Source organism: Geobacillus sp. E263 (assembly GCF_007197795.1).
GTDB lineage: Bacteria > Bacillota > Bacilli > Bacillales > Anoxybacillaceae > Parageobacillus_B > Parageobacillus_B toebii.
The window spans coordinates 1,845,489-1,903,159 of sequence record NZ_CP041632.1; the positions used below are offsets into that span (position 1 = coordinate 1,845,489).

Annotated in this window: 53 protein-coding genes and 4 pseudogenes (2 of these 57 cut by a window edge); 18 read left to right on the forward strand and 39 right to left on the reverse strand. The window is 42.8% G+C overall.

Features of this window, described 5'->3' with window-relative positions; all coding sequences use genetic code 11:
• From FNL97_RS09635 to FNL97_RS09645, 3 genes are all read right to left on the reverse strand, one after another.
• A protein-coding gene (locus FNL97_RS09635; protein WP_143416310.1) for a hemerythrin domain-containing protein crosses the window boundary here: on the reverse strand, window positions 1-354 show its 5' portion. It extends 180 nt beyond the left edge of the window; only the first 354 of its 534 coding nucleotides appear in the window; it begins with the start codon at window positions 352-354; the stop codon falls past the left edge of the window.
• Window positions 355-483: 129 nt separating this feature from the next.
• Complete coding sequence (locus FNL97_RS09640; protein ID WP_143415671.1) at window positions 484-1,284, reverse strand: uroporphyrinogen-III synthase; 801 nt, start codon at window positions 1,282-1,284, stop codon at window positions 484-486.
• A gap of 118 nt (window positions 1,285-1,402) precedes the next feature.
• Window positions 1,403-1,648 carry a hypothetical protein gene (locus tag FNL97_RS09645; protein ID WP_143415672.1) on the reverse strand — a complete coding sequence of 82 codons (246 nt, stop codon included), beginning with the start codon at window positions 1,646-1,648 and terminating at the stop codon, window positions 1,403-1,405.
• Window positions 1,649-1,944: 296 nt separating this feature from the next.
• Here FNL97_RS09645 and FNL97_RS09650 point away from each other — a divergent pair, with 296 nt between their 5' ends.
• Together FNL97_RS09650 and map are read left to right on the forward strand one after the other, a co-directional pair.
• Window positions 1,945-3,246, forward strand: a complete 1,302-nt coding sequence (locus FNL97_RS09650; protein ID WP_143415673.1) for a sensor histidine kinase — start codon at window positions 1,945-1,947, stop codon at window positions 3,244-3,246.
• Window positions 3,247-3,506: 260 nt separating this feature from the next.
• Window positions 3,507-4,256 carry a type I methionyl aminopeptidase gene (gene map, locus FNL97_RS09655; RefSeq protein ID WP_143415674.1) on the forward strand — a complete coding sequence of 250 codons (750 nt, stop codon included), beginning with the start codon at window positions 3,507-3,509 and terminating at the stop codon, window positions 4,254-4,256.
• Between the two features lie 367 nt (window positions 4,257-4,623).
• Here map and FNL97_RS09660 read toward each other — a convergent pair whose 3' ends face one another.
• Window positions 4,624-5,025, reverse strand: a complete 402-nt coding sequence (locus FNL97_RS09660; RefSeq protein WP_143415675.1) for a secondary thiamine-phosphate synthase enzyme YjbQ — start codon at window positions 5,023-5,025, stop codon at window positions 4,624-4,626.
• A 91-nt stretch (window positions 5,026-5,116) separates the two neighbouring features.
• Here FNL97_RS09660 and FNL97_RS09665 point away from each other — a divergent pair, with 91 nt between their 5' ends.
• Complete coding sequence (locus FNL97_RS09665) at window positions 5,117-6,043, forward strand: MBL fold metallo-hydrolase (protein ID WP_143415676.1); 927 nt, start codon at window positions 5,117-5,119, stop codon at window positions 6,041-6,043.
• Window positions 6,044-6,078: 35 nt separating this feature from the next.
• Here the strand turns inward: FNL97_RS09665 and FNL97_RS09670 are convergent, their stop codons facing one another.
• The 11 genes from FNL97_RS09670 to FNL97_RS09720 form a co-directional block, all read right to left on the reverse strand.
• Window positions 6,079-6,924, reverse strand: a complete 846-nt coding sequence (locus FNL97_RS09670; protein WP_015863781.1) for a TIGR03943 family putative permease subunit — start codon at window positions 6,922-6,924, stop codon at window positions 6,079-6,081.
• Window positions 6,925-6,938: 14 nt separating this feature from the next.
• The gene (locus tag FNL97_RS09675) at window positions 6,939-7,805 is read right to left on the reverse strand and encodes a permease (RefSeq protein WP_015863780.1); all 867 of its coding nucleotides are present in this window, start codon (window positions 7,803-7,805) and stop codon (window positions 6,939-6,941) included.
• A gap of 304 nt (window positions 7,806-8,109) precedes the next feature.
• On the reverse strand, window positions 8,110-9,330 hold the full coding sequence (locus tag FNL97_RS09680) for a methyl-accepting chemotaxis protein (protein ID WP_143415677.1): 1,221 nt from the start codon (window positions 9,328-9,330) through the stop codon (window positions 8,110-8,112).
• A 285-nt stretch (window positions 9,331-9,615) separates the two neighbouring features.
• Window positions 9,616-11,487, reverse strand: a complete 1,872-nt coding sequence (locus FNL97_RS09685; protein ID WP_143416311.1) for a PTS fructose transporter subunit IIABC — start codon at window positions 11,485-11,487, stop codon at window positions 9,616-9,618.
• Window positions 11,488-11,515: 28 nt separating this feature from the next.
• Complete coding sequence (gene pfkB, locus FNL97_RS09690) at window positions 11,516-12,427, reverse strand: 1-phosphofructokinase (protein WP_143415678.1); 912 nt, start codon at window positions 12,425-12,427, stop codon at window positions 11,516-11,518.
• Window positions 12,424-13,176 carry a DeoR/GlpR family DNA-binding transcription regulator gene (locus tag FNL97_RS09695; RefSeq protein ID WP_143415679.1) on the reverse strand — a complete coding sequence of 251 codons (753 nt, stop codon included), beginning with the start codon at window positions 13,174-13,176 and terminating at the stop codon, window positions 12,424-12,426. The genes pfkB and FNL97_RS09695 overlap by 4 nt, the downstream gene beginning before the upstream one ends.
• A gap of 160 nt (window positions 13,177-13,336) precedes the next feature.
• Complete coding sequence (locus FNL97_RS09700) at window positions 13,337-15,184, reverse strand: bifunctional diguanylate cyclase/phosphohydrolase (RefSeq protein WP_143415680.1); 1,848 nt, start codon at window positions 15,182-15,184, stop codon at window positions 13,337-13,339.
• A gap of 194 nt (window positions 15,185-15,378) precedes the next feature.
• On the reverse strand, window positions 15,379-15,954 hold the full coding sequence (locus FNL97_RS09705; protein ID WP_143415681.1) for a DUF5317 domain-containing protein: 576 nt from the start codon (window positions 15,952-15,954) through the stop codon (window positions 15,379-15,381).
• A gap of 248 nt (window positions 15,955-16,202) precedes the next feature.
• A complete protein-coding gene (locus FNL97_RS09710; RefSeq protein WP_143415682.1) occupies window positions 16,203-16,364 on the reverse strand; it encodes a FeoB-associated Cys-rich membrane protein in 162 nt (53 codons plus the stop codon).
• Window positions 16,365-16,441: 77 nt separating this feature from the next.
• Window positions 16,442-18,439: a ferrous iron transport protein B gene (feoB, locus tag FNL97_RS09715; RefSeq protein WP_143415683.1), complete on the reverse strand. Its 1,998-nt coding sequence runs from the start codon at window positions 18,437-18,439 to the stop codon at window positions 16,442-16,444.
• Between the two features lie 3 nt (window positions 18,440-18,442).
• Window positions 18,443-18,664: a FeoA family protein gene (locus tag FNL97_RS09720; protein ID WP_143415684.1), complete on the reverse strand. Its 222-nt coding sequence runs from the start codon at window positions 18,662-18,664 to the stop codon at window positions 18,443-18,445.
• A gap of 298 nt (window positions 18,665-18,962) precedes the next feature.
• Between FNL97_RS09720 and FNL97_RS09725 the strand changes: the two genes are divergently transcribed.
• The gene (locus tag FNL97_RS09725; protein WP_143415685.1) at window positions 18,963-19,922 is read left to right on the forward strand and encodes a bile acid:sodium symporter family protein; all 960 of its coding nucleotides are present in this window, start codon (window positions 18,963-18,965) and stop codon (window positions 19,920-19,922) included.
• 28 nt (window positions 19,923-19,950) lie between these two features.
• On the opposite strand, the gene FNL97_RS09730 is transcribed toward FNL97_RS09725, so the two are convergent.
• Window positions 19,951-20,886: an endonuclease I family protein gene (locus FNL97_RS09730; RefSeq protein ID WP_143415686.1), complete on the reverse strand. Its 936-nt coding sequence runs from the start codon at window positions 20,884-20,886 to the stop codon at window positions 19,951-19,953.
• A gap of 311 nt (window positions 20,887-21,197) precedes the next feature.
• Between FNL97_RS09730 and FNL97_RS09735 the strand changes: the two are divergent.
• Window positions 21,198-21,353: pseudogene (locus tag FNL97_RS09735) on the forward strand (enoyl-CoA hydratase); the annotation flags it as partial.
• On the opposite strand, the pseudogene FNL97_RS18465 reads toward FNL97_RS09735, so the two are convergent.
• Window positions 21,347-21,439: pseudogene (locus FNL97_RS18465) on the reverse strand (metallophosphoesterase); the annotation flags it as partial. The pseudogenes FNL97_RS09735 and FNL97_RS18465 sit on opposite strands and share 7 nt — an antisense overlap.
• 1 nt (window position 21,440) lies before the next feature.
• Window positions 21,441-21,728: pseudogene (locus FNL97_RS09745) on the reverse strand (YkoP family protein); the annotation flags it as partial.
• A gap of 22 nt (window positions 21,729-21,750) precedes the next feature.
• Between FNL97_RS09745 and FNL97_RS09750 the strand changes: the two are divergent.
• Window positions 21,751-22,089, forward strand: a complete 339-nt coding sequence (locus FNL97_RS09750; protein WP_041269646.1) for a hypothetical protein — start codon at window positions 21,751-21,753, stop codon at window positions 22,087-22,089.
• 120 nt (window positions 22,090-22,209) lie between these two features.
• On the opposite strand, the gene FNL97_RS09755 is transcribed toward FNL97_RS09750, so the two are convergent.
• Entirely contained in the window at window positions 22,210-22,509 is a 300-nt protein-coding gene (locus FNL97_RS09755; protein WP_015863767.1) for a MerR family transcriptional regulator, read from the reverse strand.
• Between the two features lie 183 nt (window positions 22,510-22,692).
• Between FNL97_RS09755 and FNL97_RS09760 the strand changes: the two genes are divergently transcribed.
• Window positions 22,693-22,884 (forward strand): Fur-regulated basic protein FbpA, encoded by a 192-nt coding sequence (locus FNL97_RS09760; RefSeq protein WP_015863766.1) that lies wholly within the window; start codon window positions 22,693-22,695, stop codon window positions 22,882-22,884.
• Window positions 22,865-23,002, forward strand: coding sequence for a protein YkzB (gene ykzB, locus FNL97_RS18010; RefSeq protein WP_162839692.1), 138 nt, complete (start codon window positions 22,865-22,867; stop codon window positions 23,000-23,002). The genes FNL97_RS09760 and ykzB overlap by 20 nt, the downstream gene beginning before the upstream one ends.
• A 166-nt stretch (window positions 23,003-23,168) precedes the next feature.
• Here the strand turns inward: ykzB and FNL97_RS09765 are convergent.
• The 3 genes and pseudogenes from FNL97_RS09765 to FNL97_RS09775 form a co-directional block, all read right to left on the reverse strand.
• A pseudogene (locus FNL97_RS09765) lies at window positions 23,169-24,351 on the reverse strand (iron-containing alcohol dehydrogenase).
• A 15-nt stretch (window positions 24,352-24,366) separates the two neighbouring features.
• Window positions 24,367-25,215, reverse strand: a complete 849-nt coding sequence (ahlS, locus tag FNL97_RS09770) for an AhlS family quorum-quenching N-acyl homoserine lactonase (protein ID WP_015863763.1) — start codon at window positions 25,213-25,215, stop codon at window positions 24,367-24,369.
• A gap of 19 nt (window positions 25,216-25,234) precedes the next feature.
• Entirely contained in the window at window positions 25,235-26,668 is a 1,434-nt protein-coding gene (locus tag FNL97_RS09775; protein ID WP_061579253.1) for an aldehyde dehydrogenase family protein, read from the reverse strand.
• Window positions 26,669-26,899: 231 nt separating this feature from the next.
• Here FNL97_RS09775 and FNL97_RS09780 point away from each other — a divergent pair, with 231 nt between their 5' ends.
• On the forward strand, window positions 26,900-28,609 hold the full coding sequence (locus FNL97_RS09780) for a sigma-54 interaction domain-containing protein (RefSeq protein ID WP_143415687.1): 1,710 nt from the start codon (window positions 26,900-26,902) through the stop codon (window positions 28,607-28,609).
• A 57-nt stretch (window positions 28,610-28,666) separates the two neighbouring features.
• On the opposite strand, the gene FNL97_RS09785 is transcribed toward FNL97_RS09780, so the two are convergent.
• Window positions 28,667-29,716, reverse strand: a complete 1,050-nt coding sequence (locus tag FNL97_RS09785; RefSeq protein WP_143415688.1) for a nitronate monooxygenase — start codon at window positions 29,714-29,716, stop codon at window positions 28,667-28,669.
• 410 nt (window positions 29,717-30,126) lie between these two features.
• Between FNL97_RS09785 and FNL97_RS09790 the strand changes: the two genes are divergently transcribed.
• The gene (locus tag FNL97_RS09790) at window positions 30,127-30,690 is read left to right on the forward strand and encodes a Uma2 family endonuclease (protein WP_143415689.1); all 564 of its coding nucleotides are present in this window, start codon (window positions 30,127-30,129) and stop codon (window positions 30,688-30,690) included.
• A gap of 224 nt (window positions 30,691-30,914) precedes the next feature.
• On the opposite strand, the gene FNL97_RS09795 is transcribed toward FNL97_RS09790, so the two are convergent.
• Together FNL97_RS09795 and FNL97_RS09800 are read right to left on the reverse strand one after the other, a co-directional pair.
• A complete protein-coding gene (locus FNL97_RS09795; protein WP_143415690.1) occupies window positions 30,915-31,679 on the reverse strand; it encodes an enoyl-CoA hydratase in 765 nt (254 codons plus the stop codon).
• A 112-nt stretch (window positions 31,680-31,791) separates the two neighbouring features.
• Window positions 31,792-33,231, reverse strand: a complete 1,440-nt coding sequence (locus FNL97_RS09800) for an aldehyde dehydrogenase family protein (RefSeq protein ID WP_143415691.1) — start codon at window positions 33,229-33,231, stop codon at window positions 31,792-31,794.
• 511 nt (window positions 33,232-33,742) lie between these two features.
• Between FNL97_RS09800 and FNL97_RS09805 the strand changes: the two genes are divergently transcribed.
• Complete coding sequence (locus FNL97_RS09805; RefSeq protein WP_062678059.1) at window positions 33,743-34,219, forward strand: GNAT family N-acetyltransferase; 477 nt, start codon at window positions 33,743-33,745, stop codon at window positions 34,217-34,219.
• Between the two features lie 47 nt (window positions 34,220-34,266).
• On the opposite strand, the gene FNL97_RS09810 is transcribed toward FNL97_RS09805, so the two are convergent.
• From FNL97_RS09810 to FNL97_RS09820, 3 genes are read right to left on the reverse strand one after another with little or no spacing between them, the layout of a single operon-like run.
• Window positions 34,267-35,616 carry a GntP family permease gene (locus FNL97_RS09810; protein ID WP_143415692.1) on the reverse strand — a complete coding sequence of 450 codons (1,350 nt, stop codon included), beginning with the start codon at window positions 35,614-35,616 and terminating at the stop codon, window positions 34,267-34,269.
• A gap of 60 nt (window positions 35,617-35,676) precedes the next feature.
• Complete coding sequence (gene gntK / locus FNL97_RS09815) at window positions 35,677-37,221, reverse strand: gluconokinase (RefSeq protein WP_143415693.1); 1,545 nt, start codon at window positions 37,219-37,221, stop codon at window positions 35,677-35,679.
• A gap of 21 nt (window positions 37,222-37,242) precedes the next feature.
• A complete protein-coding gene (locus FNL97_RS09820; RefSeq protein ID WP_062678062.1) occupies window positions 37,243-38,256 on the reverse strand; it encodes a LacI family DNA-binding transcriptional regulator in 1,014 nt (337 codons plus the stop codon).
• Between the two features lie 219 nt (window positions 38,257-38,475).
• Here FNL97_RS09820 and FNL97_RS09825 point away from each other — a divergent pair, with 219 nt between their 5' ends.
• Window positions 38,476-40,122 carry an alkaline phosphatase gene (locus FNL97_RS09825; protein WP_143415694.1) on the forward strand — a complete coding sequence of 549 codons (1,647 nt, stop codon included), beginning with the start codon at window positions 38,476-38,478 and terminating at the stop codon, window positions 40,120-40,122.
• A 42-nt stretch (window positions 40,123-40,164) separates the two neighbouring features.
• On the opposite strand, the gene FNL97_RS09830 is transcribed toward FNL97_RS09825, so the two are convergent.
• The 6 genes from FNL97_RS09830 to FNL97_RS09855 form a co-directional block, all read right to left on the reverse strand.
• On the reverse strand, window positions 40,165-41,088 hold the full coding sequence (locus tag FNL97_RS09830) for an AEC family transporter (protein WP_143415695.1): 924 nt from the start codon (window positions 41,086-41,088) through the stop codon (window positions 40,165-40,167).
• Window positions 41,089-41,099: 11 nt separating this feature from the next.
• Window positions 41,100-41,798, reverse strand: coding sequence for a response regulator (locus tag FNL97_RS09835; protein ID WP_143416312.1), 699 nt, complete (start codon window positions 41,796-41,798; stop codon window positions 41,100-41,102).
• Window positions 41,758-43,386 carry an ATP-binding protein gene (locus tag FNL97_RS09840; protein WP_143415696.1) on the reverse strand — a complete coding sequence of 543 codons (1,629 nt, stop codon included), beginning with the start codon at window positions 43,384-43,386 and terminating at the stop codon, window positions 41,758-41,760. Before FNL97_RS09840 ends, FNL97_RS09835 begins: the two co-directional genes overlap by 41 nt.
• Before the next feature lie 66 nt (window positions 43,387-43,452).
• On the reverse strand, window positions 43,453-44,979 hold the full coding sequence (locus FNL97_RS09845; RefSeq protein ID WP_143415697.1) for a tripartite tricarboxylate transporter permease: 1,527 nt from the start codon (window positions 44,977-44,979) through the stop codon (window positions 43,453-43,455).
• A 12-nt stretch (window positions 44,980-44,991) separates the two neighbouring features.
• Complete coding sequence (locus FNL97_RS09850) at window positions 44,992-45,447, reverse strand: tripartite tricarboxylate transporter TctB family protein (RefSeq protein ID WP_143415698.1); 456 nt, start codon at window positions 45,445-45,447, stop codon at window positions 44,992-44,994.
• A 53-nt stretch (window positions 45,448-45,500) separates the two neighbouring features.
• Window positions 45,501-46,517 carry a tripartite tricarboxylate transporter substrate binding protein gene (locus FNL97_RS09855; RefSeq protein ID WP_143415699.1) on the reverse strand — a complete coding sequence of 339 codons (1,017 nt, stop codon included), beginning with the start codon at window positions 46,515-46,517 and terminating at the stop codon, window positions 45,501-45,503.
• A 371-nt stretch (window positions 46,518-46,888) separates the two neighbouring features.
• On the opposite strand from FNL97_RS09855, the gene FNL97_RS09860 reads away from it, so the two are divergent.
• The 5 genes from FNL97_RS09860 to FNL97_RS09880 all read left to right on the forward strand — a co-directional run bounded on the left by FNL97_RS09860 (window position 46,889) and on the right by FNL97_RS09880 (window position 51,528).
• Window positions 46,889-47,617, forward strand: coding sequence for an amino acid ABC transporter ATP-binding protein (locus tag FNL97_RS09860; RefSeq protein WP_143415700.1), 729 nt, complete (start codon window positions 46,889-46,891; stop codon window positions 47,615-47,617).
• Between the two features lie 42 nt (window positions 47,618-47,659).
• A complete protein-coding gene (locus tag FNL97_RS09865) occupies window positions 47,660-48,520 on the forward strand; it encodes a transporter substrate-binding domain-containing protein (protein ID WP_143415701.1) in 861 nt (286 codons plus the stop codon).
• 76 nt (window positions 48,521-48,596) lie between these two features.
• A complete protein-coding gene (locus FNL97_RS09870; RefSeq protein WP_143415702.1) occupies window positions 48,597-49,244 on the forward strand; it encodes an amino acid ABC transporter permease in 648 nt (215 codons plus the stop codon).
• Between the two features lie 106 nt (window positions 49,245-49,350).
• On the forward strand, window positions 49,351-50,619 hold the full coding sequence (locus tag FNL97_RS09875) for a sensor histidine kinase (protein ID WP_143416313.1): 1,269 nt from the start codon (window positions 49,351-49,353) through the stop codon (window positions 50,617-50,619).
• A gap of 3 nt (window positions 50,620-50,622) precedes the next feature.
• Complete coding sequence (locus FNL97_RS09880) at window positions 50,623-51,528, forward strand: response regulator (RefSeq protein WP_143415703.1); 906 nt, start codon at window positions 50,623-50,625, stop codon at window positions 51,526-51,528.
• A gap of 140 nt (window positions 51,529-51,668) precedes the next feature.
• Here the strand turns inward: FNL97_RS09880 and FNL97_RS09885 are convergent, their stop codons facing one another.
• From FNL97_RS09885 to FNL97_RS09900, 4 genes are all read right to left on the reverse strand, one after another.
• A complete protein-coding gene (locus FNL97_RS09885; protein WP_143415704.1) occupies window positions 51,669-52,739 on the reverse strand; it encodes a DUF871 domain-containing protein in 1,071 nt (356 codons plus the stop codon).
• Window positions 52,740-52,754: 15 nt separating this feature from the next.
• Window positions 52,755-54,107, reverse strand: a complete 1,353-nt coding sequence (locus FNL97_RS09890; RefSeq protein WP_143415705.1) for a PTS transporter subunit EIIC — start codon at window positions 54,105-54,107, stop codon at window positions 52,755-52,757.
• A gap of 27 nt (window positions 54,108-54,134) precedes the next feature.
• Complete coding sequence (gene murQ, locus FNL97_RS09895; RefSeq protein ID WP_062754309.1) at window positions 54,135-55,022, reverse strand: N-acetylmuramic acid 6-phosphate etherase; 888 nt, start codon at window positions 55,020-55,022, stop codon at window positions 54,135-54,137.
• A gap of 147 nt (window positions 55,023-55,169) precedes the next feature.
• Window positions 55,170-56,027 (reverse strand): MurR/RpiR family transcriptional regulator, encoded by an 858-nt coding sequence (locus tag FNL97_RS09900; RefSeq protein ID WP_143416314.1) that lies wholly within the window; start codon window positions 56,025-56,027, stop codon window positions 55,170-55,172.
• A gap of 288 nt (window positions 56,028-56,315) precedes the next feature.
• On the opposite strand from FNL97_RS09900, the gene FNL97_RS09905 reads away from it, so the two are divergent.
• Window positions 56,316-56,843: a YceI family protein gene (locus FNL97_RS09905; protein ID WP_143415706.1), complete on the forward strand. Its 528-nt coding sequence runs from the start codon at window positions 56,316-56,318 to the stop codon at window positions 56,841-56,843.
• A gap of 154 nt (window positions 56,844-56,997) precedes the next feature.
• On the opposite strand, the gene FNL97_RS09910 is transcribed toward FNL97_RS09905, so the two are convergent.
• Window positions 56,998-57,671 carry the 3' portion of a zinc-dependent alcohol dehydrogenase family protein gene (locus tag FNL97_RS09910; protein WP_143415707.1) on the reverse strand. The gene runs 337 nt beyond the window's last position, so only the last 674 of its 1,011 coding nucleotides appear in the window; the start codon falls outside the window, past its right edge; it ends in the stop codon at window positions 56,998-57,000.

Here is a 57,671-nt window from a genome sequence, read left to right on the forward strand (position 1 = left end):
CGCTGTCTTTGCTAAAAAAGATGTAATTCGTTGTTTCGCTTGATCATGTTCATACTCCATGACCGCAATCGGACCGGATGTTCTTCCGATATATTGAGCCATCATCGGAAACAACACACCTTCTTCCCGTTCTGAGTGTGGATCTAACTCATTGATAAATACTTGAACGTTTTTCCGCAATGCAAGCAATCGTTCTTTCCAATTTTGCACTCCAGCATCGCCGCCGATTGCCTGTGCTAATTCAAAAAGATATTGCTTTTGCTTACGCAATAGCTCATGTTCTTGTTTTAAACGCTGCAAACCTTGACATAGCTCCACTTCTTCATGTCCGCCCATATGGCAAAATGAATGCATCATCATCCCTCCTATTGCTTCTTTGTCTCCCATTTTATCCCGTTCCCTTTCAAAATGTTGTGCGCTATGTCACACAAATAAGCAAAGAAAAATCACGCAAGAAATTTCCTGCGTGATTTTTCTTCATCGCTATGACTGGCGTTCGAAATATTGCGACAACGTAACAATCATTGCGCCCATCCGCTCTAGTTCCGGAGCAACAATGCGGGTAATCCCCTCCTCCTGGAGCGCTTCAGCCGTCACTTTTCCAACCGCGCACGCGATAACCTGTTCGTTTAATGCTCGCCGGAACAACTCTATATCTTTTTGTTCTTTTACAAATGAAAATAAAAAACGAACTTGCATCGCCGCCGTAAAACAAACGGCGTCTACTTCCCCGCGGGTTACTTCTTCATACAGTTTTTCAAGTATATCGGAATCCGGTGCTACATGGCGATACGGAAGCAGTTCGGTGCATGCCGCGCCGTTTTCCTTAAGAAACTGCTTTAATGTCGGGGCCGTATCTCCGTGCAGCTGGATAATGACTCGTTTATCCGCGAATGAATGCATCCGAAGCGAGCGGATTAGTCCTTTGGTTGTTCCATCATCACTGGCAGCAACAGGAGCAACGCCAATTTTCTTTAATGCCGCTATCGTTTTATACCCCCGTACAGCTACGTTCGCGTGTTGAATTGTTCTCACAAATTCTTCTTTCACTTTTCCTCTCTCTGCCGCTTCTAGCAACGTTTCCACGCCTATACCAGTTGTGAAAATAAACCAGTCCGGACGCATCGCAATAACAGCGCGAATTTCGTCTTCCAGTTCTCCTTCCTTCGAAAATATTGTCCCTTGTGCCGGGCGCACGATCGCTATTCCACCTTGTTTTTCAATGAGTGCTGTCATTTCTTCCAATTTTCTTGACGCGCATAAGACGATGCGTTTGCCATGCATATTTCCTCCCCCTCTTCTAATTATGAATAAATTCATTGTAAAATAACGTCCTTCCGCTCGGCAATACATAAAAAAGAGCGTCCTCTTTTTTAAATGAGTCCGCTCCCTTCCTTTTCGCTTAATGCATATGTACAACTTGTTCTTCTCTTATATCAAACGCCCCATAAATACGGATCGGTTCAATAGAAATCACCTTATCTAGAGAGATGTTGATCAGCCTCATATTACGATTGTACACAAATAGCTTACGAGCATCTTGATAAAGTTTGACAGGCAAAAACGTAGCTTCTCCTTGATCGGTTTTAATTTTTACTGGCTGTTTTTCCTCGATCCAAACCATTAACTGCTTATACAGCTCCCGCATAATAGGAAAATCCCCCTTTCATTAACCATTATAAAAATAAACCACGGGAGAAAGAACGAAGAAAAATCAACAAATTGTTAGCTCTGCATATCAGATTTTGTCAATAACAAAAACAGAAGATGCCTTCTTCTTGGATGGAGTCTTATTATTTTTGTTGAAAAACAAAGATTTATGTCAAAAAAACACTATGAATTCACTCTTAACATCCGACACGTTTTTTGTTTACAATGTAATATATTAGCAGTCATTGTTGATTTGCTTCTAATGTACCGTATTACACGAAAGAAGGTGCTGCTATGCTTGCTATTTTAAAAGATTTTTTACTAAATTTGTTCTTTATTCTTATTCCGATTTTTATCGTTCCTTTATGGGTGGAAGAAAGAAATATACCTAGACATATCAAACAACATTTGTTCACCGTTTGTTTGGCACTCGTCATTATTTTATGTATCACCATTCCTGTCGACTCGAATCCAGATTTCATTTTCGACTTGCGGCAAATACCGCTTTGGTTAGGGAGTTTATATAAAGGACCAGCAATAAGCTTGTTTTTATGTTTAGTAACCATTGGTTGCCGCTCGTTGTTTGGAGGGGCCGGATTTTTCGTTACTGTCATTACCTCCATCCTCATTATGGCAACAAGCATAACTTTATCGAAAAAATTTTTGCTGTTACCATCCAAGCATCGTATATTGCTTGCTACTGCACTATGCTCTTTTTCCGGATTTTTATCCGTCGGACTGGCCCAAATGTTCCACAGCATTGTATCACCACCTTCTATCATGTCTCTTACCTATTTGGTTGTCCAGCCGATATGTATGCTAATTGTTTGTTCATTAAAAGAAATGATATACAAAAATATAGAATTACGGAAACGGATTATCCGTGCGGAAAAAATGGAAGTAGTGAGCCATCTAGCGGCATCCATTTCCCACGAAGTACGAAATCCGCTTACCGCTGCGCGCGGATTTATGCAACTGTTGGAGCAGCACTACCTTTCTCCGGAAAAACGGAAGCAATATATACGAATCGCCATTGAAGAGTTAGATCGTGCAGAAGCAATTATTACCGATTACTTAACATTTGCGAAACCGGCCCCCGAGTCGGTAGAAAAGTTGAATGTCAAAACAGAAATTGAACGCGTAATCGACCTTTTACGACCGCTTGCCAATATGAACAGTGTGGAAGTAAAAACAACATTAGCTCCGTTTACGATAACTGGAGAGCGCGAAAAATTCCGCCAATGTTTGCTCAATATTATGAAAAACTCCATCGAGGCAATGCCAAACGGCGGTGTGATGCAAATTTACGTTTCTATTGAAAAACAGCGCGTCCTCATTCGCATCTCTGACACGGGAGTCGGCATGACAAAAGAACAAATCGATCGGCTAGGAGAACCGTATTTTACAACAAAAGGAATTAAAGGCACTGGCCTCGGCATGATGGTCGTGTACCGCGTTATTGAATCCATGAACGGGACGATTCATATTAAAAGTGAAATACATAAAGGAACAGAAGTATCGATTTATCTTCCACTTTCTTCATCAAATTCTCACGATCTCACAAACGAAGAAAAAAAGGTTTCTGCGGCATTATAAAACGGCGACATGACCGAAGGCCTAAAGAACGCCCTGTCTCTAGTAGCCGGTGCAATTTGTTACATACTTTCTTTTTCATCAAAAACAGAGTGTTCGTGCTATTTTTTCGGAAAATTGCGTAAATTGGAAATCACCTTGCTGAGACTCCCTTTCGTTTATCTCTATACTATTTTTTGTTACAATACACATTAGATTTGTTGCATTACGGCATATATATCATGATATTCATTTCCAAATCATTAATGAAAAGGAGATTTTCCATGATTCATGTAAAAACAGAAAGAGAAATTAAATTGATGCACGAAGCAGGAAAATTATTGGCAGCTTGCCATCAAGAAATCGCCCAGTTAATTAAGCCAGGAATTACCACGATGGAAATCGACCGCTTTGTAGAAACGTTTTTAGCAAAACATGGCGCAAAACCGGAACAAAAAGGATATCGAGGCTATCCTTACGCAACGTGCGCTTCGATCAACGACGAAATTTGTCACGGGTTTCCTCGTAATGAGCCGTTAAAAAACGGGGATATTGTGACGATCGATTTTGTTGTCAACTTGCACGGGGCGCTTGCTGATTCCGCATGGACGTATGCGGTCGGCGATGTCAGTGAAGAAGTAAAAAAATTGCTTTATGTGACGGAGCAATCTCTATATAAAGGGATTGAACAAGCGGTAATTGGCAATCGCATCGGGGATATCGGCCATGCGATCCAAACATATGTCGAAGCAAACGGCTTTTCCGTCGTCCGAGATTTTACTGGACACGGAATAGGACCAACGATTCACGAAGAACCGTACATTCCTCACTTTGGTGAAAAAGGAAAAGGATTGCGTCTAAAAGAAGGAATGGTGATTACGATTGAACCGATGGTAAACATCGGCGCATGGCAAAGCAAAATGGACGATAACGGCTGGACGGCAAGAACGGTTGACGGCTCTTATTCCGCACAATACGAGCATACGATCGCCATTACGAAAAACGGTCCGCTCATTTTAACATCTCTTTCTTAATCAGCAAACAGAAAAGGACTAACCGCTTCTCTTTCGTTAGTCCTTTTCTAATTAGCGTATTTTATTTTACATAATATTATTATAGTTACATTTATATACTGCACTTACCAGTTTTTCTGTGACTTGTTTTAACGGTTGCGTAGAGTGCAGCCAGCCATTTCTTCCCCTTTTCATTTCATTGTTGGAACTATTAAACGGTTTTATTAATTTGTTGCATCATTTCCAACCATTGAAAGCAAGGCACAAGACGCGAAATCTCACCGTGACTATCGTTCCCACATTATTTGCTTTTTTCATTTATCGATTATTTTTTATCGACAAAACATGTACGTAAAAACATAAACAGCTGACAAATGGTGCCGGCTGTTTACCCTTCGACCACTTTCACATAAAACGTCCGTTGGCGCGGTCCGTCATATTCACAAAAATAAATTCCTTGCCATGTTCCTAAAAGAAGCTTGCCATTCGTAATAATGACATGTTGCGATGCACCGACCGTGCTTGCCTTCATATGCGCCGCTGTATTTCCTTCCATATGCCGGTCAAGCGGATGTTCCCACGGATACGTTTCATCAAAACGCCGCATCATATCTCGCTTTACATCAGGGTCGGCGTTTTCGTTAATCGTAATTCCCGCAGTTGTATGCGGGCAATAAACGATGGCGAATCCTTCTTTCACTCCAGCTTGACGCACCGTCTGTTCGACGAACGAAGTAATGTCCACCATCTCATCGCGCTTTGTTGTTCGAATCGTAAATGATTGCAACATATTTTTCTTCACCACCAAGCAAAAATTTGTTACTGAAAAAATCATTTTGCTACTCTTATATTATAACGTATGCAAAAAAGGTGAAAAACAGATGAAGAGATACGAAAACTTAGATGGAGTATCAACGAACAAAACATTTGCCGATTTTTGCCGCTGGCAAAAGGAACGGAGAAACAAAAAGAAAGATTTATCTTACCAAGTTCCACATGCCGACCCGCCGCAATATCCACTTCTTCATGCGAACCATTTTCGCACATTGCTTTCTTGGGTCGGGCATTCTACGTTTGTGATTCAACTAAACGGCATCACCATCGTCACCGATCCCGTATGGGCAACGCGCATGGGAACAGCAAAACGGCTTACGAAGCCTGGCATTTCACTGAATGAAATGCCTGAAGTCGATGTCGTGCTTATTTCTCATGGCCATTATGATCATTTACATTTTCCAAGCATCCGCAAATTAAAAGGAACACCACACATATTCGTTCCTGTTGGGCTTGGCCGTCTATTCGAGCGAAAAAGATATAAGCAAGTGACGGAATTCGAATGGTGGGAAGAGCAATCGTTTAACGGCGTCACGTTTACGTTCGTTCCGGCGCAGCATTGGACAAGACGAACGTTATGGGATATGAATACGTCCCACTGGGGCGGCTGGGTCATGCAGGCAAAGGAAAAACCGACGATATACTTTGCTGGCGATAGCGGCTATTTCCGCGGATTTCGGGATATTGGCGAACGTTTTTCGATTGACTACGCTCTTCTTCCGATTGGTGCGTATGAGCCGGAATGGTTTATGGGCCCGCAGCACGTCACTCCCGAAGAAGCGGTACAAGCCTTTTTAGATTGTCAGGCAGATTACTTTGTTCCAATGCATTATGGCGCGTTTCGTCTTGCCGATGACACTCCGAAGGAAGCGCTTGACCGTTTGCTTGCTGAATGGAAGCGGCGCGGTCTGGACGAGAGCAGGCTAAAATGTCTAAAACTTGGGGAAGTGCTCGATTGTGATATACGTTCATAAGAAAAGGAGCCTTGGCAATCGGCTCCTTCTTTTTTCTACTGGTCATATTTTCGAAATACATACGGTTCTTTTGGTTCGTCGATTCTATGCCATGATGTTACTTTTACATAAGGAATTGTCGCATTATACGGCTGATAATACATCGTTGAAAGCTTTCCTTTCACATGAATCCATTCATCATTCGCTAAATGAGGATTGTCCGGGAACTCCGTTAAAAGCCCGAATACTCCCGAATCGGCCACACAATGGATAATGCCAAAGCGCAGAACAAACAGCTGTGTTTTTTTCGTCGTCTCATCATGATAGACAAACCCGTCAAATTCAATGACTTGATCATCAAACTGTCCTGGGAATTGATATATCGTTTCCATCGCACTTAAATAATTTTCCTCATTCAATACGAGATGTGATGTTTTTGAAAATTTATTCAGTTCCTTTCTCATCAAGTTATCGTAGTCATCTTCGTCGTAATAAATGCTCGTATCCGGCCGCAAAAGTTGCCGTTGGACAAATGGATCATCGCTTTTTGTTGTAAATCCCCGGATGTGAAAGCCCTTCGCTTTTACCATATCCGAATCAAGCGTTGCTGGTGGAAGAAACAACACGGACACAACTGGAAAAATAAATATCATATAATTAACGACCCGTTTCCATCGCGCTTGCTCTTCATGATGGCGGCAACATGAATCATCATGGCAGTGTTCATGCTTCCCTTCCCGGCTGGCGAAAAAAAGCTGGACAATGGTCAAAAAAGCGAATACGAAAATGGCGCTAAACGATATATAGGAATAACGCATATTAATATATTTGCTAATTTCTCCTGTAATGTGTAAATGAAAAAACAAAAACGAAAAACCAAGCAAAATATACATTCGTATCATCCTATTTCACTCCTTTAAATGAACAAGGAACCGATAAACACGAATATCGTAATATACATAATAAGCACAAGCACAAAGCGAGTCTTAAACGACTGCAACAGCATCAACGTATTTTTTATATCCAGCATCGGTCCGTACACAAGAAAGGCTGCGAGCGCTCCAAACGAGAACGTATTTTGAAACGACGCCGCAATAAATGCATCCGCTTCTGAACATAATGACAGCACAAAGGCAAGCGCCATCATAACAAGAATGGAAGACACACTTCCTTGGCCAACCGCAAGCAATGTCGGCGTTTTCACAAATGTTTGCATCGCCGATGCGAAAAACGCGCCAATAATCAAATATTTGCCCGTCGTAAAAAACTCATCAATCGTATGTTGCAACGTCCCGATCCATTTTTCTTTCCATGATTTCGGCAAAACGGTATGAATTGTTTCTTCCTTTCGCAACTGGTTGTCTTTAAATTGCACGGATATGATGAAACCAATGATGATGGCAATGATACAAGCAAAAATAGACCGATATAATACCATTGTCCAACTGCTTCCAAACGCAATATACGTTGAAAACAATACAATCGGATTAATGACAGGTCCTGTTAACATAAACGGTATCGCTGCATACAAAGGTACTCCTTTTGCTACCAATCTCCGTGTAATTGGCACAATCCCGCATTCGCAGGCAGGAAATAGCGCCCCTATCAGCGTTGAATAGATCACGGCCAGCGCTTTATTTTTCGGCACCCATTTTTCGACCATTTCTTCCGTTACAAACATTTGAATAATCCCTGAAATAAACACACCAAGTACAACAAACGGCAACGATTCTATTAAAATACTAATAAATATCGTATTGAGCTGAAGAAATGTCTTCATCATATCGATAAAATCTCCTTTTCTAACATTACAAACGTTTATTGTACCATGAATTACTCTTTTATTCATGAAATTTTTATGGTAATTCTTATGTAATCTAGTAGGAGAGGATGATTAACCCTCGTCCTCGCACACTGCCGACCGGAAGTTTGCCGTCTGTTTCCTTCAGATTCCGCGTCACCACGGACACCCTTGCGTTAAGCTAACTGCTACTTCTGCCTTCGCAGTTCGGGACTTTCATCCTTAGACAGCACCCATGCCAAGTGCACCAAAAAAAGTTGTCCGGAGACCCCAGACAACTTTATATTTATAAATTAAATTTTCTTACCGATTTTTCAAGTTTTTCTGATATTTCCCCTAACAATTCCGTCGAAGCAGCGATTTCTTCCATTGCTTTCATTTGTTTTTCCACAGATTCCACGACTTTCGCAGCGTTTGATGCAGCCTCTTTAGTTAAGAAGGCCGCTTGCTCAACGGAAGCAGATATTTGTTCAGATCCAGCGGCCATTTCCTCCGTAATCGCAGACACTTCTTGAAGCTCATTATTGGATTGGTGAACCGCATGAAAAATAGATCGGAACACTTCTCCTACTTTATGGACATCTTTTGTCCCTTTTTCAACTTCTTGGGTTCCCGACTCCATTTCACGAACCGCGTCTTTCGTCATGATTTGGAACTGTTGAATCAATTCAGCAATTTTTTGTGCCGAATGCTTCGTTTGCTCAGCAAGCTTTCTCACTTCGTTGGCAACGACGGCAAATCCTTTTCCATGTTCTCCAGCACGTGCCGCTTCAATGTTTGCATTTAACGCAAGCAAGTTTGTCTGTTCGGAAATCTCCGTAATGGCCGTAAGAATTTGTTCAATCTCTTCAATCCGATTGCCTAACTCCGTGATTTTCATGGATGTTTCCATAACAGCCTGTCGCATGTCATCCATTTGCTTGATTGCTTTCTCAATTTCTTCATTTCCTCTTTCCACTTGTTTCATTACATCATTTGATGATTCCGCAATAAGAGACGATGACTCGGCAATTTTTTGAACGCCAATAGCCATTTCCTCGACCGCATGAGCTGTTTCATTTATACTCGTCTCCTGCTGTTGTGCGTTCGAAGACACCGTCCTAATGGCCATTGTGATTTGCTCACTAGAATGTTTGGCACTCTCAATATTTTGACTTAATGCTTTAAAAGTTTCCAGCATTTCATATGTGCTTTCTGTAATATCTGTTACCATCTCGCGCATTCCAGCCATCATTTGCTTAAATGAATAAGATAGACTAGCAATCTCATCTTTCCCCTTTATTCGTATTTTTTCTAATAGATTTTGCGCTTCATTCAGCTCCCCTGCAGCGATTTTTTCGGCCACTTCATTTAATGTTTCCAGAGATTTTAATCGTTTACGAACGTAGAAAAAGGAAATGCCGCTAATGAGTCCGATTCCCATTACAAATAAAAATATAAACATCATTAATTGTTCTTTTACTACTTTTTGCTGAATCAAACCAACCTTTTTTGCATCAATATCCACTCCAAGAATCCCGATTACTTTTTCATTATTCTTGATCGGAGCAAAAGCCGAGAGATAATCTCCATATTCGGAATCATGTAGAATTTTCGTGCTGTTTGTACCTCCTTTGTGATATAACGTATCACATTTTCTTCCATATTTCGATATCAAAAGAAAAATTTATAATTTTTCTAAAAAACTTAATTATATATAAAATACTAATGAATATCGTATTTATCTATATCAATAGGCTCTCCTTTTCGTTCTACAAAAAAGCTGAGCGACAATCCCGCTCAGCTTTTTCTATTATTCCTCTACTTCTTTTTTCCACAAGCCAACCATCAAAGCAGTAATGATCGAACCGATCAAAATCGCTAATACGTATAATAAAGAACTTCCTTTTACAATTGGAATAACGAAAATTCCACCATGCGGAGCTGGAAGGCCAATGTGAAACAACATCGTCAGCGCTCCGCTGACCGCAGAGCCGACAATGATGGATGGAATGACGCGTACCGGGTCGGCTGCCGCAAACGGAATCGCCCCTTCTGTAATGAACGTCGCTCCCATGATATAGCATGTTTTTCCAGCTTCACGTTCCGCTTTTGTAAATTTCTTTTTAAAGAATGTCGTCGCAAGCGCTAGTCCTAACGGCGGCACCATTCCTCCGGCCATGATCGCTGCGTGCGGAGCATAATTTCCAGCATCAATCATGGCAATTCCAAACGTAAATGCCGCTTTGTTGATCGGGCCGCCCATATCAACCGCCATCATGCCGCCAAGAATAGCGCCAAGTAAAATTAAGTTTGCCGTTCCCATATTTTCAAGCCAATGCTTCATTGCCTCATTTAACGCCTTCACTGGATCGATAACAACATACATCATAATAAGTCCCGTAATGAAAATGCCAAAAAGCGGATAAAGCAACACTGGTTTGATTCCCTCAAGCGACTGTGGCAGATGGCTAAATACTTTTTTCAACCCAACCACTAAATACCCGGCAAGAAAGCCTGCGATTAACCCGCCTAAAAAGCCGGCGCCGCCATTTGCCGCCATGAAACCGCCTACCATCCCTGGCGCAAAACCAGGCCGGTCCGCAATACTCATGGCAATAAAACCAGCAAGCACTGGAATCATCAACGCAAAGGCGTTTCCTCCACCGATATCCATGAGTGCTTTCGCCATCGGATGATACGACGGATCTTTCGGATCAAACGCTTTAATTCCGAAGATAAACGATATCGCAATCAAAATACCGCCGCCGACAACGAACGGAAGCATGTTGGAAACTCCGTTCATTAAATGTTTATAAAATCCTGTACGCGGCTTTCCTACCGTTGTCGCCTCTTTCGCGCCGCTTCCTTGATAAATCGGCGCATCCTGCCTGAGAGCTTGCTCGATTAGCTCTTTCGGTTTACGAATCGCTTGCGCAACCGGTACTTGAATCACATGTTTTCCTTTGAACCGCTCCATTTCCACTTGCTTATCCGCCGCAACGATGACCGCAACCGCTTCCTCAATATCTTGCTTGGTTAATTCGTTTTTCACTCCACTAGAACCGTTTGTTTCTACTTTTATATCCACATCCATTTCCGCTGCTTTTGCTTTTAAAGCATCTGCCGCCATATACGTATGAGCGATTCCTGTCGGACAAGCAGTGACAGCAATGACTTTTTTGCGCTTCGAAGGTGAAGATGCCGTATGTTCTGCTTCTTTCGTTTCCTCTGCCTCTTTTTCTGCAATCAACCGAATAAATTCCTCTTCATTTGAAACGCTTTCAATCCGCGCGCGGAAAGAGGAATCCATTAGCATAGACGATAAGCGGGCAAGCGCTTCTAAATGTGTATTATTCGCTCCTTCTGGCGCTGCGATCATAAAAAACAAGTGGCTCGGTTTTCCATCAAGCGCGTCATAGTCAATGCCGCTCTCAGAACGGCCAAACGCTACGGCAGGCCGCTTTACCGCGGCTGTTTTCGCATGAGGAATGGCAATTCCATCACCGACACCGGTCGTGCTTTGTGCTTCACGCGCAAAAATCGCTTCTTTGAACGCTTGTGCGTCACGCAACACTCCTGCTTCTTGCAGTTTCGCGACAAGTTCGTCAATTACTTCTTCTTTTGTTTTCGCTTTCAGATGGAGAATAATTGTTTCCTTTGTAAGCAAATCGGTAATTTTCATCAAAATGGTCCCCCTTTTTCATATGCCCTTAGAAACGCATGACATTTACTTCATGTACTAGCTGTTCGACACAGTCTTTTGTACATAAATCTTCAGAAAATGCCGTTGCACTTCCAGATGCGACACTATAAGCAAACGCTTCTTCCACACTTTTTCCGCTTGTATACGCCGCAAGAAACCCCGCCACCATCGAATCACCGGCACCAACGGAATTTTTTACTGTTCCTTTCGGCGCCTCAGCAAATAATGTCATTTCTTTATTAAAATAGAAAGCACCATCACCGGCCAGCGAAACGATGGCATTTTCTACTCCTAATTCTACTAATCGACGTCCACAAACCATGATCTCGTCTTTCGAGTGAAAGCTTGTCTCAAATAGCTCGGCTAATTCTTTATGATTCGGCTTTGCCAAAAATGGGTTCCGCGCAAGCAACGATTTTAATGCCGGGCCGCTTGTATCCACGACGACTTTTGCCTTCACTTTTTTTGCTTCATCGATGATTTTCTCGTAAACGTCCGGTGACAAAGAAGACGGCACACTTCCTGCCAAAACGACGATATCATTTTCCGTTAATGCGCGGATTTTTTCCATGAATTCCGTTTCATGTTCCGGCTGAATCATTGGCCCTTGACCATTAATTTCCGTTTCTTTTCCTGATTTTAGCTTCACATTAATGCGCGTATTCCCTGGCACTTCGACAAAATCACAGGCAATGTTTTCGTTTTGCAATTGTTCGATAATGAACGCACCGGTAAATCCGCCGATAAACCCTAACGCTGTGCTCTCTATACCGAGCCTCTTAAGAACACGGGAGACGTTGATCCCTTTTCCACCAGGGAATGCCAACGTTTTCACAGCACGGTTTAATTCGCCAATGCGAAGCTCGTCCACGTGCACAATATAATCAACAGATGGATTTAATGTACATGTATAGATCATTTTGTCACAACCTCTACTGCTGTTTTTGCTTTATATGGTTCTAGCCATTCTTCAGCTAATTCATTCGTAATCAGCGTCGCTTCATGCAGTTCAGCGATTTTGGCAAACGTGCTTTCATTAAGTTTTGAATGATCGGCAAGCACATATGCTTTTTGCGATAGCTGCATTGCTGTATATTTTACCATCGCCTCTTCCGGATCAGGCGTTGTGTACCCATATTCGTAGTGAACGCCGTTGGCGCCGATAAAACATTTGTCAAAACTATAACTTTTTAATGATTGCAATGCGCCGCGGCCAATGAGCGCTTTCGTTTTCTTTTTCATAAAACCGCCAAGTAAATATGTCGGAACGTCATATTCCAGAAGCATATCCAAATGCATAATACCATTCGTCACGACAACGATATCTTTGCCATGCAGATGCGGAATCATTTGGAACGTCGTCGTCCCAGCGTCTAAATAAATGCAATCACCGTTTTGCACAAGACTTGCCGCATACTCAGCAATCCGCTTCTTTTCTTGTATATGTTTTGTTGATTTTTCTAAGACGCTTAATTCTTCCCGCTTCTTTTGAAGCAGTGTTGCACCACCATGAATACGCCGCAATTTTTTCTCTTTTTCCAGCTGCGTTAAATCGCGACGGATGGTGGACTCGGAAGAATTGGTCGCCTCTACTAGTTCTTGCAGCTTGACTACTTCTTTTTCTGCGAGAAGTTCTAATATAATACGGTGACGTTCTTCTGTAAGCAAATCTTCCACCTCCTCGGATGGAAATGATCATTTTATACTTTTATCATAAACGAAAGCGGTTTAAAAATCAATCATTTTCAATCAAAAATCTTTCAAATTAAGTCATATATAATCAAAAAACATTCAAATTCAATCATTTTCGCAAAAATGAAAAGCTGCCTCATTGGACAGCTTTGTTATCATGATATTTCTCCGATTGTTCATGAACACGCGATAAGTATTTTTCTTGAATAAACTTTGTAAATAATTTAGCGTAAAAGGGATCGAACTGAGTGCCTGCGCAACGCATAATTTCGGATACTGCCTCTTCAAACGTTTTCGTACGTTGGTACGGCCGTTCTGTCGTCATCGCATCAAACGAATCAATAATACATAAAATACGAGCAAGTTTTGGAATTTCTTCTCCTTTAAGTCCATATGGATATCCTTTTCCGTCATAGCGCTCATGGTGAAGTTCGACAAGGGGAATTAAATCATCAAACTGTTTTTCCGCTGCGATAATTTCTTTTCCCCATGTTACATGTTTCTTCACAATCTCCCATTCATGCCGTTCCAATTTTCCTTCTTTGTTTAAAATATCCCTTGGCACTTCGATTTTTCCAATATCATGAATTAATGCTCCTAAAACAAGCGTTTGTCTTTCATGGTCGGTTAAATCAAGCATTTGGCTGAATTCGGATGCATATTTGAATACCCGTTTACTATGACGATATGTATAAACATCTTTCGATAAAAAAAACTTTACTTGCTGCTCCAGCGCATCTAAATCTTGTTTAAACTTTATTTCATCAAGACAGATGTTGTTCTCACTGTAGATTTGAACATTGTTTTTCCCTTGCGCTTTTGCGTAATAAAGCGCCTGGTCTGCTTTATGAATCAACTCATCGCTGTCATACATGCTTCTTTCCATCTCGGCAATTCCGCAAGAAAACGAAAGACAGCGGTAAGGAACATGCTCCACCCCGGAAAAGTATGTATCATTGACTTGCTTGCGCAATCGATCCAAAAAGGCATAAGCTTCTTCTTTCGTCGTATTTGGCATTAAAATCGCAAACTCCTCGCCGCCATACCGCGCCGCTACAAAGTCTGTTCCGTCTACCGCTTTTTTCAGCATCTCACCAAAAAACTGCAACAGCTTATCTCCTTGTAAATGTCCATTGCGGTCATTATATTTTTTAAAATCATCTAAATCCAATAAAGCTAAACTAAATGGTTGTTTTAATTTTTTCGCGTCGGCAAACTGTTCTTGCAATGTCTCTTTAAAATAACCATGATTATAAAGCCTTGTTAAATGATCCTTATTGGCACGCTCTGATACTTCCTGATATAAATAAAGAAATTTTCGAAACACCGCCGATAAAATAACGACTAACACAGTGAATAAAAACAGACCGAAATACCGTTGTTCATTTAATAAAATCGCTAAAACAAGCGATAGTAGTAACGTAACGGAATAGCTGATACAAGCTTCTTTGAGTACTCCTATGTTAAATGTGCCTTTAAATATACGATTAAAGAAGACAAAAAACAAAAACATTAAAGCAATGTTCAAACTAAAATACACAACTAGACTAATCATATACGGAAGCAAATTTTGAGTATTTATTTCACCAACATGCCCACCGGAAAATAAAAATGAATAATAGGCACCGACAATCATAATGGAATACATGGAAAAATTAAATAAGTGCTTCCACCACAACATTTTACGTTTATATAAAGATTCAATTAAAATACTAATAAATAAGACATTCATTGCTAAATCAATGCCGTATAAGAACGTCACGGCTAAATAAATCGCCGAATCCATTGAAAATGAGTTATCCTTAGGCGGGAAGTTAATAGAGAAATAACTTAATAGAAGAATCGAGGCGGAAAGCATATAAATGAAAACCCAATCCTCTAAGGATTGAGCAGTAAAATCACTCTCTACCAAAAATATAAAAATCCCAATGAAAGAAATAATTGTTAAATATATCTTTGCATATAGTTTTGGCTTTAAAAACATTGGATAATCACTCTCATTTTATATAATTTTGGGGAGAAGCTTAATGCATACCCCCCCCTAACACAAAAAACATTTAGCCTCCTAGTCTAAATCCTGACGTCAACGCAACAATAACAGAACCGATAATAAATAGATTAATAAGTACTTGTTTTACTTTCACACTCATGCTTTTTGCCTCCTTATAATATTATAATTTATCTACTCGCAGGAGCGGTAGATGTTTTTTTGCTAGGTGCACTAAGCATTAGATGCTGAATAAATAAAAATGCCCCTACGTTCATTACGACATCGCCAATGCTGATCACTTGCCGGCGTGGGTATGGCGGGGATAACGGGATAATATCGCCTAAAAACGGCAATAACGTGTCAGACGTAATCGCCTGATGTTTGCCGTATACTCCCGCTTTTAATGCGTCTATGTATTCGCGGCCAAGAAATTGCGCTGCTTCAATAGATACAGGCATCCTTCCGCCGTTTGCCGCCATAACGATGAAGTTTAAGAGCACTCCCGCAAAAATAACAATAAATCCAGGCTGGTTTCGGTTAAGCCAAAGAAAAAGAAGGCCAATCACATATACAAGAAGAAATAAGGTGTTGCTTAGTTTGGCAATAATCGCAACTTTATCTTGCAAGGCAAAGATAACGAACTGCACCACCAACAATAATGGAAACAGCCATCCCCCGCGCAGGTTCATATGCGCAAGCCCTTTCAAACTTCCTCCACGAAAAAAACCGATCGCAAGCGATAATAAAATGCCATCATAAACCATTATGTTTTCTCCTCATCATCACATACACAGAAGATTCTATGTTTTCAAAACTATTTTCTTCTATACTTCATTAATATCGATTTTTTTCGACAATGTAAATAGTGCTTTTTGACTATTTATAGTAATTTTTTCTATTTTCCCTAAAATTCACGGTTATTAGATGCTCTTTCCAACTAAATTCGACATTCTTATCTGCAAGCACAAAAATGAGGATTCTCTATACTATTAATAGAGAATCCTCATATATTTTATATACGATTTTCTTGTTTGTAAGGAACGCAAGAACCTTGACAATTATCAGCAAGAGAGCAACTAGCACATTTTCCTTTTGAACTTTTCTTAATGTGGCGGACAAGCATCCAACCGGCATAACTAAAAATAACTCCGCCGATCACAATATTTGCGATCATCGTTCTCGCCTCTTTTTCCAAAAATTTTTAATGAAAGAATCGATGACTAACATTACTAGTCTTCGAGACTACAATACTCATGAAAATCCAAGCATCGTTCCGCCTTGATAAATAAGGAAAGAAATCACATAAGCAATACTTAATGCACAACCGATCGAAATAAACGTCCATTTTCTTGAACCAGTTTCTTTACGGATCGTCGCCACCGTTGCTAGGCATGGGATGTAAAGGAGCACAAACACCATAAAGCTAAGCGCTGATAGCGGCGTAAAGTGTTGCGTGATTGCCCCTTGCAACAAGTCCATATCTTTTGCATGGTAAATAATATTCATCGTCGAAACAACGACTTCTTTTGCTAAAAATCCTGTTATGAGCGACGCGCCCGCCTGCCATGTTCCAAAGCCGATCGGCGCCAAAATCGGTGCAATCACACCGCCTATCACCGCGAGAAAACTATCATCCATGGAAACACCAATTCCTTTTGGCCCAACATAGGTCAATAACCAAATCGCAACCGATCCTCCGAAAATAAACGTCCCTGCTTTCCGTATAAATCCTTTTCCTTTATCCCATGTGCTTCGCCACAACGTCAATGCTTGCGGCATTCGATATGGCGGTAGTTCGATCACAAAAATGGAACTTTCATTCTTTAATAATGTAGAAGAAAACACCTTCGCCAAGCCAAGCGCGACGACAATGCCCAGCACGTATAGAGAAAACACGACGAGCGCTTGATTTTTCGTAAAAAAGGTGCCAGCAAATAACGCATATACCGGCAGGCGCGCCGAGCAAGACATAAACGGCAGCAACAAAATCGTCAACAGCCGCTCTTTAGGCTGCTCAATCGTTCGTGCGGCCATGACGCCGGGAACGTTGCAGCCAAAACCGATAATCATCGGAATAAACGCCTTCCCGTTTAAACCAATCGCTTCCATAAAGCGGTCCATTACCATTGCGACACGCGCCATATATCCGGAATCCTCTAATAGAGAAATGAAAAAGAATAAAATGAAAATTTGCGGTACAAATACAAGCACCCCGCCAACACCGGAGACAATTCCGTCCAATACAAGCGCTTGAATGAACGGCGATGCTCCTACAAGCGCCAACAGCTTAGACAGCCAATCCGTTAACGGGCCGGAAAAAAACTGATCCAGCAAATCAGCGAGTGGCGAACCAAGCCAGTCAAACGTTAGCATAAACATGATATACATAAATAATAAGAAAATCGGCAAACCTAAATATTTATTCGTTACAATTGCATCGATTTTCTCCGTTAATGTAAGCGGATTTTGTTTAATGGCAACCGTCGATTTTTTGATCACATTCGTAATCCATTTGTCGCGCACTTTATAAATATGCTCTGCTAAAGTGCAGCCAAGCGTTTGTTGTACGTTATCGCGAATCAATATAAGCGGAGCAATATCTACATATGTCTGTAAATATGCATGAACTCGCTTGTTTCCTTCTAAAAATTGCAACGCAAGCCATCGCTTCGAAACCGGTAAATTATCAGGAAGTTGTTCGCCTATTTTTTGAACAGCAACCTCAACATCGGCCCCGTAATCAATAGAAAATTGATGTTCGTTTTGTTCGGATGCAGACAAAATAGCGCGAACAAGCTCTTTTGTCCCTTTTCCCGTCCGCGCAATAACCGGAATCACCGGGGCATTGATGCATTGTGAAAGCTTTTTTGCATCTACTTTTATTCCGCGCTTTTCTGCGACGTCAATCATATTTAATGCCATAATCAGCGGTTTGCCAAACTCAAGCAGCTGAACAGTCAAATGCAAATTCCGCTTTAATTGGGAAGCGTCCACAATGTTGACAATCGCCGAGAACGATTCTGTTAATAAAAATTCGGTCGCTACGCCCTCATCACGTGAAAACGGTTGCAACGAGTATATCCCTGGGAGATCAACGACGGGAACACCATGCTGGCGAAGCATGCCAACCTTTTTTTCTACCGTTACCCCGCTCCAATTTCCGACATATTCATAAGATCCTGTTAAATTATTAAATAATGAAGTTTTCCCTGTATTTGGATTGCCAAATAACGCAATAGATGATGACATCGATTATTTCACCCCAATACAAGCCGCCTCTTTACGTCGAAGACAAATATACTGGCCATCTACTTCTACCATTACTGGGCCGCCAAACGGCATCATGCATTTGACACAAACTTTTTCTCCTTCATGCATCCCCATATGAAGAAGACGTTGTCTCACTACTTCATTGGCTACTGCTAAATTTGTAATAACGGCCTGTTGCCCTTGTTGAAGATCGGTCAAAACCATCTTTTCCGTCCCCCAAACAACAATGATTCTTTTTTTCAATCAGCAATATAATAAAGTGATGTTTTGTATAGAACAATAATGATTATTTTTCTCAATTAATATAATATCACAATTTGAAATTTTAGAAGTGATTTTTTTCACACTCGTCACAATAAATTCACGAATACAATGAGATGTATGTACCTGTCTAGAGGAAGGAGGAGGCTAATTACACTAAAACAAAAAATTGTGTATAATTGAATTTTTCGGAATAATATATATAATATTTTTATACTCACTACATAAAGGAGGACAAACAATGAATACATTAGCTAAATTCAGCAATTTTGTTGGAAACACCTTTGCTGTCTGGGTGCTTCTTTTTGCTGCTCTTGCTTTTTATGATCCAAACGCTTTTACATGGATCGCTCCATACATAGTCCCGCTGCTTGGCGTTGTCATGTTTGGCATGGGTCTTACCTTATCACCCAATGATTTTAAAGAAGTATTCAAACGCCCGGTAGAGGTGCTGATCGGTGTAGCCGCCCAATTTCTCATTATGCCGCTTGTCGCTTTTTTGCTTGCTCGTTATTTGCCGGTTTCGCGGGAAGTCGCTCTTGGCATTCTTCTCGTCGGCTGTTGTCCGGGTGGAACAGCATCTAACGTGATGACCTATTTGGCCAAAGGAGATACCGCGCTGTCGGTCGCCGTGACATCCGTTTCTACGATACTGGCGCCGATTTTGACGCCGTCGCTGATGTTGCTGCTTGCCGGAAAATGGCTGTCCGTTTCTGCCGCGGCATTGTTTTGGTCAATTGTAAAAGTTGTCCTAATTCCGATTATTTTTGGGTTGATTGTGCAAGCCCTTTTCCAAAAGCAAGTGAAAGCGTTCATCCCAGTCCTGCCGCTCGTTTCTGTCATTGCGATTGTCGCCATTGTCGCGGCTGTCGTTGGGCAAAACCAGCAGGCAATTGCAAAAAGCGGGCTTGCCATCTTCTTAATCGTCGCCATTCATAACGGGCTTGGATTATTGCTTGGCTATTGGTTTGCAAAATTATTTCGTTTGTCAGCGCCAAAGCAAAAAGCGATTTCCATTGAAGTCGGCATGCAAAATTCCGGGCTTGGTGCGGCGTTAGCGACCGCTCATTTTTCACCGCTTGCTGCTGTTCCAAGCGCTATTTTCAGCGTCTGGCATAACATTTCCGGTCCGATTGCCGCAACCTATTTCCGTAAAAAAAGCGAGAAGGAAGAAGCGGAACAATCGACGTTTTCGGCATAAAAACTGGTTCCCCACGGGGAACCGTTTTTTATGGCACCAATTTGATCGGAAACACAATTCGTTCCGCAAGCGATGGGATATCAATGAACGGATTGCGATTTCCTTGAATGAGAAAAATAGCGCGGTTGCGATGCTTCTCATAAATGGTAACGGGAAATTCCTGATGCCAGCGAACAAGAAGGGGAACGTCAATTTTGTGGCGAAACGCTTTTGCGATTGTGTTCGGATAGCGAAGCAGAAAATACAGCATTGCCCGCGCCACCGTTCCTTTTCCGTATTCTGGTTCGAAATAACCGTTTTCCGCGACACCGCAGCGGTTTTGAATCTTTTCTTCCGGTGACTCGGGCTTGTAAAACGAAAAATCGGCGTACGGAAAGTTAGAGCGTAATGTATTGCATTTAGGATGGCAGACAAAGAGATGGTGCAAATCCCCTTTCATCGGCTCTCTTGCTCCAAACCACGATTGCGGAACGACATGTTCAGCGTTAAACTTCCATTGCTGTTCGATTTTTTTTATTCGCCTAATTTCTATTTGTTCCCATTCTCTCGCTTTTTTCAGTAATTTCCGAAATTCGTCATGTCGTTTTTTCATCGTGTCGTAATCTTGAATAATTAATATCTTCGGATCTTTTCTCTCCCCCGAATATATGCTTCTTACTGACCCATCTGGATACAAATCAACCCATGTATACAAATATTCATCTTTGCTGAAAAAGTAAGGCAGCCTTCGCTTATGCGTCCGTGACACCAGCCTATGATACATAACAAATAACGTTAGTCCATCCCCATCTACAGGTACACGACGATAATATCGCTCCATCACTTGGCAATCTTCTTGTTCATCATAATACACATTCTCATTAACTTCGATATATTGCTGGTTTTCTTGCAATATCGCTATTTGTTCACTACGGTCATCTCCTTGCCATTGCTGGAGTTCTTCCAAATGTTTCCATATTTCCACCGTTCCACCCTACTTCCTCTTTGTATACAGTTTACCATGGACGCTTTCGTTTGGTTATCCAAAAAATAAAGTTCTCCCTTTTTATTTCGGCGAACTTTTTTAATGAAGCTTACCGCACATCACAAACAACATGACGCCAAAAAGAACAGCAGCCATCCCTGCCGCATGAACGCAGGGACTAATTTTGTACGCGCATATTTCATCACCGGCAAACCCAAAATCGTGCATAAGGCCACTGTATTATTTATATTATTTAGAGAATTAAGTAAAATATAATCCAAAACAATGAATAAATAAAAGGGGAATAAGAAATGAATTTGAAGCCTGAAAATGTATTTACTTGGCAGCGCACGTTCACAGAAGAAGAAATATTGCAATTCGCCCAATTATCTGGCGACAAGGGAAGACATCAGATGGAACGCGATGAGAAAGTGCGACTTATGGTTCACGGGTTATTTACCTTTAGCTTTTGAAATACCTTCAAGTACGGAACTAACTTTGGAATACTTCGTTTACGATCAAGGAAATCTCCGGTTAAGGCAATCAAGTCAAGAGGAAAAACGGAGCTGAGAAACGACAATCATAGGAATAAATACGATTGTTTTAAACCATTTGTAAAACGGATTCACAATCGAAAATGTTTCAAAACCTAATCGCTCACACCCTTTGTTTAACATTGTAATCCCAATAATTCCTTTAATTTCAGAAAACTGTTCATGATTGCGCAAGTAATTTGCAATATAAGGAAGCCCTTCTTTCACTTGTTCATAAATGTAACGACCTTTTTTAATTTCGCTGTTTAAATGAAGAAGTTCACGAGTTAAACGAATATTATGCAAATGAAATATTTCGTCGCGTCAGGAGATGAACGATCTTTATGATCAAGTAGATTTTATTTTAACAAAGCCAGGCGGTGTTACCATTAGCGAATGTTTATATAAAAGATTGCCTATTTTTATCTATGATACTCTTCCCGGACAAGAGGAAATGAATTTTCGCATATTGAAGCGGCATCATCTCGTGTTTGATTTTTTAAACTGGAAGGAATTGCGTAATATTTCCGATGCAATTCTTTCTATTCTTCACTCTCCGCAAATCACGCACTATTACAGCCATGTCGAACAATACCACCGCCAGCTTTCTTCAGATCGTCCGGCAACATTGCTTTACTCGAAGCTGGCTTCTTTCGACAACAAAGAATGATTCAAGGGGACACCTCGATATGACAAGCTTTTTTATCGCCGAATATTACAAGGATATTTTGTTAGTTTTTTAATCATTGTTTAAAAAATCCCTCTCCTTTACAAAAGGAGGGGGATGGTTTTACGGACGAAAACGGAAATGGGCGTTCATCTGTCCCTTTAACATTTTTTCCCGCAGTTCTTTTGTCATTTCTTGGCGGATTTCCCATGTCGAAACCCCTTCTTCCCGCTTATTGGCAATCTGCATTAACTGTTCGACATCGGCGAACGAATATTTGCGAATTCCTTTCGAACGATCAGGAAAAATCAACTTCCGCTCTTCATAATAGCGGATTTGCCGCTGCGATAACCCGGTTAATTCACTAACGATGCCGATAGAGATCACTTTTTTAAATTTATAGGAATCATCTTTATTCGTCACCCTCTCCACCCCGCTATGTTATATCTTCTAACATAATTATACTGATTTTTCGCCATTCATAATTATTTTTGTAAAGAAAATTAACATATTTTTTAATTTTATTGTAAAGTGGCTTAACAAAATTAATGTAATATGAAGAAAAATATCGTATATTAAAAGAAATAAATACGCGGAGGGAAAAAGATGGGAAAACTGATGCGAGCAGCAATTACGAAACAAAAGCGATTTTATATTGATAAGCTGTTGCAAACTGGCTTGTTTCACGACTCTGCTGCACTAAAACAATGGACGGTGAGTGAATTGCGGCGCGAATATGAACAGTACGGGATACGAATGAAGAAACGGGGGAATGAACATGGATCCAAAAGCTCTTGAACTGGCCAGACGGATCGTAGAACTTGATTTGCAGCGCGACGCGATGTTTGAGCAGCTGATTCAATTAATCGGTGAGCGCGCTTATGAAGTGCTGCGTTTCATACAAAACCGCATATGACGCTCGAATAAGAGCGAAGGGAAGCTGTCTGCTTCCCTTCGCCGCTTAACGATATCAAGCAAGTTATTTTTTCTCAATTCGAATCGCCAAATAGAGCAGAAAATTTTCTTTGCCTGCTCACAAGCGTGGAATACTCATGTATTTACGCAAATCCAAACGCACCCTATTATTTCGGTTCCGTTACCACACCCTGAAAAGCGGATTGGTAAATCGTCCGTATATCGTCCTCTAACAGCGGAAGCGGACTACGTGCAAGCAGTCGTTTCTGCTGAGCGGCATCTTTCGTTAAGCTTTCCAATGCACTCTCTGGGATGTTAAATCCGCCAAGCGTTCTCGGGATGCCGACATCACGGACGATCCGTTCCAGCTCTTCGACGCACCGGTAGGAAGCTTCCTCTTCGGAAAGAAAGCTCGAGTTTCCCCCTAGCGCATTTAAAATATCAGCCATCCGTTTCGTGCAGCTTTTGCGGATATATCCCATCACATACGGAAGCAATACGGCGTTCGATTCGCCGTGCGGAATATGAAACTGCCCCCCTAACGGATAAGCAAGCGCATGAACTCCTGCAACACCCGCATTGAAAAATGCCAACCCCGCTAAATAACTGCCATTGCTCATATCGATCCGCGCCTGCTTGTCCGTCCCGTTTTCCACCGCTTTCCGCAATGACCGCGCAATCAAACGTATGGCCTGCAGCGCCAACCCGTCTGACGTCGGGCTCGCATTGACGGATACATACGCTTCGACCGCATGGGTCAGTGCATCAATTCCTGTCGCGGCCGTAACGCGCGGCGGAACGGAAACGGTTAATTGCGGGTCGACAATCGCTACATCCGCTAATAAATAATCATGTGTCACCACATCTTTTGTCGTATCTAAAGAGAGCACCGAGATGTTTGTCACTTCGGATCCTGTCCCTGATGTAGTCGGAATTAATATTTTCGGCAAGCCCTTTTCCTCGACTTTTCTCGTTCCCGTCAAATTGAGGTAATCGGCTACTTTTCCTTCATGCACGGCCAGCACCGCCGCTAATTTCGCCAAGTCCATCGCGCTTCCGCCGCCCACGCCAATCACAAGGTCAAATTTTCCTTCCCTCGTAAAGGAAACTAATTTCTCTCCCGTCTCCAGCCGCGGTTCCGGCACTACATCCGTATAAATTTCAACATCATATCCACGTTCCACAAGCGGATTGGTCACACGCTGAACAAGGCCGATTTTCTCTAACGCTGGATCTGTTACGACTAATATTTTCTGCGGAGAAAACCTCTCCACTTCCGGAAGCAAGTTATCCAATGCCCCCCCAGCCGACATAGTTCAGCGATGTAAATACAATTCGCGAAACACTCATTTCACTTCTCCTTTCTTACTCGTAATAGCCTTCCGTAGATTTGCGGAACTTTTTGAATTGCTCGGAATCATGGCCGAACCATACTTGCGAGTTCGTTTCCCGTGCAATTCTCCGAATTCGTTCGACCGTATTCATATAACCAAGGGAGTCATAAATAATGCCTGGCGGCTTAATTGGCGGCCCGTAGCTTTCCGCCGTATAAATCGCATCCGAAGCGAGAATGATCCCGCCCGTCTCTGGAAGCTCCACATGCAATCCAAGCATTCCCCACGCATGGCCGCTTCCAAAGTTTAAAATTTTGACCCCCTCAGCGAGAATAATATTATCTTCATGACGTTTCACTGTGCGCCATTGAAGGTTATTTTTAATCCATGCATCAATGTCGGCCCAAATATATGCGCCTTCCTTTTGGTTACGAGCATAACATTGAAGAGCGCCATTGAATTCGTCTTCATGTACAATGATCGTCGCGTTTGTAAACATTTCTAGGCATCCCGCGTGATCCAAATGTAAATGCGAAGCAACGACATATTTAATATCTTCCGGTCTTACTTTTAACTGCTCTAGCCGATTGTGAAGATAGCATTCTTCGCTTGCCGTCCACGGAAACATTTGTTGAGTCGCTTCCGCCCATCTCCCTTGAGGTCCCATCGAATTTGGATTACAAGCTGTATCAAACAAGATTTTTCCTTCTGGATGATCAATTAAAACTGTATAAATCGGAAACTCCACAAACTCCGTTTGCGCATTCGGGTTATGAATCGTTGCTGGATTATGCATAGCAATCATCCAGTTTTTATCCATTCTCATTCTTCCGTTATCCATTACATAAAGCTTTGGACGCTGTTTTATCATGTTGGACATAAACCTTTCCACTCCCCTTTTAAAAATCTGTTTTTATCGAAACCAATTTTAGTTCCGTCATTTCTTGGACAGCATATTTAATCCCTTCACGTCCGTAACCGCTTTCTTTTACTCCCCCATACGGCATATGGTCAACGCGGAACGTAGGGATATCATTGACGATCACGGCGCCAGACTCAATGTGCCGCGCTGCATATAAAGCGTGCTGGATATTCGTTGTATAAATTCCGATATTCAGTCCGTATACCGAATCATTGACCATTTCAATCGCCTCTTGTAATTCTCGATACGGAACGATCGACACAACCGGTGCAAAAACTTCCCGGCACGAGACGGCCATGTCCCGCTTTACGTCAAGCAACACCGTCGGTGAATACACTGATCCGTTGCGTACGCCGCCTAATCCAATTCTCGCTCCGGATTGAACCGCTTCTTCCACCCATGATTCAATGCGCTCCGCCTCTCTTTGGTGAATCATTGCGCTAATGTCCGTGTCTTCATCTAAAGGATCGCCGACTTTGAGCTGTTTGGCCCGTTCAATAAAGCGTTTGCAAAATTCTTCGTAAATCGTTTCATGTACATAAACGCGCTGAAGCGAAATACACACTTGGCCGGCGTAAGAAAACGCTCCTTCCACACATCGCGGAATGACTTTGTCCAGCACAACATCCGGTTCGACAATTAACGCCGCGTTCGAACCAAGTTCGAGCGTCACTTTTCTTAATCCTGCTTTCTGCTTAATCAGTTTTCCGACTGACGCGCTTCCGGTAAACGTAATTTTTTTCACCCGTTCATCCGTTAACAAAGCATCGCTAAGTTCCCTACCGCTTCCCGTGATGACTTGCAACGCCCCATCCGGAAGGCCTGCTTCTTGAAAAATTTCAGCGATCACTAGCGCGCTTAAAGGGGTTTGTTCCGCCGGCTTTAATACTACTGTATTCCCTGCGGCAAAAGCCGGGCCAAGTTTATGGGCAACTAGATTAAAAGGAAAATTGAAAGGGGTAATCGCCACGACAACTCCCAATGGTTCACGCCATGTCATTCCTATCCTGCCTTCTCCACCGGGAGCGGCATCCATTGGAATCGTTTCCCCATAAATCCGTTTTGCCTCTTCCGCCGCAAATTGGTATGTTGTGATCGTTCTCTCCATCTCTCCCCGTGCGGCGCGAATCGGTTTTCCTGCTTCCTTGGCGACAATTTGTGCCATCTCTTCCTTGCGCTCTTTCAATAACTGCACAACCCGAAATAAAATTTCCGAACGTTGATAAGCAGGTAGGTTCTTCATCGTTTGAAAAGCCCGCTGCGCCCCGGAAATCGCTTTCTTTACATCGTCTGTGTCAGCCATGCTGATGCGCGCTAACAATTGCCCATCATAAGGGGCGCGCAATTCATACGTTCTTTGCTTTTTCACCCACTTTCCATCAATAAATAACCCTTTCGTTTCTTCGCTCATTCGCTCCCCCTCCTTTGTTTTTGTTCATTCAATAATAATGCAAATACCGTGCCAAGACTTAATATATCCATAAAATAAATAATTTTTTAACATATAAACAATAAATATGGTGAAAAAAATCACCGTAAAAAAGGAAAAGCTTGAAAAAACATCGAATAGGATTAGTAGTGATTTTTTTCACTACATGTTGAATTTTTTCACCATTAACAAAAAAATAAGGAGGTCCTCTGTATGAAACAAACAATCATCGATCCGCATATATGGGAGAGCATTTTTTTCTCTATCCATAACGGGGTCATTGTTGTAGATCGAAACGGGAAAATTTTATTAATCAACGCTTCTGCCAAAAAACTTCTCCAGATAGAAAACGAAAATTGGGAAGGAAAAGATATTCGAGATCTTATTCCAACTACTCAGCTTCCTCATGTGTTAGAGAACGGAACAAGTTCGATTGGAGTAAAGATGAACATCGCGGGACGCCAATGTCTCGTCAATCGAACTCCGTTGTACCGAAATGGCGAACTAATTGGAGCGATCGGTGTCCTCGAAGATACATCGCAAATGGAACACTACCATACTCTTTTTAAGCAAATGGAAACAATTATTGAATTTTCTACAGATGGCATTTATGTTGTCGACCAAAACGGTATAACGACAATGGTAAACTCTGCTTATGAAGCCATTACAGGTTTCCGTCGAGAAGAGCTTGTCGGGAAGCATATGTATGATCTAGTGAAAAAGGGATATTTTGATCAATCCGTTTCTCTTCTCGTTTTACAACAAAAAAAACGAATTTCCATTTTGCAAAAAATAGGTGGAAAAAAAGATGTCATTGTCACTGGAAACCCTGTTTTCAACGAGCAGGGAGATATTGAAATGGTCGTGACAAGCGTTCGGGACATCTCTCATCTCATCCAAATGAAAGCAGAATTAGAAAAAGCAAAAAGTTTCTCGGAAATGAGCCAACACCGCTATACTTTTTCCGTCGATGGCTCAAAGGAACAAATCGTCTTTCGCAGCCCGTCTATGAAACATCTTTTTGATAAAGTCGAACAAATTGCTCCTTACCCTACTACTGTTTTACTAACCGGTCCATCTGGCGTAGGGAAAGAAGTCATCGCTAACTTGATTCATCATCTAAGTCCGCGAAAAAATAAACCATTTATTAAAGTAAACTGTGGAGCTATACCAGAACCATTACTTGAATCCGAATTATTCGGTTATGAAAAGGGAGCATTTACAGGAGCGCGACAAGACGGAAAAATCGGCCTGCTGGAACTAGCAGACAAAGGAACCATTATGCTTGATGAAATCGGGGAAATGCCATTATCCTTGCAAGTAAAGCTGCTGAGAGTATTGCAAGAAAAACAAGTTCAACGAATCGGAAGCCATAAAACAAAAAAACTAGATGTGCGTATTATCGCCGCAACAAACCAAAATTTGAAAGAGCTTATTTCGCAAGGAAAATTTCGTGAAGATTTATATTATCGGCTACAGGTCATTGAAATGTATATTCCTCCATTAGCCGAACGCCCTGAAGATATCGAGCCGTTGCTTGACCATTACTTTTCGTTTTATTGCAAGCTCTACCGCATCGATAAACATTTATCCCCTAAAACAAAAGAGATTTTGCAGCGTTACCACTGGCCGGGAAATGTAAGGGAGCTGAAAAACCTTATGGAAAATATGGTCGTTTCCATCCCATCCCAACTCATCGAACCTCACGACCTTCCATTGCACATTTATGACCAAACGACAGATACGCCCCCTCTCACGCTCAAAGAACGCGTCGAACAGTTTGAAAGACGCCTCATCCAAGAAGCAATTGGAAAACATACATCGCTGCGTAAAGCAGCGAAACAATTAGGAATCGATCATTCCACACTCGTGAAAAAACTTAAAAAGTGGAAGAAAGATGAAAAAACGTTGCGCCGGTGCTAATGCACCGGCGCGTTGTCGCTTCTCGGGAAAAATGTTAAATTGTATCCATATAAATCATCATAACAATCTATTCATCCCCTCTACCACTTCCTTAACCTCTTTCATCAACAACCTCACAAGCTCCCCAGCTGGCATATCTTTCGCCAAACGATATCCTTGTCCCGCCCATAAGGACATCATTTGCGGATCGCTTGCTTGGGCGGCTGCTTTGCGAAGATGCTTTGTCATGTGATGAATGTGCGGATACGCCGCAGGGGCCAGTTTATCATATTCGATCAGGAAACGATTTACTAATCCGCGCGCAGGACGTCCTGTAAACGCACGGGTGACGGCAGTTGCTTGAAATTGCGGGTCAATGAGCGCGTTCTTATGCAACGGATTCGCCCCGCTTTCCGGGCAGCGTAAAAATGCTGTGCCCAATTGGGCAGCGCTCGCTCCGGCCGCAAGCACGGCGGCAATATCGCGTCCATGCATAATTCCCCCAGCAGCAATCAACGGAATATCGACCACTTCACGGATTTGTTGCAATAAAACAAGCAAGCTGGCGTTTTCATGGGAAGCGGCGTTATTGCGAAATGACGCTCGATGTCCCCCCGCCTCCGGCCCTTGCACACATAATGCGTTCGCCCCTGCCTGTTTGGCGATCAACGCTTCTTCCGTTGATGTCACAGTCACAACGACAAACGAACCGTTTTCTTTCAATTTTGCGATGATATCAGACGAAGGACATCCAAATGTGAAACTAACGACAGGGACTTTTTCTTCATACAAAACAGAGAGTTTCGCTTCCCAATCGTCATCATCCCATTTTGCTTCCCCAAGCGGTGCACCGAATCGTTCCGCTTCTTTCTCCAACACTTGCCGATAACGAAGCAGCGCTTTCTCGTCTACGTCTTCTTCGCTTGGGACAAAAATGTTAACGCCAAACGGCTTATCGGTCAGCTCCCGAACCGCAGCAATTTCTTGACGCATCTCTTCCACCGTTTTATAACCGCCGGCCAAAAAGCCAAGTCCTCCTGCTTCAGATACCGCCGCAGCCAGCGCTGGAGTGGAAACACCTCCAGCCATCGGCGCTTGAATAATGGGAACTGAAAGTGTATGCAGCATTTCCCTCACCTTTCTCCATAAAGTAGCTTCATATAAAATCTTCCAAAAATGCACGCAAAATTCCTGCAAAAAAATAATCAAACTTCGTTGCGTCTAATGCAACAGGCCAAACCCTAGACTCCCAGCCCAGCGAGCTTATGTGTCCGGAAAATAAAAACCGCTTTGTGCCGTTTCTTTTTCCATCAATCCCTAGCTTCATCGATTCAGTTCCGGAAGTTATGTAAAAAAATCGGCAGTTTTCTAGTGATCCAAACTTAGATCGACTTCATTGGTTTCAACCATGTATGCTGAATTGTTTTTGCGGCCATATTTTTGAAAAATCAGCGCCAGTTCCGGAAACATAATGAAAACGAATAATCGTCGTTTATAATATAAACAAGAAGTGAAAACAAAAGAGGGAGGATGTTGCCGTGAGCTTCCCCAAACAAGATTTTGTCTCTCTCGAAGAATTTTACAAAATGAGAGAAAATACTGAAAGGATATTAGAATATATTGACGGCATTGTCTTTATGTCACCATCGCCTTCTACTAAACATCAACGAATTTCAGGAAGACTTCACGTTAAATTATTCAATTTTTTAGAAGGCAAAGATTGTGAAGTGTTCCACGCACCTTTTGACATAGAACTAAAAAACGATAAAATGGAAGGAACGAAAATAGTGGTCCCTGATTTATCGGTTATATGCGATAAAAGCGGATTGATGGAAAATAAATTTGTTGGAGTTCCAACACTCATCATCGAAATATTAAGCCCCTCTAACCAATCCCACGATCTCGTTTTTAAACTGAACTTATATATGCAATATGGCGTAAACGAATACTGGATCGTCAATCCAATGCTAAATATTGTTCAAATTTATTCCCTAAATGATGAGGGGCAATATCAACAGCTGGATGCGTTGAAGGAAAAAGGGATAGCTCGATCCGAGGTGCTAAAAGGATTTCAAATCAACTTAGAAGATCTTTTCAAATGAAAAACCGACCTTAACATCTGGCCGGTTTTTTCTGTCCTATACAACAACTCCATTACTGGCAAGGTATATATTCTTAGCTAAATGATAGCCTCGTACCGTCAATAATTTTTCAAATACTTACAAAAAAAACAATGAATCTTCTACATCATTAATCATTTTATGAAGCGACGTTCTTAACAGAAAACAGCCCTTGTCTAAAAGATTTTAAACAAGGGCAAGCCCTATTATTTCCCTTGAAACTTCGGCTTCCGTTTTTCTAAAAATGCGCGGACGCCTTCGCGATGGTCTTCGGTTTGCCGCATTTTTTGCTGTGCTTCTGTTTCAAGCTGAAGCACTTTTAACAATTCATCTTTTGTCAACTTGGCGTACAACGTTTTCGTGGCGATCATCGCCTGAAGCGGTTTTGCTTGCCATTCAGCGATTTTTTGTTCGATTTGTTTTTCATCTTCGGCAACAAAGTCAACGATGCCAATCTGGTACGCTTCTTCGGCGTTCATTGGCTTTCCTTCCCAAATAATGTGTTTTGCTTTCACTTCACCGACTCGTTTCGCCAAATGAAAATGCCCGCCGCCGTCTGGGATGAGGCCAATGCCGATAAAATTCATCGCTAAGCGTGCTTCTTTTGTCGCGATGACATAGTCGCTTGCCAAAGCAAAACTTAGTCCTAACCCCGCCGCTGGCCCATGGACAATGGAAACGACGATTTTCGGCAAGTTGTATAATGTCATAATGACTTCTTGAATGGTGTTCATAATTTCAGGAAATTTTTCTGGGTCATCTACACTTAGCATCGTTTTAATATCGCCACCGGCGGAAAATCCTCTCCCTTTTCCGCGAATGAGAACAATCAACGCATCGCTTTGTTCAATTTCACGCAGCGCTTCTAGTAATTCATTTAGCATTTGCTCATTCATCGCGTTTAACGAATCTGGGCGATTTAGTTCCAATACGGCTACATTTCCTGAAAACGAAAGTACTACTGTTTCCATGTTCATCCCCCTTGTTTGACCAATTTCCCTTTATTAAATTCCTCACTGCATCCTAAAATTCCTTTTTTTCAGAAAAAAACCGTACCACCATCGAAGGTGATACGGATGATGATTAACGATTGCGATTGAAAATAACGAGTTTCAATTCCGTCATTTCTTCAATTGCATAACGAAGCCCTTCGCGGCCGACTCCGCTTTCCTTGACGCCGCCGTATGGCATATGATCGACACGGAAGGTCGGAATATCGTTGATGAGTACACCGCCGACATGCAATTTTTCTGCCGCTTCCCATGCGACATGTACGTTATCCGTATATACACCTGCCTGCAATCCGTAGCGTGAATCATTGACGAGCTCAATCGCCTCTTCGATCGAACGAACGCCGTTAATGAGAACGATTGGCGCGAATACTTCCTGGCACGATACTTTCATCGTTGGTTTTGCGTCTAAAATCACCGTTGGAAGCAAGATGTTTCCATCCCGTTCGCCACCAAGCGCAACGGTCGCTCCGCCTTGTTTAGCCTCCTCGATCCATTCCAATGCCCTCTCGACGTCTTTTGGCGTAATTAATGCCGAAACATCGGTGTTTGGATCCAATGGGTCGCCCACTTTCAATTGTTTCGCCGCAGCGATAAATTTTTCGACAAACTCCTCATACCGCTTTTCATGCACGTAAATGCGCTGAAGCGAAATGCATACTTGCCCTTGGAACGAAAATGCACCAAAGACGCAACGTGGAATTATTCGATCGATGTCCACTTGTTCATCGACAATGACCGCGGAATTGGAGCCAAGTTCGAGTGTTACCCGCTTTAACCCCGCTTTATTGCGAATGCCGATTCCCACTTCCGGGCTGCCGGTAAAGGTGATCATGCTGATGCGCGGGTCTGTCACAATTTTATCGCCAACGGTTTTGCCGCTTCCCGTTACGACGTTTAATGCTCCTTTTGGAAGCCCTGCGTTTTCAAATAGTTCCGCGATAAAGTAGGCAGAAAGCGGCGTTTGGCTTGCCGGTTTTAACACGACCGTATTGCCGGAAGCAAACGCTGGCCCAAGTTTATGCGCAACAAGGTTCATCGGAAAGTTAAACGGCGTAATCGCACCGATGACCCCAATCGGTTCTCTGACAGTGAACGCAACGCGATTTTCCCCGCCCGGCGCCGCATCAAGCGGAATCGTTTCCCCGTGAATTCGTTTTGCTTCTTCCGCGGCAAATTTATACGTTTGAATCGTACGCGCTATTTCTCCTTTTGCCGTCGTAATCGGTTTTGCCGCTTCGAGCGCAATGATCCGCGCCGCTTCTTCCGCTCGCTCTTGCAGCTCTGCGACCACTTTTTCCAAAATCTCCGCCCGTTTGTATGCCGGCATGCTGGCCATTTCTTTTCTCGCTTCATACGCTGCGGAAATTGCCTGTTCGACTTCCTCTTCCGTCGCCACAGGAATTTCTGCCAACGCTTCACCCGAATAAGGAGATGTTAATGTGGTATACGATTTTGCTTCCACCCATTCACCATTAATATAGAGTTTCTTTTTATCCACCGTTGTTTTCATCGTTTCCCTTCCTTTCTTCCTGTTTTTAATCTCCTATTTCTTACACAACATGACGCTAATTTGGCTAATCGTTTTCTCTACACCTCCAACTGCCGGGCAATAAATAATAGTAAAAAAGTTTGCAAGCAGACACTGCGCACTTTTCGCTGTTGACACGCAACTGTTAATTCTTTATTCGGCATTTTATTTTGGAATCCTTCTCAAGTTCTTCAATGGCTTGTGCACAGCAACAATATGTCTTGCGATGTTGCTGACACGTCTTTGCGTTATACCTAATAGCTCTTTCATATGAAAACAGAACATGCATTCCTATGAAATGGTGCGTCGCCCTTATATTAATTATAGGAAAAAACACGTTCGCAAATATTTTTGTTCGCACTAGGCTCTTGCTTCAAGCATTGTGACAACTCATATCCAGACAATCCTCCCTATCCGAGACATAAGCAGACAAAGAGGCCTTGTTTCTTGTATGATAAAATTAATACCAATCATAGCAAGGAGTGTCAGGAGCATGAACATTATCCCTACCCATCTTCTAGACCGCTCAACCGTACAGCAATTTTTTATCACCCATTGGGGAAGTCTGCAAATGGTCGTTTCGACGGGAGTGTATGATTGCAGCGAGCTGGACGGGTTCGCCGCGGTCCAAGGCAATGGAGAAATAGCGGGGCTAATCACCTTTGTCATCCGTGGTGAGGAATGCGAGATTGTTTCGCTAGACAGCGTAATCGAAAACCACGGAATCGGCAGCGCTCTTTTGAAACAAGTAGAAACATTCGCCGCGCAGCATGGATGTAGCACGATCCGCTTAATCACAACGAACGATAATTTACACGCATTGCGCTTTTATCAAAAACGAGGTTACCAGATTGTCAAAGTCTTCCCAAATGCCGTGGAAAAAGCAAGACAAATGAAACCGAGCATTCCGCTCGTTAGCTCAGATGGCATTCCGATCCGCGATGAGCTTTTGCTAATAAAACAGTTATAAATAAACGTCCCCGCTTTGCCGATATAAGCGAGGACGTTGAAATTTTATTAAACAATCATGTTTAACAATAGAATGAAAATAAATGCCGCTACAGAAATAATCGTCTCCATCACGGTCCATGTCATCAACGTTTCTTTGACGGTCATGCCGAAATACTCTTTAATCATCCAGAAGCCCGAGTCATTGACATGTGATAGAATGAGAGATCCAGCTCCCGTCGCTAATACGAGCAATTCTGTGTTCACACCAGGCATGCTGGCGGCAATTGGGGCGACAATGCCGGCTGCAGTCATCATCGATACCGTCGCAGAACCTGTCGCGATCCGGATAAGCGCGGCAATCCCCCATCCTAATAGAAGCGGAGACAGATGGGAATGCTTCGCTACATCGGCGATTTGCTCGCCAATGCCCGAGTCAAGGAGCACTTTGTTAAACGCTCCGCCGGCGCCGATGACAAGCAAAATATTGGCGACAGGACCAAGGCAGTCATTGGCAAACTTCAACACTTTATCGCGGTTGAATCCGCGCGCATACCCAAGGCTGAAGAATGAATAAATCGTTGCGATTAACAGCGCGACGATCGGATCTCCGATAAAGCGCAACACTTTAGACGCTTGTGACGTTTGATCCAACGTTACATTGGCAACGGAAGCGATTAACATCAAAATAACAGGAAGTAAAATGGTGAATAATGTGTTTCCGAAGCCAGGCAAATCTTTCGTTTCTTTATGCTGTACAAGCTGTTCGGCAATTTCTGCCGGCACTTTTTTATGCATGCGCGACCCAATCCATTTTCCAAAGAGCGGGCCGGCGATAATCGCTGTCGGCAGCCCGACAATAATCGAGTAAAGAATCGTCATTCCAACATCTGCTTTAAATATACCGACTGCGGCCATCGCAGCTGGATGAGGCGGCACAAGCCCATGCACAACCGACAATCCGGCAACAAGCGGAATTCCAATCGTCACGAGCGAAATCCCCGTCTCCATTGCAATCGTAAATACAAGCGGAATTAATAGCACGAACCCTACTTGGAAAAATACCGGAATACCTACTAAAAATGCTACGACCATCATTGCCCAATGGACGCGTTTTTTCCCAAAACGATCAATCAATGTTTTCGCGATTCGTTCCGCACCTCCGGACTCTGCCATCATTTTTCCAAGCATCGTCCCGAGCGCCAAAACAATCGCTAAAAAGCCAAGCGTATTTCCAAGACCGGTTTTAATCGAATCGATAATACCCGGGGTCTCCGGAGAAGGAGCGATCAGCGGCATGCCCATCGCAAGCCCGACACCAACGGACGTTAAAATTAAGGCGACAAACGGATGCATTTTCGCAACCGTAATCAATAACAGCAATACAACAATCGCTGCAATGACAATAGCAATTCCCATGTTTGTTTCCCCCTCTGTTGTTCTTGATGTGAACTAAACCGATTTAGTAATGATGCATAACTATGAATTCTTCCGTTGAAACGAAGCAATAACATCAAATTCATCTTTTAATCGATCGTATAACCGCATATACATATCAAACAGTTCTGAATAAATAAGGGTATTTTCTTGATTTGGCACATGGCGTGATGTAATTTGAATCCAAGTTTTCACCGTATCTAGTGATGGAATGTCGCCAAGCGCATACAGAGCAAGCGCTGCGGCTCCTAACGCGGAAGCTTCGTGCGTCTCTGGGACAAGCAGCTCTTTTCCCATCATATCGGCAAGCATTTGCCGCCAAAACGGGGATTTCGCAAACCCGCCCGATACGCGGATTTCCGACAGCGGTCCTGTAACATCACGAATCGCCAAGGCAACAGAAAAGACGCTCATGCACACACCTTCCATCACCGCGCGAATAAAATGTTCCCGCTTGTGATGAAGACTGATGCCGAAAAATGTCCCTCTTGCGTTCGCATTCCAGTACGGCGCCCTTTCACCGGATAAAAATGGCAGAAACAAAAGCCCTTCCGAACCTGCCGGAACCCGTTCCGCATATTTTGTAAGCAAATCATACGGATCAATGCCGAGCTTTTTCGCCACTTCACGTTCCTGGCCGCCAAATTCATCACGGAGCCATCTTAGCAAAATACCGCCATTATTCGTCGGCCCGCCAACGACCCAATGGTTTGGTGTCAGCGCATAACAAAACGTTCTCCCTTTTTCATCTGTTTTCTGAACAGAAGAAATCGTACGCACCGCACCGCTCGTTCCGATCGTAATCGCCGCTTCCCCTGGTAAAATCGCCCCGACACCAACGTTGGCCAGCACCCCGTCACTAGCCCCGACAACGACAGGTACGTCCGGATCCAAGCCCATTTGCTGCGCCCATTCTTTTTTCATCCCTCGCAATATGTGTGTCGTTGGTACTAAGCTTGACAACTGCGCTCTTGTGATACCGAGAAACTCGAGAACATCCGCATCCCAGTCAAGCGTATCTAAACGAAACAGCCCCGTTGCTGAAGCGATCGAATAGTCGACAACGTATTGACCGTACAATCGGTACAACACATATTCTTTCATGGACACAAATTTATGTGCTTGACGAAATAAATCCGGCTGTTCTTCTTTTAGCCAAAGCAATTTCGGAAGCGGGGACATCGGATGAATCGGCGTTCCTGTCCGCTTATAAATATCCAATCCATTCATTTCATTCAAAAGACGATCTGCCTGTTCAACACTGCGATTATCCGCCCAGATGATGCAGCGGGTAAGCGGGCGTCCTGAGGCATCAAGCGCCATTAAAGAATGCATCGCCGCGCTAAATCCGATCGCTTTCACCTGATTAGAAGCAATATTCAACTTCGACATGACAGCGTTTACAGTTTGGACAACAGCCGAGAAAATCTCCTCTGGATCTTGTTCCGCCCAGCCTGGATGCGGCTGTACAATCGGATAATCAATCGCATGGGAGGCAAGCACTCGCCCCTGTTCTCCAAACGCTACCGCTTTTGTGCTCGTCGTTCCGATATCGACGCCAATCACAATTGGTTGTCCTTCTTTCATGTTGATTCCCTCTCTTTCCTATTACGTTTTTTCTTTTACCGATCCTCGTTCGATAAACGTAGGCGGAAAGCGAAAAATTTGCGGTTGATGCTTTTTTTCTTTTGTGATCTGCAGAAACAAGCGCTCTGCCGCTTTTTTTCCCATCGCAAACGTCGGTTGTGCGATTGTCGTCAGCGTCGGTGTATAGACATGGGCAAACGGAACATCGTCAATGCTAATGATGGCCAGTTCATCAGGAACTTTAATATGATTATCTTTAATAAAATATAAAACTTCCATCAACGTTAAGTCATTAATCGCAAACAACGCTTCCGGAGGACGACCAGAAGCAAATAATTTCGCTAATCCATTCTGAATAGATGGGATTTTCATTGTGATAAAATAATCATCAACAACTGGAAGCCCTTTTTCCACTAACGCTTGCCGGAATCCTTCAATGCGCTCCACCCTTGGAATGACATGGGAAACAAGCGGAGGAGCAACGACTCCGATGCGTTGGTAGCCACGGTCAGCAAAATATTCGACCGCTAATGCGGCAGCTTTTTTATTATCAAGCAAGATCGCATCCGCTTCAATCCCCGGAACCATCCGGTCCACAAACACGAGCGGAAATCGCTCTTTGACCATTTTTTGATATATATCGGCATTTTTTCCTGTTGGGAAAACGATCAAGCCATCGACTTGTTTCGCGAGCAACATCTCAATATATTTTTTCTCTTTTTCCGGGTCGTCATCGGAATTGCAGACAATGACATGAAAGCCGCGCTCTTGACATGCTTCCTCAATGGCATGCAGCACCTGCGTTGTAAGCATGTGCAAAATATTGAAGACAATGACTCCGATTGTCATTGTTGTTTTCTGTTTTAAGCTGCGAGCAATAATATTCGGTTGATATCCTAGCTCTTCAATTGCTCGAGCAATTCGTTTTCTCGTTTCTTCGCTCATATATTCATAACGTTTATTTAAATATTGCGATACGGTGCTTTTCGAAACATTGGCTAACTTCGCAACGTCGGCCATCGTTACTTTCTTCAAGGGGATCCCTCTTTCATTACTAAATCGATTTAGTATTTAGAAACGTTTTCATAAACCGGTTTAGTAGAATTATAAAACAAATTGAAAACGTTTTACAACTATATTTTAAAAGAAAAAATAAACATATTTAACGAAATATTTACATTATTTAAAAAATAAGTTAACAAATCAATTTTATGATCATAATAAGTACATAATTATTGTAAGGAGGAAGCAAAATTGAAAAATATTGGGCAGAAAATTATCAGTTTTGCGTTAATCGGATCCCTCACAGCTGGCTCTTTTGCTTTCGCTGCACGTGAGGATGCAAAAAAAGAGAAAAAACCAGAGCCGATTAAAAATGTCATTATGATGGTGATGGATGGGACAAGCGCCGGAGCTACAACATTAGCAAGATGGTACAAAGGAGAACCGCTCGCTTTAGACGAAATGGCAAGCGGCGCTGTCCGCACGTACTCAGCGGAATCGGCGATTACCGATTCAGCCCCAGCGGCAACAGCGTTGGCTACCGGATTTAAATCAAATGATAAGTATATCGGGGTTCTCCCAAGTGTTGTCAATTCGCCTGGATTACAGCCAATTTCGAAAGAACAAGCGCTCAAGCCGGTAGCCAATGTACTCGAAGGAGCCGAATTGCTGGGAAAATCAACAGGGATTATTGCAACAGCCGCCATTCAACATGCGACACCAGCAGGTTTCTCCGCACATGTTCCACATCGAAACATGTTTCCAGACATCGCTGAACAACAAGTATATCAAAATATAGAAGTCGTCTTAGGCGGCGGAAAAGAAGCGTTACTTCCAGGGAACGGAAAAAACAACCGAAAAGACAATGAAAACATGCTAGAAGTCATTAAGAAAAAAGGTTATGATGTCGTAGAAACACGCGAAGAGCTGCTTCGTTCAAAATCCAACAAAATTTGGGGCGTGTTTGCCGATGACGCGCTTGCGCAAGATATGAACCGGCCATATACAAGACCTAATGAACCAACGCTAGCGGAAATGACGAAAAAAGCGATCGATACACTGTCAAAAGATAAAGATGGATTTTTCCTATTTGTGGAAGGAAGTCAGCCGGATTGGGCGGCTCACGCCAATGATCCTGTCGGCATTATCAGTGAAGTGTTAGCCTTTGACAAAGCAGTCGAAGAAGCGCTTGCTTTTGCAAAAAAACGCAACGACACGCTTGTAATTGCTGTGACAGACCATGGCAACAGCGGTATTACAATCGGAAATCGCAACACCGATCAATCATATCCTGAAACCCCTGTTTCCGCATATATCGACCCGCTGAAAAAAGCGAAAATGACATTAGACGGAGCAATGAGCCAATTAAAGGCAGACAAATCAAACCTAGAAGAAGTTGCCCGTTTATACGGATTAGATTCATTAACAGCCGAAGAGAAGAAAAGATTAAGCGAATCGATGAATCTTCGCAAAACATTCTCGGAATTGCTTGCCGCGCGTGCCAATCTCGGATTTACAACAGGCGGACATACGGGGGAAGATGTATTTCTCTATGCTTACGGTCCGAATCGTCCAATTGGCACCTTTGAAAATACGGATTTAGCCCGCATCATGGCAAAAGCGATGGGCTTTGACTTGAAAGATTTAAATAAACGGTTATTTGTCAACGCCAAAAAAGAATTCGAAGCAATAGGGGCAGCCGTAGCGATTGACCAAACGGACGCGAAAAATCCTGTCTTAATCGTAAAAAAAGGAGATACGACGGCGAAACTCCCTGTGAACAAAAACATCATGACCGTTGGAAACAAAACGTATGAATTAGAAGGACTTGTCGTTTACAGCGCGGACCAGTTTTGGGTTCCAAAACATGCGATCAAGCTCTTTCAACAAATTCGATAGTATATCAAAAGGCGCGAAACAATCATTCGCGCCTTTTGATTTTTAGAATAAAATCTTGGAAAGATACACGATCATCGTCACCGTCACTGAACTAAGCAGCGTTGACACAAATACCGCTTGGGCGGCATAATCCGGATGGTGGCCGTATTCGAGTGCATAAAGCGCGGTGTTTCTCGAACAAGGATACGAACTTGCGATGAATAAAGCTTGTGCGGTCACTCCCTCAAGATGCAGCGCAAAAATAATCACAGCGGCAACCGCCGGTGAAAGAAACAGACGGCTGAACACGCTAAGATACAACAACGGCGGCAGCTGTCTCAAATTAATATAAGCCACTTGCGCTCCCAGCGTCAGTAAAGCAATGGCCAAAAATGCATTGGCGACATTTTGAAGAGGATTCCAAATAAACGATGGAACCGGAATATGCAACGACCGAAAAAGCAATCCAAGCAATAATGCATAGATAATCGGGTTTTTCAAAAATTCTGCCGTCACTTTTCCTTTCTTTTCGCTAGCAGATAAAAAATTAAACACGCCATATGTATTCGTAAGGAAATTCTGAAAAATTGTTACAACAATTTGAATCGACAGCCCTAACGGCTGCTGGTGAAATACAAGCTGGCTTACTGGAATGCCGAAATTACCGGAATTATTAAGAACGATTGTATTTTGAAACGTTGCCGCTAAACTACGGTCCAGCTTCATGAATTTTGCCATGACTTTGCTAATGGCGATTAGCACTCCATTTTGCAGCAGTAAAAACGCGAGTACGCCCAACAGAACATCGCCGTTCATGTTACTTTCATAAATATTTGTAAACCCAACAGCCGGTAGTAGCACATAGACATTTAATTTGGACAAGGTATTCATGTCAAAATGGAAAATGCGATGCAAAAGCGCCCCAAGGCCGACAAGAAAAAATAATGGCAGTATCACATGGAGTAAAATAAGAAGAAAAATATCCACTTCCCCTCCTCCTATCGTTTTAGCTTATAAATTCGTTCCGGCCTTCCCACCGAGCCATACGAAATATCGGCCGTCACTTGGGAAATCGAAACAAGATATTCTAAATAGCGCCGCGATGTCGTCCGGCTTGCGCCGATACGTTTGCCTACTTCTTCCGCCGTAATGCCGTCTTTACACTGCTTTACCACCGCTAGCACTTTCTCTAATGTCAGCGGCTGGATTCCCTTCGGCAATGAGGTATCCATGTCGCTTGTAGTCTGTTCGCGGCGGATTAGCTGATCGATGTCCTCTTGTCCGATTAATTCTTTTTCTTTCATCAGTTCGTGCATTTTATGATAGTATTCTTTATATCTCACCAGCGTTTCGGTAAACCGGTCGAGCATAATCGGTTTGATAATATAGTCAAACACCCCTCCATGCATCGCTTGCTTCAGGGTGTCAATTTCTCTTGCCGCAGTGATCATAATAATATCTATATTAGTAAAATGCACACGAATCCATTTTAAAAATGCGAGTCCATTCATATCCGGAAAATATATATCGAGCAAGACTAAATCCGGCTGCAACACTTCCACCAGTTCTTTTCCTTCCTGCTCGTTAGTGGCGATTCCGATCACTTCATAGCCTTCCACCTTTTCGACAAAACGGCGGTTAATCTCGGCAATACGTTTATCGTCTTCGACAATGAGCACTTGAATATTGCGAGCCATCATCAACCCTCCGTTGTTTTGGAATGATGATCGTAAAGACAGTTCCTTTTCCCTGTTCCGATTGATAAGTAATATGACCGCCAAGCACCGTCAGCGATTTTTTCACCAAATCCAGGCCATAGCCGCGATGGGCGGCCGCTTTCGTCGAAAAACCTCGTTCAAATATTTGATCGGCTATTTCCGCTTGAATTCCTGGTCCGTTATCTTCCACTTCAATGATCAAATCGTCGCCAAGATCAGTTAAAAATACGGTCACTCTCTTTTCTTCGCATCCGTTGTGCAATACCGCTTCCATTGCGTTATCCACAATATTGCCGATAATAGTCAAAAGGTGATCGCGATCCAAATGCTTTGGAATATCTTTAAAGCTGCTTTGCCGGTCAATTTCAAACTGAATCTTTAATTCATTTGCGCGGTTAAATTTGCCGATGAACAGCCCTCCAATAACAGGATCAGGGATTTCTTTCATCACAAAACGAACGATGTCCTGATGAAGATTGGTTTCTTTAGAAATGAGTTCTAACGCCTCTTCATATGATTCCAGCTGAATGAGTCCGGAAATGACATACAATTTGTTGGAAAACTCATGCGTTTGCGCCCGCAGCGCGTCAGCGTAGCTTTTTAGTTGGGAAAGCTCCTTCGTCAAACGATATAGTTCCGACTTATTGCGAAATGTCGATACCGCCCCGATGACATTTCCTTTTTTATCGACAATCGGAATGCGATTGGCAATCACCGTTTCCCCTCCTAATATTGTCTCATCATCATATTCCGCTTTCCCCGTTCGAATCACTTCTAGCAATCTGGAATAAGGAATAATATGTAAAATATATTTTCCTAGCACGTCATACTCCTTTTTATATCCCAACAACTCCATCGCCGTTTTGTTGACCATCGTAATGATTCCTTCCCGATTCACCGCAATAATTCCCTCACGAATCGCTTCCAAAATTGCCTGTTTCTCCTGGTATAACATCCCAATTTCTTTTGGTTCTAATCCGTGAATCGATTTTTTCACCGCTTTTGCAATGGCAACTGCTCCAATAACCCCCAACAATAGCGCAAGGATAGAAAAGAAAAAAATTTTTGCATTATATGACCAAACGATGTCCTCAATATCTTCAAGCAAAAACCCTACCGATACAATGCCGATGACATTCCCTTTCTCATCGAAAATCGGCGCTTTTCCGCGTATCGCCGGACCGAGCGAACCGACCGCTTCCGAAATAATCGCTTTTCCTTCGAGCACTTCGTCATTATCTCCTCCCACCATCTTCTTTCCAATCCGGTCTGGAAGCGGATGTGCATAACGAATTCCTTGTCTATTTCCAACCACGACATACTCCGCACCGGTTTTGCGGCGAATCATTTCTGCGAACGGCTGAATTTGTCGGTGCGGGTCCGGCTGCCTAAAAGCATCCCTGACTAGCGGCGTAGCAGCAACCGTTTCCGCTACGTTCAGCGCGCGCATTCCGATCTGTTCTTTTAGCGTGGCGGCAAACATGTGCTGAAACAAAAAGGAAAGAAAAACGATGACAAATAAAAGCAAGGAACAAATAATGATAATGAGCCGCGTTTGTAGCTTCATGCTATCTCTCCTTAACGGAAAATAGAGAAAGACTATCCGCCGAAAGGCAATAGTCTTTCTCTTCTCTTACATATCTTCGCTGACAATAACCGATTTCCCTTTTAGTTTCATGACAAATGGCACGACGATCCATAAAAACGCAATGATAAGCAAAACAAGCGAGATTGGTTTTTCGAAAAATACCATAAAGTCTCCGTTTGAAGCCGTAAGCGCTCTTCGCATATTATTTTCAATCATCGGGCCAAGCACAAGCCCTAATACAAGTGGCGCCAGCGGAAAGTCATGTTCTGCCAGCAGATAGCCTAATACACCAAATGCGATTAATAAAAAGACATCAAACGTCGTCACTTGCACCGCGTAAACACCAAATACAGAAATCGCAATAATAAGCGGCAGCAAATATTTAGGCGGCGTTTCAATAATTTTCGCAAATATTTTGATGAGCGGCATGTTTAAAATCAGCAGCATCACATTGCCGATAAACATGCTGGCGATTAATCCCCATGCTACATCCGGGTGTTCATCAAAGAGCAGCGGACCGGGCTGGACGTTATACATAATTAACGCCCCCATTAAAATCGCGGTCGTTCCCGAACCGGGAATTCCAAGCGTCAACAGTGGAATCATTGCCCCTCCCGAGGCGGCATTATTCGCAGATTCCGGCGCCGCCACGCCAGCAATCGTTCCCTTTCCGAATTTTTCAGGTGTTTTGCTTATTTTCTTTTCCATGATATAGGAGAAAAACGAGGCGAGCGTCGCCCCCGCTCCCGGCAATACTCCGACGAAAAATCCGAGCAGCGAACCGCGCGCAATCGGACCCGCGCTTTCTTTCAGCTCCGCTTTCGACGGAAGGACACGGCCGATTTTTGCGATTTCTCCGTCATTTTTCTCCTTATGAAGAATCGCTTTGAATACTTCGCCTAAGGCAAACAAACCGACCGCAACTGTTAAAAATTCCAAGCCCCCATATAGAAAAGAAATGTTATACGTAAATCGCGCCACACCTGACACATTATCAAGACCGATGGTCGAAAGCAGCAAGCCGAAAACGGTCATCATCCACGCTTTTGTCATCGAATTTCCTGCCAACCCACTGACAGCGGCCAATCCGAGAAGCATTAGTGAAAAATATTCCGCTGGCCCAAATTTCAATGCTACATTGGAAAGCGGCTCCGCCAACAACACGAGGGCAATTAAGGAAACAATGCCAGCGACAAACGAACCGATTGCCGCAATTGCTAACGCTGATCCCGCTCTCCCTTGCTTGGCCATTTGATAACCGTCCAATGTGGTGACGACAGAGGAAGACTCCCCAGGTGTATTCAACAAAATCGATGTCGTCGAACCGCCGTACATCGCCCCGTAATAGACACCGGCAAGCAAAATAATCGAACTGGTCGCCGCTTGAGCTGGGTCAAGCCCGGACGTCATCGAAGCCGTTACCGGGATTAACAGCGCTACCCCGCTCATCGGGCCAATCCCTGGTAGCACTCCTACCGCCGTCCCAATGAGCACGCCAAGAAAGGCGAACAATAAGTTATGCGGCTGCATTGCTGTTTGAAAGCCATCGATTAAAAATGTCAGTGCACTCATACTCTCTCCCCTTTATTGAAACCAAATCGGCCAACTCGGCAATGTTCCTTGCAACAGTTTAACGTATAACCCGTATACCCCAAGTGAAAAACAAGCAGCAATCACTACCGATTTCCACAAAGTTCCTTTTTCCATTGTTTGAAACCCGACGACTAGGAATAAAAAAGTCGTAATCACATAACCAATAGTTTCTAATAAGGCGGCATATAAAATGGCGGCAAGCAAAATGATGAAAAACTTTTTATACTGCAATGGCTGCCTTTCTTTGCTTGAATCTGTGTATCGCATCGTCTCTAGCAACAATTTGATGCTTAACATCGCAAGAACAAGCCCTAACAAAAACGGAAACACGTTCGGGCCGACTGCACTTCCATAAGCGCTTTTTGAGATTTTTAGACTTTCCACCATAAACAAAGCTCCAACAGCTAAAAAGGCGATGGCGGCAATGCGATCAAACGTTTTGCTCACACGTACACCCCCATTTTTGATAAAGGCAGGGAAGAATGTTCTTCCCCGTTCGTTTATTTATGCATTCCGAGCGATTTTAACATATCACTGATTTGCTTTTCTTGTTCTTGTAAAAATTTAGCGAATTCTTCTGACCCTTTATATTCTGGTTCCCATCCTTGTTTCGTTAATTCTTCCTTCCATTTTTCGTGTTCGGATAGCTTTTTCAAAGTATCTTCCCAAAACTTTTTCGCGTCCACAGACATTTGTTTCGGCCCGAAGACGCCGCGCCAAATCGTAAATTCCGCGTCAATGCCAAGCTCTTTCATCGTCGGCACGTCTTTTAAAGCGCCGCCAAGACGTTCTGGCGCAGAAATGGCAAGCACTCGCACTTTCCCTGCTTTCACATATTCACCGACAGAAGATGCATCCGTTGCAATCACATCCGCATTTCCCCCAAGAAGCGCTGCGATTGCTTCCCCGCCGCCGTCATACGAAACATATTTCACTACTTTCGGATCAATCCCAGATTTGTAGATAGGAAGAATTGCGATCAAATGGTCCATCGACCCTGGCGCCGACCCGCCGGCTACTGTCACAGACTTTGGATCTTGCTTAATCGCCTCCAACAATTGGGACAATGATTGAAATTCCGAATCCGCCTTAACAACAATCGCCCCGAAATCTTTCGTCAACTGAGCAAGCGGTGTTGTGTCTTTATAACCGAATGGGCTGTTTCCTTCCGCTTTTAAGTTGTTAATAATGATTGGTGGGGAATTGACAAACAGCTTGTAATCATTGTTTTTATCCTGTGTTGCGTATTCTGCCATAAACACAGCCCCGCCGCCGCCTGGTTTATTCTCCACCGTAATCGTCTGCTTCACTAATTTTGTTTCATCCAATACTTTTGTAATCGCCCTTGCTGTCAAATCCCACCCTCCACCAGCCCCGGAAGGTGCGACAACCACAATTGGCTTCGTCGGATAGCTTGATGGTTTGCTAGACTGTTTCGTCGTCGCATTGCTTCCACAGGCAGCTAACGCAAGCATCATGATTCCCATGACAATCAAGTTCCACCACTTTTTCACCATTTTCTGATCCCCCTTGTTTTTGATAGCGTTTACATATTTGAAAGTAATTATAACAACAATTTTCCGAATAATAAGTTTTTGAAAATAAAATGAATTTTGTGCATTTTGTTCATGAAAATAAGAAAAACCCTCTTCTACTGAAAGCTCCCAACAAAAGACAGATTTCTTCTATCAATACCTCTCTGTCACCATCTTTTTCCGCGCATAACATTCAACGCTGTCGCGGGCATTTGCGTAAACGTCTCCGCAGAAAGAGTTTTTGCATCCAAAGAGAAGATTATCGTCGATTTCAGTAGATTTCAGTAGATAATGTTTACAATAAATCTTAAAAAAAACAAATTATTCATATTATTCGGGAAGGAGGGGGTTCATTGATTTATTTTCATCAAGTGAACAAATATTACGGCGATTTCCACGTACTAAAAGATATCAATTTAACCATTCATCAAGGGGAAGTTGTCGTCATTATTGGTCCATCCGGTTCTGGGAAAAGCACGTTAGTTCGTTGCATCAATCGTTTGGGAACGATTTCAAGCGGCGAATTAATCGTGGATAACGTCAAAGTCAATGACAAAAACATCGACATTAACCAATTGCGGCGCAATATCGGTATGGTGTTCCAGCATTTCAATTTATACCCACATATGACTGTATTGCAAAACATTACGTTAGCACCGATGAAAGTGCTTCGCATTCCGGAAAAAGAAGCGAAAGAAACCGCGATGTACTATTTAGAGAAAGTAGGAATTCCGGACAAAGCGAACGCCTATCCGTCCGAGCTGTCCAGCGGGCAGCAGCAGCGCGTTGCTATCGCCAGAGGACTGGCGATGAAGCCGAAAATTATGCTATTTGACGAACCGACATCGGCGCTCGATCCAGAAACCATTGGGGAAGTGCTTGATGTCATGAAACAATTGGCAAAAGAAGGCATGACGATGGTCGTTGTGACACACGAAATGGGATTTGCCCGTGAAGTTGCAGACCGCATCGTCTTTATGGACCAAGGCCGTATTTTGGAAGAAGCACCGCCGGAAGAATTTTTCGCCAATCCAAAAGAAGAACGGGCAAAAGTATTTCTGAGCCGCATTCTCAACCATTAATAATCAAAAAAATGTTTTAAATCAAACAAAAGGGGTTTTTTCATGAAAGGAAAAACAGTTTGGAAAATGTGGATCACGCTTGCGCTTATCGCACTATTCAGCATCACTGCTTTAGCCGGGTGCAGCAGCGAATCGTCAACATCCAACAAAGGGGATGGGGCAAAATCGACGGAAACGTCGGGCGGAACGAACACGTTAGAAAAAATTAAAAAACGCGGCAAACTCGTTGTTGGAGTAAAGTATGACTTGAACTTGTTCGGTTTAAAAAATCCAGAAACCGGAAAAGTAGAAGGGTTTGATATTGACATTGCCAAAGGATTAGCGAAAAAAATTCTTGGTGATGAAAATAAAATCGAACTAAAAGAAGTGACATCCAAAACACGCATCCCAATGCTCAATAACGGAGAAATCGACGCGATTATCGCGACGATGACCATTACGGAAGAGCGGAAAAAAGAGGTTGATTTCTCCGATGTGTATTTCATGGCCGGACAATCGCTACTTGTCAAAAAAGACAGCAAAATTAACAGCGTAAAAGATTTGAAAAAAGGAATGACCGTGTTAACGGCAAAAGGTTCTACATCTGCGCAAAACATCCGCAAAGTAGCGCCAGAAGTCAATGTATTAGAATTTGAAAACTATGCTGAAGCGTTTACAGCGCTAAAAGCTGGACAAGGCGATGCGCTCACAACGGACAATGCTTTGCTTTGGGGAATGGCAAAACAAGATCCAAACTACCGCGTTCTTGACGAAACGTTTACCGAAGAACCATACGGCATCGCCGTCCGCAAAGGAGACAAAGAATTTTTGCAAGTCATTAACGAATACTTAAAAGAAATTAAAGAAAACGGCGAATACGACAAAATTTATGAAAAATGGATTGGGAAAAAACCGCAACAATAAATCATGAAAGAACAGATGAGCGAAGCCTGTTTCGCTCATCTGTTTCATCTTAGGTTAGGAAAGAGGTAGAATCATCATGTTAAGATATTCGATTTTGCTAGAACATTGGGATATGTATTTGCAAGGGTTTGCCAACACATTAAAAGCAAGCGTTCTAGCTCTTATCGGCAGCTTAGTCATTGGCATCATTATCGCGATCTTCCGCATCGCGCCAATTCACCCGCTAAACTGGATCGGAACTATCTATGTAGAATTTATTCGCAACATTCCGCTTATTTTAATCGTCTTTGTATTCTTTGTCGGCTTTCCCGCTATCGGTATACGTTTTGATTCCTTTACAGCAGGAACATTAGGCCTTATGGTATATACCGCTGCATTTATTGCGGAAGTAATCCGATCTGGAATCCTTGCTGTTCCAAAAGGCCAAATGGAAGCGGCGCGTTCGTCCGGACTCACCTATATACAAACATTATGGTATATTATCTTGCCACAAGCATTGCGCCGAATGGTGCCGCCGATTGTCAGCCAATTTATTTCATTGCTGAAAGATACATCGCTAGCGATCGTGATCTCCCTCCCAGAATTGATGAACCACGCACAAATTATTAACGGAAGAAATGTCAATTATGTGATACCGATTTTTATTCTTGTTGCGCTTATGTATTTTGTTGTCAATTATTCGTTATCTCTTGTTTCTAGAAGGCTCGAATATCGACAACGTTAGACTCATATAATGATTCTTTTCTTGAAAAATATGAAACTATTTCCACCCCATCTGTTATATAATAGAAACTAGGGTGGTGAAAAGGTGTGTGAAAAAAGGAAAAACGATGCGTGAACGCCTGTTGATCGTGACCATTCTAATATTGGCTACCGCTTTTTTTGGGGAAATGAAAATTAATCCGTTTAATAGCCCGTTCCGCTTCTCATTAGGGAGTGCTATCTTTTTTTTCGGACTTATTTCATTTGAGATGATTTCCCCGCTTTTTATCGGAATTTGCGCGGGGTGTTTTGTCATCGGATTCCGTATCGCCCTTGACATGCTGACTGGGCAAGCTGCGTTATCAGATAGTTTTTTTACTCATGCTCCAGCCGCGTGTTACTATATTAATTTTGCCTTGATCGTACAAATCACTCGCTTCCGCCGCTTGCTGGAATTTCCCATCCGCGCTGGCCTGCTCGGCGCAGTTCTTGATTTTTCGTCTAATTCATGCGAATTGCTCTTTCGTTATCTCCTTGGTGAGTCGTTCATCGTGACATACCAAGTGATGATGGTAATGTTGTTATTCGCTATTTTACGAAGTTTCTGCGTCATCGGATTATATAATATTTTCGTAATGAAACATCTTCGCACCTTAGGGGAAGCGCGACAACAAGAGTTGGAGCGTCTAATGATGATTAATACGGGGCTGTATGAGGAAACATTTTACTTGCAAAAATCGATGACATACTTAGAAGAGATTACACGAAAAAGTTATGAGCTATATTCGCATTTGATGGAAGGAGAAAAAGTGAAGCCACATGCCGCGCTTTATATCGCCGAACATATTCATGAAGTCAAAAAAGATGTACAGCGTATTTTTGCAGGCTTATCGAAATTAATCGGGCAACAACCGTTGCGGCGGAGGCTTCCTATCAATGAACTTTGTGGAATGGTGGTACGCGCTAATGAAAAATACGCCGAGCTATTAGGAAAAAAGATTCAATTTGCCCAAACGTGCCATGTCGATTTATCGACCGACCATGTCTATGCCTTACTCTCTGTACTAAACAACTTAGTGGCGAACGCCGTGGAAGCCATTCCGACATCCGGTTCGATTCATCTGCAAGTAGAATTGCAACAAAGCAATCTCATTGTGGAGGTGACAGACTCTGGGATAGGCATTGCCAAGGAAGATGCCGACTGGATTTTTCAACCCGGCTTTACCACAAAATACGATCAACAAGGAAATCCGTCGACAGGAATCGGCCTTACCCACGCGCGGGATATCGTACAAAGTCTTCATGGACATATACAACTTGTAAGCAGCAATCCAGGACAAACAACGTTTCGGCTAACCATTCCTACCAGCCAGTTGCTGCGAAAGGAGGAAATGTAATTCATGCCGCTTCGTTTTTTTCTTATTGAGGACGACGCCGTCGTACGAAAAATGCTTGAAAAAATTATTACAGAAAACCAGCTCGGCGAGGTTGTTGGAGAAGCAGAAGACGGCTTAAACGTTACTGCAGACCAATTGTATTCGGTCGATGTGGTGCTCATTGACTTATTGATGCCCGGTCGCGATGGGATTCAAACGATGAAAAAATTAAGAGAAGAAGGGTTTAAAGGGCAATTTGTGATGATTTCCCAGGTGGAAAATAAAGAAATGATTGGACAGGCATACCTTCACGGCGTCGATACATACATTCAAAAGCCAATTAATCGTTACGAAGTGGTGGCAGTATTGAGGCGAGTAGCGGAACATATCTCTATCTCCCATTCCCTTGATTCAATTCGCCAGCTGCTGAAAGCATTAGATCAAACTGCAACAACCGCTTCTCCTTTACATCAAAAGGAACAAACACAACTGGAACACCAAGTGCAACATCTTCTTCTATTAGGTATTGCTGGAGAAGCAGGGGCGGCAGATTTATTACTGATCATGCGCCACTTAGCAGAAAAAGAGAAATTGGGGCAGACGATTCACGAATTGCCGTCTTTAAAAGAATTATACACCGAGCTTGTGCGACAAACACACCATCATCATGAATCCACCATTCAAAAAGAAGTGCGTGCCATGGAACAACGCATTCGCCGTATGGTGCTGCAAGCATTTACCCATTTATCTTCTCTCGGGCTCACAGACTATACCAATCCCACGTTCGAACACTTCGCTCCCCGTCTTTTTGATTTTGAAGAAGTCCGAAAACGTATGAAAGAGCTCGAAGCAGGAGAAAAAACAACAAAATGCCGTATTAATGTAAGAAAGTTTTTAACCGCTTTTTATATGGAATTAAAAAAGGCGTAACACTTATTCTGATCGTTGGTGCGTCAAACGTTCCTTCCTTTCGCATCCGTTGTTGAACGTTAATTGTAAACTTTTTACTATTATGTAATTTTATCATAAACAGATAAATAAAACGCCACCGAATTCGGTGGCCGTAAGCTTTATGTGAGCCGCACAAGGCGAAACTGTTGTCCTCCTTTGACATACGCAAGGAGAGGAAGATCGTCTTCAAAAATTCGTCCAATCACATTGACTTTCTCATCTGCTGGCAAATCGGTTAATGTGATTTGCAGTTCGCCGGCATATCTTCCATATCTAATATTATCCATCGTAACACTTCCCTTTTGTCTCTCTATCGTACATGCTGGTGCTAATAAATGCTTTGGCCATGAGAAAGATAGGCGGGATTCCAGTGATCGAATGACATCCCTTGCTGCGTCACGCCGATTCGTTTGAACCGTTTCGACCATGGAAAGCAGTTCATGTTGTTGCACAAGCGGCCGGTAGCGCAGCGGAATAACCCCATCCCGAAACTCCTTCATTCGCGCAAGCACATCATCCGTCATGGAAAAATCACCAATGAATACTTTATCTACCTCACAATCCTGCACTAATTCCACGTACGCGCAAAGCGGATCCATATACCGATGTGCTTCTAACGTAGGTAGCCCTTGATGGAGCGGACCTCGTTTTTCTTTATTTCCCGGAATAAACGCGGCAATCGTTCGAATTCCTTTTCGGCGTAAAATCTTGTTTTTTTGAATGACTAATTCTTTTGATAATCCTGTTTCTGGACGTGGATAAAAATTATGCCACGCTTCAATTTGATTCCAGTTCACGTCACAAAAAGCAAGATCGTCGCATTCTTCTTCCGTCATCGTGCTCGCATTGAAAACAACTTTCATCCGGTGAGAAAACGTTGCTGCTTCTTTCATAGAAAATCCATCATCAAGCCGCAGTCCAATAATTCCTCCATCAAAAAGCAAATCAAGATTGTCTCCATTCACCCCAATTTTGGATAAAGAAGCCGGGGTAACGTCAGCGATGATCCCGACTCCGTATTTTCTCGCTAACTGCCCGATCTCTTGTAATCGCTTGCGATAAAAGGTAAGATCGTCTTCGGGAATATGAAGCGATGTAAATAGTTCCCGACATCCGAACAAATTTGCCTGTGCAAATCTTTTTTCGATTTGATCCGTTTGTTCTGATAAGTAGAAAGATAGATAGAACATCGAAACCACCTAGAATTAAATGTTTTCCGCCATTTCTTCTTTAAAGCCAAAGAAATACGTAAAAAGGAAACCAAACGTGTACGAAATGACCAATCCTAAGAAATATAGAATATATTTATTATCGGCGATTAACGGAATGAGCGATAAACCAGATACGCCGATTCCGAGCGCGGCTGTTTTCACAACTGCCTGAAACGCACCGCCGACTGCCGCGCCGAGACACGCGGTTAAAAATGGTCTTCCTAACGGCAGCGTTACCCCATACAACAACGGCTCTCCAATTCCTAAAAATCCAACTGGCAACGCCCCTTTAATAATGTTGCGAAGCCGTTTGTTTTTCGTTTTGACGAAAATCGCAATCGCCGCTCCTACTTGGCCTGCTCCTGCCATCGCTAAAATCGGAAGAATTGGAGTTGAACCGATTTTATTAATAAACTCCATATGAATTGGTGTCAGACCGTGATGCAATCCAACCATCACAAGCGGTAAAAACGTACCTGCCAAAATGGCGCCAGCAACCGCACCGCCAATATCCAACACTGCTTTGATTCCGCTTGTGATACCTAAAGATAACCATCCGGCAAGCGGCTGAACGGCGATGAGCGTAAATAAACATACCATTAACACGGTTAAAAGCGGCGTCACAATAATATCAATCGCATTCGGAACGAATTTGCGGACACGCTTTTCCATGACCGCCATAAGCCATGCGGCCAACATCACCGCAAACAATCCGCCCCGTCCCGGCGTCAACGCTTCCCCGAACAGTTTAATATCGGCAAGCGCCGGGTTAAATACTAAAATTCCAGCAATCGCTCCCAACACAGGTGTACCGCCAAACTCTTTTGCCGTATTGTATCCGACTAAAACGCCGAGCGAAGCGAAAATGCCGCCGCCAATGAGCAATAATAGCTGCAGCCATGTTTCTGTTGGATCGACCCCGGCGTTTTTCGCAAAGTTAGCGATTCCGTTAATAATTCCCGATGCGACAAGACCTGGAATAAGCGGGATAAAAATGCTTCCGATTTTGCGCAGCAATCGTTTAAATGGCGTTTGGTTGCGTTGTTGAATCTCGGCTTTTTTCTGTGCTGCAGTATCTTCGATCACTTCTCCAAGTTGTAATCCTGTTAATTCGCAAAGCGAAGCAGCTACCTTGTTAACGACTCCAGGGCCGACAACGATTTGCAATGTTTCATCTTCAATAACGCCCATGACACCTTCAATATTTTTAAGACCTGCGATATCGGCTTTTTGATGAGCGCGCAATGACACTCTCACCCTTGTCATACAATGAGCAATACGTGTAATGTTTTCTTTCCCTCCAAGCCGTTCCAATATTTCAACGGCCATTTGTTGTTCCCTTTTCATTTCAACCTCTCCCCTTATTCACATATTTTATTGAAGCGCCTGGCGAACAAATCCATTCGCTTTTTGCAGACGCTCTGTCGCTTCTTCATAGCTGCATTGCAATAAAATCATGACAATCGCCGTTTTCACATGTCCCCGCGCCGCTTCGTAATAACGCGCCGCCGTCTTATCATCTACATCGGTTGCCTCCATAATAATTCGTTTAGCTCGTTCTTTTAGTTTAAAGTTTGTCGCCTGCACATCGACCATTAAATTCTTATATACTTTTCCGATTCCAATCATGGAAGCGGTGGAAATCATATTTAATACCATCTTTTGTGCTGTTCCTGCTTTTAAGCGAGTGGATCCTGTTAAGATTTCCGGGCCTGTTTCCACTTCAACGCTGACATCAGCGTATTTGCTAATTTCCGCTCCTTTATTGCAGGCAATGCTCCCGGTTGTGGCACCGATTTGCTTTGCGTATCGGAGCCCGCTGATCACATACGGCGTTCGTCCGCTCGCCGCAATGCCAATGACCGTATCTTTTGCCGTCAGTCCAATTGACTGTAAATCTTTTACTGCAAGTTCTTCGTTATCTTCTGCTCCTTCCACCGCATTTGTAAACGCTTCCAAACCACCTGCAATTAATCCTTGCACCATCTCCTTTTCCGTCCCAAATGTCGGCGGACACTCCACCGCATCTAAAATTCCGAGCCGACCGCTTGTACCAGCTCCCATATAAATGAGCCGACCGCCTTGCCGGAAAGACGCAATCACTTTTTGCACAAGCCTTTCGATGTGTTCTAATTCTTTCGAAACAGCAATGGCCACTGTTTGGTCTTCTTCGTTCATCACCTGCAAAATTTCTTTCGTCGTCATTTCATCTAAGTTCTGCGTTTTGTTGTTTCGTTGTTCGGTTGTTAAACGTTCTAGCAATCTTGTCACCTTCTTATAGATTTGAAATTTTATTTCTTATTTTAATTATATATATATGAAATAAAATATCAATTTTATTCTTCCATTTTCAAAAAAATCTCCATAAAAAGAGAAAAGCAAGCATTGACTGCTCGCTTCCATAAATACTTATCTCCGCAACCGGACTACTTCTTCTCTCGTTTCATGAAATTTTTCCAGCACACGGCTTCCCACTTGATGGAACGTAATTAAATAAAGCGCGTCAATGATATTCAGCTGCGTCATTCGTGATGCCATACTTCCGATGCGATGATCTTGCTCGACATCCGGAAGGCATAGCTTGATATCCGCCTCCTTATACAATGGTGACGACGTATCGAGTTTAGTGATGGCAATCACCGTGGCATCTTGTTTTTTGGCGAATCTCGCAATTTCCAGCACATCTTTTGTTCTTCCTGATGTGGAAATCGCGACAAACACATCCCCTTTCTCTAAATTCGCGACAAGCGGAAGCATCGTATGAAAATCAGGAGACATCATCGACACATAGCCTAGCTTTGTAAATTTATAGCATGCATCCATCGCCGAAGAAGCTGATCCTCCGACTCCGTAAAATAAAATTTTTTTCGCATTGGCAATCACTTCCGCTGCTTTTTCCAATTCCCGTTTATCAATCGTCGTTGTTGTCGCTTCGATCGCTGCTTTGTTGACATAGGTCACTTTATTAAATAAATCGTACGGAGCATCTTGTTTTTCAATAATCGAAAAATCGTTAATGTTCATATCGGCAATCGTCAATTCACGGACAAGCGCCAATTTTAACGCGGTAAAGCTGCCAATGCCGATCGTTTTGCAAAAGCGGACGACACTCGCCTCACTAGATCCTGCATTTTTCGACAGTTCCTTCGTCGTCATATTTGGCACAAGCTCCGCATGTTCCATAATATACGTAGCAATCTTTTTTTCAGCTGGTGAAAACCGTTCCATTTGATTTTCGATTTTCGCTAAAATGCTTAACTGCTTCATCATGATTCCTCTTCCTCTCTGTCCGCTTTCACACTTAATCTAATGTTATCATGCATCCATTATCAAGTGAAAGCAGCGCATATGTTGGTATTATACTTAGAAAAAACCGTTAGATGCGGCTTTTTGGATTAAGAGAGATGGATGCACATATTCATGTATTCATCCGCTCATTGATTGGGAAATATTAACTTATTTTTAAAATTTTTTAAATTTAAATAAAAATATTTGAATTCAAGATATTTTTCAGATATGATTATTATAACCAAAACAAAAGGAGGAAGAAGGAACATGACAACTTTTCAATTAGACAAAGTTCATAGTTCCATATCTTTTCAAGTAAAACATATGATGATTGCTAAGGCAAAAGGAGAGTTCACCGAATTTGATGTGGAAGTGGAAGGTGACGTCAATCAGTTGGAATCTTCCAAAGTGAAAGTGACCATCCAAGCAGCTTCCATTGATACAAAAAACGAAGACAGAGACAACCACCTTCGCTCAGCTGACTTTTTCGATGTAGAAAATTATCCAACCATCACGTTTATCAGCGATTCTGTTAAAAAGGTTTCAGATGATGAATATGAAGTAACAGGCCAATTAACAATTAAAGATGTTACAAAAACAGAGACGTTCAAAGTCGAATTTAACGGACAATCCAAAAATCCGATAACCGGAAGCATCGTAGCCGGCTTTGACGTAGAAGGAAAAATTAATCGCGAAGATTATGGCTTAACATGGAACGCGGCCCTTGAAACAGGAGGATTTCTTATCGGAAAAGAAGTAAAAATATTCGGAAGTTTTGAGTTTGTTGTCAGCTGATCTCTTCATGCCAAACGCCCTTAGCTTTAACAATCAAGCTAAGGGCGCTTATTTCTTCACGATGGATGCCACATAAATCAGAAAGATATATCAAATCACGGGAATTTACACCATAGTTTTTAAAAGAGAAAGGGGATTGGCAATGCTTATTCCCCTATTCAAACTTCAATATCCCTTTTGTTACTTTTAATTCTCCATATTTCGGCATAATCTTCGGAATGTCTTGCAAAGTAAAATAATGGCTAATTAAAGGTTGTACTTTCACTTTTCCTTTTTCAATCAAGGAAATGGCCATTGGATGAGTGTTCGGGTTAATAAACGAACCGCGAATCACTAGTTCTTTCGAAAACACCTCATAAGGCGATACTTGAATCTTATCATGTGGGGAAGATACGCCAAAAAGCAAAATTTGCCCACCTTTCTTAGCTAACGCAACCGCTTGCTCCATTGTTTCCTGGCGCCCAACACACTCAATGACAATATCCACACCGCCTGCCACCGTTTGCTTCAGATCTTTCTTCAGCGGGTTAATCACGACATCAGCTTGAAAATCAAGCAATGTTTGATATTTGCTTTCATCTGGTTCACTTACTATTACTGGGGATGCCCCATACATTTTGACGAGCTGAAGCATGATTTGACCAATAAATCCGCCCCCAATAATACAAACAGAAGCACCTGGCCATATTTTTATTTTCTCAATCCCATGGATGACACAACCTAGCGGCTCTACCAGCGCGCCTTCTTCATACGTTAAAGAGTCAGGCAATAAGTAACAGTTTTCTGCCGGGACTGTAACATATTCAGCCATTCCGCCATCGCGGGTGA

What these genes read in the sequence shown, in the direction of transcription:
- FNL97_RS09640 (WP_143415671.1), bottom strand. Translation starts at nt 1,284, where the DNA reads ATGCATGGCAAACGCATCGTCTTATGCGCGTCAAGAAAATTGGAAGAA.
- FNL97_RS09645 (WP_143415672.1), bottom strand. Translation starts at nt 1,648, where the DNA reads ATGCGGGAGCTGTATAAGCAGTTAATGGTTTGGATCGAGGAAAAACAG.
- FNL97_RS09650 (WP_143415673.1), top strand. Translation starts at nt 1,945, where the DNA reads ATGCTTGCTATTTTAAAAGATTTTTTACTAAATTTGTTCTTTATTCTT.
- map (WP_143415674.1), top strand. Translation starts at nt 3,507, where the DNA reads ATGATTCATGTAAAAACAGAAAGAGAAATTAAATTGATGCACGAAGCA.
- FNL97_RS09660 (WP_143415675.1), bottom strand. Translation starts at nt 5,025, where the DNA reads ATGTTGCAATCATTTACGATTCGAACAACAAAGCGCGATGAGATGGTG.
- FNL97_RS09665 (WP_143415676.1), top strand. Translation starts at nt 5,117, where the DNA reads ATGAAGAGATACGAAAACTTAGATGGAGTATCAACGAACAAAACATTT.
- FNL97_RS09670 (WP_015863781.1), bottom strand. Translation starts at nt 6,924, where the DNA reads ATGATACGAATGTATATTTTGCTTGGTTTTTCGTTTTTGTTTTTTCAT.
- FNL97_RS09675 (WP_015863780.1), bottom strand. Translation starts at nt 7,805, where the DNA reads ATGATGAAGACATTTCTTCAGCTCAATACGATATTTATTAGTATTTTA.
- FNL97_RS09685 (WP_143416311.1), bottom strand. Translation starts at nt 11,487, where the DNA reads ATGAAAATTACCGATTTGCTTACAAAGGAAACAATTATTCTCCATCTG.
- pfkB (WP_143415678.1), bottom strand. Translation starts at nt 12,427, where the DNA reads ATGATCTATACATGTACATTAAATCCATCTGTTGATTATATTGTGCAC.
- FNL97_RS09700 (WP_143415680.1), bottom strand. Translation starts at nt 15,184, where the DNA reads ATGTTTTTAAAGCCAAAACTATATGCAAAGATATATTTAACAATTATT.
- FNL97_RS09705 (WP_143415681.1), bottom strand. Translation starts at nt 15,954, where the DNA reads ATGGTTTATGATGGCATTTTATTATCGCTTGCGATCGGTTTTTTTCGT.
- FNL97_RS09710 (WP_143415682.1), bottom strand. Translation starts at nt 16,364, where the DNA reads ATGATCGCAAATATTGTGATCGGCGGAGTTATTTTTAGTTATGCCGGT.
- feoB (WP_143415683.1), bottom strand. Translation starts at nt 18,439, where the DNA reads ATGTCATCATCTATTGCGTTATTTGGCAATCCAAATACAGGGAAAACT.
- FNL97_RS09720 (WP_143415684.1), bottom strand. Translation starts at nt 18,664, where the DNA reads ATGGTTTTGACCGATCTTCAACAAGGGCAACAGGCCGTTATTACAAAT.
- FNL97_RS09725 (WP_143415685.1), top strand. Translation starts at nt 18,963, where the DNA reads ATGAATACATTAGCTAAATTCAGCAATTTTGTTGGAAACACCTTTGCT.
- FNL97_RS09750 (WP_041269646.1), top strand. Translation starts at nt 21,751, where the DNA reads ATGAACGATCTTTATGATCAAGTAGATTTTATTTTAACAAAGCCAGGC.
- FNL97_RS09760 (WP_015863766.1), top strand. Translation starts at nt 22,693, where the DNA reads ATGGGAAAACTGATGCGAGCAGCAATTACGAAACAAAAGCGATTTTAT.
- ykzB (WP_162839692.1), top strand. Translation starts at nt 22,865, where the DNA reads ATGGATCCAAAAGCTCTTGAACTGGCCAGACGGATCGTAGAACTTGAT.
- ahlS (WP_015863763.1), bottom strand. Translation starts at nt 25,215, where the DNA reads ATGTCCAACATGATAAAACAGCGTCCAAAGCTTTATGTAATGGATAAC.
- FNL97_RS09775 (WP_061579253.1), bottom strand. Translation starts at nt 26,668, where the DNA reads ATGAGCGAAGAAACGAAAGGGTTATTTATTGATGGAAAGTGGGTGAAA.
- FNL97_RS09780 (WP_143415687.1), top strand. Translation starts at nt 26,900, where the DNA reads ATGAAACAAACAATCATCGATCCGCATATATGGGAGAGCATTTTTTTC.
- FNL97_RS09785 (WP_143415688.1), bottom strand. Translation starts at nt 29,716, where the DNA reads ATGCTGCATACACTTTCAGTTCCCATTATTCAAGCGCCGATGGCTGGA.
- FNL97_RS09795 (WP_143415690.1), bottom strand. Translation starts at nt 31,679, where the DNA reads ATGGAAACAGTAGTACTTTCGTTTTCAGGAAATGTAGCCGTATTGGAA.
- FNL97_RS09800 (WP_143415691.1), bottom strand. Translation starts at nt 33,231, where the DNA reads ATGAAAACAACGGTGGATAAAAAGAAACTCTATATTAATGGTGAATGG.
- FNL97_RS09805 (WP_062678059.1), top strand. Translation starts at nt 33,743, where the DNA reads ATGAACATTATCCCTACCCATCTTCTAGACCGCTCAACCGTACAGCAA.
- FNL97_RS09810 (WP_143415692.1), bottom strand. Translation starts at nt 35,616, where the DNA reads ATGGGAATTGCTATTGTCATTGCAGCGATTGTTGTATTGCTGTTATTG.
- gntK (WP_143415693.1), bottom strand. Translation starts at nt 37,221, where the DNA reads ATGAAAGAAGGACAACCAATTGTGATTGGCGTCGATATCGGAACGACG.
- FNL97_RS09835 (WP_143416312.1), bottom strand. Translation starts at nt 41,798, where the DNA reads ATGGCTCGCAATATTCAAGTGCTCATTGTCGAAGACGATAAACGTATT.
- FNL97_RS09840 (WP_143415696.1), bottom strand. Translation starts at nt 43,386, where the DNA reads ATGAAGCTACAAACGCGGCTCATTATCATTATTTGTTCCTTGCTTTTA.
- FNL97_RS09845 (WP_143415697.1), bottom strand. Translation starts at nt 44,979, where the DNA reads ATGAGTGCACTGACATTTTTAATCGATGGCTTTCAAACAGCAATGCAG.
- FNL97_RS09855 (WP_143415699.1), bottom strand. Translation starts at nt 46,517, where the DNA reads ATGGTGAAAAAGTGGTGGAACTTGATTGTCATGGGAATCATGATGCTT.
- FNL97_RS09865 (WP_143415701.1), top strand. Translation starts at nt 47,660, where the DNA reads ATGAAAGGAAAAACAGTTTGGAAAATGTGGATCACGCTTGCGCTTATC.
- FNL97_RS09870 (WP_143415702.1), top strand. Translation starts at nt 48,597, where the DNA reads ATGTTAAGATATTCGATTTTGCTAGAACATTGGGATATGTATTTGCAA.
- FNL97_RS09875 (WP_143416313.1), top strand. Translation starts at nt 49,351, where the DNA reads ATGCGTGAACGCCTGTTGATCGTGACCATTCTAATATTGGCTACCGCT.
- FNL97_RS09880 (WP_143415703.1), top strand. Translation starts at nt 50,623, where the DNA reads ATGCCGCTTCGTTTTTTTCTTATTGAGGACGACGCCGTCGTACGAAAA.
- FNL97_RS09885 (WP_143415704.1), bottom strand. Translation starts at nt 52,739, where the DNA reads ATGTTCTATCTATCTTTCTACTTATCAGAACAAACGGATCAAATCGAA.
- FNL97_RS09890 (WP_143415705.1), bottom strand. Translation starts at nt 54,107, where the DNA reads ATGAAAAGGGAACAACAAATGGCCGTTGAAATATTGGAACGGCTTGGA.
- FNL97_RS09900 (WP_143416314.1), bottom strand. Translation starts at nt 56,027, where the DNA reads ATGAAGCAGTTAAGCATTTTAGCGAAAATCGAAAATCAAATGGAACGG.
- FNL97_RS09905 (WP_143415706.1), top strand. Translation starts at nt 56,316, where the DNA reads ATGACAACTTTTCAATTAGACAAAGTTCATAGTTCCATATCTTTTCAA.